We start from the raw sequence: 57,671 nt of genomic DNA, 5'->3' as shown, positions 1-57,671 counted from the left end.
TCGGCGAAGGCGGCAGCGGCGGCTTGGGCGGCTTGGTCCACTTCAGCCTCGGTGGCCTGGGCAAAGCTGTAGGGCAGGGCCTCGCCAGTGGTGGCGTCCAGGCTCTGCAGGCGTTGCGCGCCAGCGGCGCTGCGCTGGCCGGCGATGAAGTTGTGGCCGAGGATCTCAGGCATGGGGTGCTCCTTTGATGAAATAAAAGGCTGAAGGACGGCATGGCCCGCTCCCACAGGGGCCATGCCAAACCGCTACATCAGGTAATCGGCGCCGGGTTGAACAGGGTGATGTCGTTGTGCAACCGGTGTTGTTCGGCCCAGGTCTGCTTGCGGCCGCTGGCCACGTCCAGGTAGTAGTGGAACAGCTCCCAACCCAGTTCCTCGATGCTCGAGCGGCCTGTGGCGATGCGCCCGGCGTCGATGTCGATCAGGTCAGGCCAGCGCTCGGCCAGCTCGGTGCGGGTGCAGACCTTGACCACGGGTGCCATGGCCAGGCCGTACGGCGTGCCGCGGCCGGTGGTGAAGACATGCAGGTTCATGCCAGCTGCGAGCTGCAAGGTGCCGCAGACAAAGTCGCTGGCCGGGGTCGCGCAGAAGATCAGGCCTTTGCGGGCGACTCGCTCGCCAGGGCCGAGCACGCCCTGAATAGCGCCGCTGCCGGACTTCACGATCGAGCCCAAGGACTTTTCGACGATATTCGACAGGCCGCCTTTCTTGTTGCCCGGCGTGGTGTTGGCGCTGCGGTCGGCCGCACCTTGCTGCAGGTAGCGGTCGTACCAGTCCATCTCGCGCACCAGCGCCTCAGCCACGTCCTGGTTCTCGGCGCGGGAGGTCAGCATGTAGATGGCGTCACGCACTTCGGTCACTTCCGAGAACAGCACGGTCGCGCCGGCGCGTACCAGCAGGTCGGAGGCATAGCCCAGCGCGGGGTTGGCGGTGATGCCGGAGAAGGCATCGCTGCCGCCGCACTGCATGCCCAGGATCAGCTCGCTGGCGGGCACCGTTTCGCGACGGCGCTGGTCGAGCTTCTTCAGGCGGGTTTCAGCCAGCGCCATGATCTGTTCGATCATTTCGCCGAAGCCCAGGCTGGCGTCCTGCAGGCGATACAGCCACGGGTCACTGAGGTCTACCGAGGGGTCGTTGTCGTGCATGACCTGGCCGGCCTGCAGCTTTTCACAGCCCAGGCTGATGACCAGCGCTTCGCCGCCAAGGTTAGGGTTACGCGCCAGGTTGCGCACGGTGCGGATCGGGATGTAGGCATCGCGGGCGTTGATCGCCACGCCGCAGCCGTAGCTGTGGGTGATGGCGACCACGTCATCGACGTTGGGGTACAGCGGCAGCAACTCTTGACGAATGCGCTTGACCGCATGCTCCAGCACGCCGGTCACGCATTGCACGGTGGTGGTGATGCCGAGGATGTTGCGGGTGCCGACGGTGCCGTCGGCATTGCGGTAGCCCTCGAAGGTAAACCCCTCGAGTGGCGGCAAGGCGTCGGGGACGGCGTCGCAGCGCGGCAGGCTGTCCAGCGCTGGGGCTTCTGGCATGGCCAGCTGGCTTTCCTGAACCCAGCTGCCTTGGGGCAAGTCTTCAAGGGCGTAACCGATGATCTGCCCATAGCGGCGCACCGGCTCGCCTTTGGCGATCAGTACGGTGGCGACCTTGTGGCTCTGCGGCACGCCTTCGACCAGCGTCAGGCCGTCGGGAAAGCGGGCGCCTTCGCCCAGGCCGCCGTCGTTGACCACTACCACGACATTGTCGTCATCGTGCAGGCGGACGTAGCGGGGCGAGTCGGAATGTTCGATCAACTGCATGTTCGGGCCCTTCTTGTGATTGCTCAGGCTTTATACATCCGCCCGCGGCCGGCAGGTGCCGGGCGCGGGCGTGTTCACTCAGTGTCGGGCGCTTGCCAGGTCACCATTGGCGGTGACGTCGGCTTCAGCCTTTGGGGGTTCATGCAGCTCGATGCGCTTGATCGGGCCGACGATCACCAGGTAGCTGAACACCGCGACCAGGGCGTTGGCGCCTACATACACCAGGGCCCACTTGAACGAACCGGTGGCGCTGATGATGTAGCCGATGACGATGGGCGTGGTGATCGAGGCGATGTTGCCGAAGGTGTTGAACAGGCCGCCCGAAAGGCCGGCGATCTGTTTGGGCGAGGTGTCGGCGACCACAGCCCAGCCCAGTGCACCAATGCCTTTGCCGAAGAAGGCCAAGGTCATGAAACCGACCACCATCCATTCAGCGTCGACATAGTTGCAGAAGACCATGGTGGTCGACAGCAACAGGCCGCAGACGATCGGCAGCTTGCGCGAGAAGGTCAGCGAATTGCCGCGGCGCAGCAGCCAGTCCGACAGCACCCCGCCCAGCACGCCACCGATGAAGCCGCAAATGGCCGGCAGCGAGGCAATGATGCCCGCCTTGAGGATGGTCATCCCACGCTCTTGCACCAGGTACACCGGGAACCACGTCAGGAAGAAGTAGGTGATGGCGTTGATGCAATACTGGCCCAGGTACACGCCCAGCAGCATGCGGCTGGTCAGCAACTGCTTGATGTAGCCCCATTTCGGGCCGTCGTTGCCGCGTTTCTGGTCCATGTCCACCAGGCCGCCGTTCTGCTCGATGTGCTCGAGCTCGCTTTGGCTGATGCGCGGGTGTTGCTTGGGGTTGTAGATGGTCTTCATCCACACGAACGAGAACAGGATGCCGAGGCCGCCCATGACCACGAACACGTGTTCCCAACCGAAGCTGAAGACGATCCAGCCCATGATCGGGGCAAACAGTGCGGTGGCGAAGTATTGCGCCGAGTTGAAGATGGCCGAGGCCGTGCCGCGTTCTGCGGTGGGGAACCAGGCCGCGACGATGCGGGCGTTGCCCGGGAACGACGGGGCTTCGGCAAAACCGACCAGAAAACGCAGGGTGAACAGCGTCACGATTGCCCATGCCACCGGCAGGCCACCGACAAACCCTTGCAACAGGGTGAACAGCGACCAGGTGAAGATGCTGAAGGCGTAGACGTTCTTGGAGCCGAAACGGTCGAGCAGCCAGCCACCAGGGATCTGGCCAGCCACGTAAGCCCATCCAAAGGCAGAGAAGATATAACCGAGGGTGACGGCGTCAATGCCGAGGTCTTTCTGCAGGCTGGAGCCTGCGATTGCAATGGTAGCGCGGTCGGCATAGTTGATCGTGGTCACCAGAAACAGCATGAACAGGATCAGGTAGCGCACATGCGTCTTCTTAGTCGCTTGCATGCTGGTAGTACTCCCACTAGTTATTTTTGTGCGGGCTCACGAGGTGTAACCGGAGTGGGGGCTTCCCACTCCGGGTGCGGCTGAGACAGGCCGCGGGGGTTCGCTTATTGCGGACCCATCTTGTCCATCAGGGCTGCGAGCATTTCGTATTCTTCAGCAGTCAGGTCGGTCAGCGGCGTGCGCACCGGGCCTGCGTCGTAACCGGCGAGCTTGGCGCCCGCCTTGACGATGCTGACTGCGTAGCCGGCCTTGCGGTTACGGATGTCCAGGTACGGCAGGAAGAAGTCGTCGATCAGCTTGCCAACGGTGGCGTGGTCTTCGCGGGCGATGGCGTGGTAGAAGTCCATCGCGGTCTTTGGCACGAAGTTGAACACGGCCGACGAGTAGACCGGCACACCCAAGGCCTTGTAGGCAGCAGCATACACTTCGGCGGTCGGCAGGCCACCCAGGTAGCTGAAACGATCGCCCAGGCGGCGGCGGATCGACACCATCAGCTCGATATCACCCAGGCCATCTTTGTAGCCGATCAGGTTCGGGCAACGCTCGGCGAGTTTTTCCAGCAGGTCGGCGTTCAAGCGGCAGACGTTACGGTTGTAGACCACTACACCGATCTTCACCGATTTGCACACGGCTTCGACGTGGGCGGCGACGCCGTCCTGGCTGGCTTCAGTCAGGTAGTGCGGCAGCAGCAGCAGGCCCTTGGCACCCAGGCGCTCGGCTTCTTGCGCGTATTCGATGGCCTGGCGGGTCGAGCCACCAACGCCGGCGAGGATCGGTACCGAAGTGGCGCAGGTGTCGACGGCAGTCTTGATCACCTGGCTGTATTCGCTGGCCGCCAGGGAGAAGAACTCACCGGTACCGCCGGCTGCGAACAGGGCGCTGGCGCCATAAGGGGCCAGCCATTCCAGGCGTTTGATGTAACCCGCCTGGTTGAAGTCGCCCTGGGCATTGAAGTCGGTGACCGGGAAAGACAGCAGGCCGTGGGAGAGGATGGATTTCAGTTCTTGTGGATTCATTGTTATAGGCATCCTGTGGCGCTTGGGTGAGGGTGTGTAGAAGCGATGGAGGTAAGTTATCGTACAACTTGTACGATGACTAGTCCCTCGATGCATTTTTTTTCCCTGATGGGCTGAGGAAGGCGTGTTTCTGCAGGCGTCCCTTTCGCGGGTAAACCCGCTCCCACAGGGATAGCGCGAACATTCAGCACCTAGAAAACCCCGTGGGAGCGGGCTTGCCCGCGAATGGGGCGTAGTAGGCGACAACCGATACATGCATGAAGCCTGGCACCCAGGTTCATGGCAAACAGTCATCGTATCTCTTGAGGGGGAAGGAAAAAACGATCGCGGAGACAGGCACAAGCCCGCCGCCCGCATCCACGGGAAGTGTTCTGGGACCAGCAGAGGGTGACCGGGGAAGCGGGGGCGGCCTTGCGCCGCCCCGCGATCAAAGCTAACGAAGCTTTGTGTCAGGCAGCCTGATGGTGCTTGACCTGGGACTTGCGAACCTGGGCGCGGCAAGCGTCGCCGAAGGCTTGGAAGATCTTGATCGAATCAGGGTTTTTCGCGGCTTGCCACTCGGGGTGCCACTGCACCGCGAACAGGAAGGGCGAAATGCTCGGGGCATGAATAGCCTCGACCAGGCCGTCTTCGGCGAGGGCGATTGGCTCGATGCCTTTACCCAGGTTGCGCAGGCCTTGGCCATGCAGCGAGTTCACGCGGATCTCGTCGCAGCCCAGGGTGTCGCGCAGCCAGCTGCCTGGCTTGACCTTCACGGCATGCACTTGAGCGTACTGCACGTCGACCGGGTCTTCGGGGTTTTCGCGGTGGTCGTTGAAGCCTGGCTCGGCGTACACCTTCTGGTAGATGTCGCCACCCAGCGCCACGTTGATTTCCTGCATGCCACGGCAGATGCCGAAGATCGGCAGGCCACGCTTGAGGGCTGCCTTGACCAGCGGGATGTCGAACAGGTCGCGTGCCTTGTCCTGGCCTTTGCCGGGGGTTTCGTTCTCCTGGCCGTACAGGGCCGGGTCGATGTTGCTGCCGGCACCGGTCAGGTAGACGCCGTCGGCCATGTCCAGGTAGGTCTCGAGGTCTTCAGTGCCACAGCAGGTGGGCACCAGGACCGGGACGCAACCGGCGAAGTCGACCAGCGGAGTAATGTATTTGTGGGTCATGACCTGATAGTCATGGCCTTTGCGCTCTTGGCTGCCCATGGTCATCAGGACGACAGGTTTGCGCAGGGAAGGTTGCTTGTTGCCAATGTTGCTGTTGGACATATGTCACCTTGGGACAGGTTCGACCTGTCGTTGTTGTGCAGGCGCACGGCCGGGGCCTTGAGTGCGACCTGAAGCCCCGAGCACTGCCGGCTCGTCAGAGGCGACGATTCCGGTCGGGACTTGTTGCTAGCTTGCCAGAGCCGTTCGATATGTCAAACGACTGGTAGAGGCTTTAGAGGGGGGTATACGCCGATTTCAGGGGGGTTAAACCGTTGCAGGCCTGTGGCGGCAAGGGTTTGGCAGGGGGTGAGGTCAATTATATTTAACGACGCAGTTGGTTCATTGCAGCGGTGCAATGAAGGCGGCGTATGCATTGGCACGCCACCTGTAATCGATGGACTTGTGCTGCGAAGAGGCCAGTGGCAGCCACGAAGATTTACGGTGCTGTCACTGGCCTCTTCGCAGCGCAAGGCTGCTCCTACACGGATCAGTGCAGTATCTGCGCCAGGAACCCTTTGGCCCGCTCGGTCTTCGGTTGGTTGAAGAACACCTGCGGCGGGCTGTCCTCGATGATCTGCCCACCTTCAAGGAACAGCACCCGCTCGGCCACCTGCCGGGCAAAGCCCATTTCATGGGTGACGCAGAGCATCGTCATGCCGGTGTCGGCCAATTTCACCAGCACATCCAGCACCTCGGCGACCATCTCTGGGTCCAGCGCCGAGGTCGGCTCGTCAAACAGCATGATGCGGGGTTTCATGCACAAGGCGCGGGCGATGGCCACGCGTTGTTGCTGGCCGCCGGACAGCTGGCTGGGGTATTTGTGCGCCTGGCTCTCGATGCCGACCTTGGCCAGGTACATGCGTGCGCGTTCCTCGGCGTCCTTGCGCGACAGCCCGCGCACGCTGGTGGGGGCCAGCAGGCAGTTGTCGAGCACGCTCATGTGCGGGAACAGGTTGAAGTGCTGGAACACCATGCCGATCTCGCTGCGGATCTGCGCCGCCTGGCGCGTGGTGGCGGCCAGGTCGGTGCCATCCACCTGGACGCTGCCTTTTTCGGCCACTTCCAGGCGATTGATGCAGCGGATCAGCGTCGACTTGCCCGAACCGGACGGGCCGCACAGGACGATGCGTTCGCCTTCGCGGACCTGCAGGTCGATGTCGCGCAAGACATGAAACGCGCCATAGTGCTTGTTCAAACCCTCGATACGGATCAGTACCGGGCGCGGGTCGGGTGCTGGAGCAAGGCTGGCAAGGCTCAAAGGGGCGGTCATATTGTTGTTCTCCGCAGGGTTCAGTCGAAACGTGTCGCGCTGTAGGGCGCAGGGTCGGTAAACGGGCGCTCGCCGGTCAGCAGTTCTGCCAGCAGCCGGCCACTGACCGGGCCCAGGGTGAGGCCATGGTGTGCATGCCCGAAGTTGAACCACAGGCCTTTGTGCCGCGGCGCTGGGCCAATCACTGGGCGCATGTCTGGCAGGCACGGGCGCCGGCCCAGCCACGGCGAGTCATCGAGGCGTTCGCCGAGTGCTGGGAACAACCGCCGGGCCAAGGCTTCACAGCGGCGCAGCTGGATTTCGTTGCCTGGCGCGTCGCTGGCAGCAAACTCGATACCGGTGGTCAGGCGCACGCCCCGGGCCATGGGCGCCAACACATAGCCGCCTTGGGTATCGCAGATCGAATGCTCGAGTTGCGCACCGTCACGGGTGGCGTAGTGCATGTGGTAGCCGCGCTTGATCGCCAGCGGGATCTGGTAGCCAAGGCCTTCATAGAGGTCGGCCGACTGTGGGCCGAGGCAGGCCACCACTTCGTCGGCGGTGACAGGGCCGCGACGGCTGTCGACCTGCCATTGCCCTTCGACCTGGCGCAGGCTGCGCGCATCGCCATGCAGGAACTGCCCGCCACGTTGGACGAACAGCGCCGCATAGCCGCGGGTGAGGGCGCCGGGGTTGTTCACGGTCTTCGGGTCGAGCCAATGAATGCCACCCACCACGGTGCTGTCCAGTTGGTGTTCGCGTGCCTGAAGCTGCCCGCATTCGAGAATCTCGTACTGCAGGCCGTAACGGCTCAAGCCTTTGAGGTCCTCCTTGGCCTGCTTGAACAGGGCCGGGTCGCGGAACACCTCGATCCAGCCTTTGGCCTGAATCAGCCCTCCCAGGCCGGCGGCTTCGATCAGCGCGTCATGCTCTTCGACGCAGCGCTGTACCAGCGGCAACATGTCGGCGGCGGCACCCGCCAGGCGCCCCGGTGCCGACTGGCGCCAGTAGCGCCACAGCCACGGTGCGGCCTTGGGCAAGTGCAGCAAGCTGTAGCGTACGTCGGGCTGGCGGTTCAGGCCGTAACGCAGCAGCGCGCCCGCTTGCCGGGGGAAGGCATACGGAATCACGCTGGAGCGCTCGATCAGCCCGGCGTTGCCATGGCTGGTGCCGCTGCCGGGTTCGTCGCGGTCGATCAGAATCACCTGGCGCCCGCGCGCCTGCAGGTGCAGCGCGGTGCTGACGCCGACAATGCCGGCGCCGAGAACGAGAGTCTGGCAATGCATGGAACGTATCCTTCGGTCAGTTCAGGTGGCGGCCCAGGCGGGCTTCCAGGTGTTTCAGGAGGCGCCGCACCAGCTCGACGATCACCAGGTAGAGCACGGCGGCCCACAGGTAGATCTGGAAGTCGAAACTGCGCGAGAACGCCAGTTTGGTCACGCCCATCAGGTCGTAGATGGTCACCAGCGAAGCAATCGCGCTGGCCTTGATCATCAGGATCAGTTCATTGCCCAGTGGGCCGATGGCCACCAGCAGCGACTGCGGCAAGATCACCTTGAAGAAGGTGGTCGAGCGGCTCAGGTTCAGTGCCCGCGCCGCCTCATGCTGCCCAGGCGCGACGGCCATCAGGCTGCCGCGGAAGATCTCGGCCTGGTAGGCGGCGGTGTTCAGGGTGAATGCCAGCAACGTGCAGAACCACGCTTCGCGGAAGAACCACCAGAGGCCGACGTCCTGCCAGAAACCTTTCAACGAGCCGAGGCCGTAATAAAGGAGGAACAACTGCGCCAGCAGCGGCGAGCCGCGGAAGAAGTACACATAACCGGCCGACAGGCGCTGCAGCACCTGGCTGCGCGACAAGCGTGCCAGTGCCAGCAGCAGGCCGAGTACGGCGCCCAGGGTGAATGAAATCGCCACCAGCTTGGCTGTCACCAGCAGCCCATCGACGAAGCGCGGGCCGTAGCGTTCCAGCAGGTCCGGGTCGAGGACGACTGCCAGCCATTGTTCGATATTCATGCCCGGGCTCCTTGCAGGTGACGGCTGCTGCGCCGTTCGATGAAGGCAAAGACCCGTCCCGAGACCGCCGAGAACAGCAGGTAACCCAGGCAGGCAACGCCATAGAAGAACATCGGCTCTTTGGTCACGCTGACGGCCAGGTTGGTCTGGCGCATCAGGTCGACCAGCGAGATGGTCGACACCAGCGAGGTGTCCTTGAGCAGCGACAACCAGTTGTTGGACAGGCCGGGCAGGGCGATGCGCGTCAGTTGTGGCAGCACCACCTTGAAGAAGCCTGTGCGCTTGCTCAGGCCCAGTGCCGAGCACGCTTCAAGTTGCCCTTTGGGCAGGGTCTTGAAGGCCGCCAGCCAGATTTCGCTGGAGAATGCGGCAAACACCAGGCTGAAGGCGATCATGGCGGCCAGGAACGTGTTGATGAGGAATTCGCCTTGATAGCCGAGGGCGGCCAACACTTTTTGCGCGGCGATCTGGCAGCCGTAATAGATGATCAGCAGCGTCAGCAGTTCGGGCAGGCCGCGGAACACGGTAGAAAAGGTCGTGGCCCAGGCCCGTGGCAGGCGTTTGCGCGAACGTGCGGCAAACGCTACGGCCAGGCCCAGCGGCAGGCCGATGGGCAGGCAGGCGAGGGCCAGCGAAACGGTGACCAAGGCGCCGGCCAGCAACGCCTGGCCCCAGCCACCGCTGGCGAAGGACAGCAAGGACAATTGATCGAGCATGACAAACCCCTAAGGTGGGCAACGCGTTCTTTTGGTAGGAGCGGCCTTGTGTCGCGAAAGGGCTGCGGAGCAGCCCCAGGGTGTATGCCGCGGCACAGATTGCAGGGGGCCGCTTTGCAGCCCTTTCGCAGCACAAGGCTGCTCCTACAGGATTGCGTCGTTTCCTGAAGATCAGTTGTAGATATCGAAGGCGAAATACTTGCTGGCGATCTTCTGGTAGGTACCGTTGGCAACGATCTGTTGCAGTGCGGTATTCAGGCGTTGGCGCAGCGCCTCGTCATCCTTGCGCACGGCGATGGCCGCGTCGGCCTTGGTGTCGGCCACGTCGCCGAGGATCTTGCAGCAGTCCTGGCCGTTCTTGGTCATCCACTCGTGCAGGGGGAACTTGTCGGCGATCACGCCATCCAGGCGGCCTGCGGCCAGGTCGGCGTTGGCTTCATCCATGGTCGGGTAGAGTTTCACGTCGGCACCGGCCTTGCCGTAGACGTCTTCGGCATAGATGGCTTGGGTAGACGAGGATTGGGCGCCCACGGTGTAGCCGACGAAGTTGTTCTGGGCATCGGTGATCTTGCTGTCCTTGGCCACAGCCACAGTCAGCGGGGTACGGTAGTAATGATCGGTGAAGGCGATTTTCTTGCGGCGCTCTTCGGTATCGATCATCGACGCGACCACGGCGTCGTACTTGCGCGCCATCAGGGCCGGGATGATGCCTTCCCAATCCTGGGCGACCAGGGTGCATTCGACTTTCATCTGTTCGCACAGGGCGTGGGTGATGTCGATGTCGAAGCCGTGCAGCTGGTTATCGGCGTCGACATAGTTGAAGGGCGGGTAGGCACCTTCGGTGGCGAAACGCAGGGTTTCAGCACTGGCGGCGCCCGCCAGCAGCAGGGCACACGCACCTACCATAGCCATGGTCTTGTTCATCTCGCACCTCTTGCACTCTTGCTATTGTTGTTTTCCCGCCGGCCACGAGGTGTAGCCGACGAATTCGTTATGTAGAGCGGCAGTCGCTTCCAAGCGTTTTTCAACATCCGGCCCGAGCTTCTTGCAGACCTCGTTGACCATCAGGTGCACCCACGACAGCATGGTCGCGGTGGATTCCCAGAACAGGTTGAATTCGGTGGGGATGCGGAACACCTCGTCAGCGTTGGCATCGGCCCAGTCACAGAAGGTATCGGTCACCAGGGTGACCGCAATGCCAGCCTCGCGCGCCTTCTGGCACAGCTGCAGGGCGTGGCGGGAATAACGACGCGCCTCGAACACCACCAGTGCGCTGTCTTCGGCGCGGCCCAACAGCACCTCACCGAAGTGCCCGGCGCTGAGGTCGACCAGTTGCACGCCGTCGCGCAGGTACTGCAGCAGGTGGCTCATGCACATGGCGACGCCGCGCTCGGTCTGAAAGCCGGCGATGAACACCCGTGGTTTGCTTGCCAGGCGCTGTGCCACGCGGTGCCAGGGCTCGCTCTGGCGGTACTCGTGCACACGCACCAGGGCGGCGATTTCCAGCTCCAGGCTGCCGGCGTTGTCGCTGGCATCATGGTTCTGGCGGTAGTCTTGCAAGCGGTCACCGACCAGCCACGGGCCATCGCCCAGGTCGTTCTGCAGGTCTTGCTTGAGCGCCTTGAGGTGGGCATAACCTAACGAGCGGCAGAAACGGCCAACACTGGATTCGCTGACACCCAGCTTGGCAGCGATGCTGGCCGAGGTCTGAAAGGGCAGTTCGTGCAGGTTGGCAAGCATGTAGCTGGCGATCGTGCGGCCTGAGGCGGCAGCCCCTTGCAGGCTGTTTTCCAGGCGTTGCTTGATCGGTTGGCTCATGCTGTTTCTCCGGGGGTGAGGCTTGCGATAGAAAATGAATGTTTTCTGTCATCAAGTCAATATTTGACAGATAGCTGTCACATGCAGGAAAGTTTTTGTCGTTGCAACGCTGTAGCCACTCTAATTCCAACAAGGAGCTTCAGATGTCCGCACCTTCCACTGGCACTGCCGTGCGTGTGCCTTTTACCGAGCTGCAGAACCTGTTGCAGGCAATCCTCCAGCGTCATGGCTGCAGCGAAACCGTGGCCCAGGTGCTGGCCCACAACTGCGCTAGCGCCCAGCGCGATGGCGCTCACAGCCATGGTGTGTTCCGTATTCCGGGCTATGTCTCGACCTTGGCCAGTGGCTGGGTCGATGGCCAGGCCAGGCCGAAGGTCAGCGACGTGGCGGCTGGCTATGTGAGTGTCGATGCAGCGGGCGGATTTGCTCAGCCAGCGCTGGCGGCGGCCCGTGAGCTGTTGGTAGCCAAGGCACGCAATGCCGGCATCGCAGTGCTGGCGATCCACAACTCGCACCACTTCGCGGCGCTGTGGCCGGATGTAGAGCCGTTCGCCGAAGAGGGCCTGGTGGCCCTGAGTGTGGTCAACAGCATGACCTGCGTGGTGCCGCATGGTGCACGCAAACCGCTGTTTGGCACCAACCCCATCGCCTTTGCCGCGCCGTGTGCCGAACATGATCCGATCGTCTTTGACATGGCCACCAGCGCCATGGCCCATGGCGATGTGCAGATCGCTGCACGGGCCGGCCAGCAGTTGCCCGAGGGCATGGGCGTAGATGCCAACGGCCAGCCGACCACCGACCCCAAGGCCATTCTCGAAGGCGGGGCCTTGCTGCCGTTTGGCGGGCACAAGGGGTCGGCGTTGTCGATGATGGTCGAGCTGCTGGCGGCGGCGCTGACGGGCGGGAACTTCTCTTGGGAGTTCGACTGGTCCGGGCACCCTGGGGCCAAGACGCCCTGGACCGGGCAGTTGATCATCGTCATCGACCCGAGCAAGGCCGAAGGCGAGCGGTTTGCCCAGCGCAGCCGCGAGCTGGTGGAGCAGATGCAGGCCGTGGGCCTGACGCGGATGCCCGGGGAGCGGCGTTACCGCGAGCGCGAGGTGGCCGAGGAAGAGGGCGTGGCATTGACCGAGCAGGAACTGCAGGGCCTCAAGGCATTAGTTGCCTGAACCGGCCTCTTCGCGGGTAAACCCGCTCCCACAGGTTTGGCGTTGTGGGAGCGGGTTTACACGCGAAAGGGCCGTTACAGGCAGCACGAATCTAGGGCTGTGCAATCTTGCATAGACAACCTGCACAATCGGTGATGTTCCTCCACCGCGACTCCGGGTATCCTCAGGGCAGCCATTCCGAACTGTCCTGATCCAAGGAGCTGCACGCTGTGTTCAAACATGTCGATGCCTATGCCGGCGACCCGATCCTCTCGCTGATGGAAACCTTCAAGGCCGATCCCCGCGCCGACAAGGTCAACCTGAGTATCGGCCTGTACTACGATGAAGCCGGCGTGGTGCCACAACTGGCGGCGGTGGATGCCGTCGAAAAACGCATCGCAGGCGTTGCTCACGAAGCGTCGCTGTACCTGCCGATGGAAGGCCTGGCCAGCTACCGCCAAGCCATCCAGGCACTGCTGTTCGGTGCCGATCACCCGGCCGTGACCGGCGGCCGCGTGGCCACCGTGCAGACCGTGGGTGGTTCTGGCGCACTGAAAGTGGGTGCCGACTTCCTCAAGCGCTACTTCCCGCAGTCCGAAGTCTGGGTCAGCAACCCGACTTGGGACAACCACCGCGCCATCTTCGAAGGTGCCGGGTTCAAGGTGAATACCTACCCGTACTTCGACCAGGTCAGCCGTGGCGTCGACTTCGACGGCATGTTGGCAACCCTGCAGACCCTGCCGGCCAACAGCGTCGTGCTGCTGCACCCGTGCTGCCACAACCCGACCGGCGCCGACCTGGACCAGAACCAGTGGCAGCAGGTGGTGGAAGTGGTCAAGGCGCGTCAGTTGATCCCGTTCCTCGACATCGCCTACCAAGGCTTTGGTGAAGGCCTGGTGGAAGACGCCTACGCCATCCGCGAAATGGCCCGTGCCGGCGTACCGTGCCTGGTCAGCAACTCGTTCTCGAAGATCTTCTCGCTGTACGGCGAGCGGGTTGGGGGCCTGTCGGTGGTCTGCGACGATGACGCCACCGCGCAGAGCGTGCTCGGCCAGCTCAAGGCTACCGTGCGCCGCAACTACTCCAGCCCACCCAACTTCGGTGCCCAACTGGTCGCCGGCGTACTGGGCGATGCCGCGCTCAATGCCCAATGGGCGGCAGAAGTCGAAGTGATGCGTCAACGCATCCTGGACATGCGTCAGGCGTTGGTCGATGCGCTGGCCACGCTGCTGCCAGGCCAGGACTTCCAGTTCTTCCTGCGTCAACGCGGCATGTTCAGCTACACCGGTTTCAGCGTTGAGCAGGTGCGTCGCCTGCGTGACGAGTTCGGCGTTTACCTGATCGACAGCGGCCGGGTATGCATGTCCGGCCTGCGTCCGGCCAACCTGCAACGGGTTGCCGAGGCGTTCGCCGCCGTTCAGAAGTGATGTGATAGGGGCCGCTTCGCGCAACAGCTGTAGGAGCGGCCTTGCGCCGCGAATGGGGCGCGAAGCGGCCCCCGGTTTCACCCAGTTGTCATGACAAGTGCAACCGTCCCTCGGACGGGGCTTCGCAACCGCCCACTTTCAGTGCACAATCGCGCCCCTCTTTTTTGGTTGGGGAGCGCGAAGCGTCTGGTTCGCCATTCCCAGCCCTGTTGCAGTCTTGCGAGTGGAGCTACACCCGGAATGAATGAGCAGGCCCCAAGCGTCGAACGGCGCTATGAAGAATCGACCCCGGCAGCCTTGGGCAACTGGGCACGTCAAGACACCACCTGGATGCTGGGCCTGTTCGGCACCGCCATCGGCGCAGGTACTTTATTCCTGCCCATCAATGCTGGCCTCGGTGGCTTCTGGCCGCTGATCATCCTGGCCGTGCTGGCCTTCCCGATGACTTACTTCGCCCACCGTGGCCTGACCCGTTTCGTCCTCTCCGGGCGCAAGGGCGGGGACATCACCGAAGTGGTCGAGGAGCATTTCGGCATTACCGCCGGTGCATTGATCACCGTGCTGTACTTCTTCGCCATCTTCCCGATCCTGCTTATCTATAGCGTGGCGCTGACCAACACCGTCACCAGCTTCATGGAGCACCAGCTGCACATGACGCCGCCGCCGCGGGCGATCTTGTCGTTCGTGCTGATCCTGGGCCTGCTGGCCATTGTGCGCTGCGGTGAGCAGGCCACGGTCAAGGTCATGAGCCTGCTGGTCTACCCGTTCATCGTGGCCCTGGCGCTGCTGGGCCTGTACCTGGTACCGCACTGGACCGGTGGTATTCTCGACAGCGCCACCCAGCTGCCGTCGGGCTCGGCCTTCCTGCACACCGTGTGGCTGGCGATTCCGGTGATGGTGTTCTCGTTCAACCACTCGCCAATCATCTCGGCGTTCGCGGTCGACCAGAAGCGCCGTTACGGCGAGCATGCCGATGAGCGCAGCGGCCAGATCCTCGCCCGCGCCCACCTGCTGATGGTGGCCATGGTGCTGTTCTTCGTCTTCAGCTGCGTGCTGACTCTCAGCAGCGCCCAGCTGGCTGAAGCCAAGGCACAGAACCTGTCGATCCTGTCGTACCTGGCCAACCACTTCAGCAACCCGACCATTGAGTTTGCCGCACCGCTGATTGCCTTCATTGCTATCGCCAAGTCGTTCCTGGGCCACTACATCGGTGCCAGTGAAGGCCTGAAAGGCATCATTGCCAAAACCGGCGCGCGCCCGGGCGCCAAAGCCCTGGACCGCGTGGTCGCTGCGCTGATGCTGGTGGTGTGCTGGATCGTCGCCACCCTCAACCCAAGCATTCTGGGCATGATCGAATCGCTGGGCGGCCCGATCATCGCGGTGCTGCTGTTCCTGATGCCGATGTACGCCATTCGCCGCGTGCCTTCGATGCGCAAGTACAGTGGGGCGATGTCCAACGTGTTCGTGGTCGCGGTTGGCGTGGTTGCGCTGACGTCGGTGGTTTACGGCTTGCTGAGCTGATACACCGCCCGTGACAAGCAATGCCCAGGTCGCCTGTTGCGACCTGGGCATTTTTTTGTCCACAAGAATTGTCTGGCAATAAAACAATTTTTGCTTCACCCATAGGCACCCGGCCGCCTTCATGCTTAACTCGGTGTCCTTTTCAAACCCCGCATAAGGATTTCGTCCATGGCTCAAGTGACTCTCAAAGGCAACCCGGTTCAGGTCAAAGGCAACCTGCCGCAAGCCGGTGCTCAGGCGCCAGCCTTCTCGCTGGTGGGTGAAGGCCTGGCTGACAAGTCGCTGCAGGACTACGCCGGCAAGCGCAAGGTGCTGAACATCTTCCCGAGCGTCGACACCCCAACCTGTGCCACGTCGGTGCGCAAGTTCAATGCCCAGGCCAACGATGTAGCCAACACCGTGGTGCTGTGCATCTCCGCCGACCTGCCATTCGCCCAGGCGCGCTTCTGCGGTGCCGAAGGCCTGGAGAACGTGAAGAACCTGTCGACCCTGCGTGGCGCCGAGTTCCTCGAAAACTACGGTGTGGCCATCGCCGACGGCCCGCTGGCTGGCCTGGCTGCACGTGCAGTGGTCGTGCTGGACGAAAACGACAACGTGCTGCACAGCGAGCTGGTCGGTGAAATCGCTGACGAGCCGAACTACGAGGCTGCGCTGGCTGTTCTGAAATAAAGGCAGGTCGGGCCGGTGGGTTTACCTGTTCCGGCCCTTTCGCGGGTAAACCCGCTCCCACAGGATGGCCACTGGTCTTAGAAACAGTGGTCATCCTGTGGGAGCTGGTCGGTGAAATCGCTGACGAGCCGAACTACGAGGCTGCGCTGGCTGTTCTGAAATAAAGGCAGGTCGGGCCGGTGGGTTTACCTGTTCCGGCCCTTTCGCGGGTAAACCCGCTCCCACAGGATGGCCACTGGTCTTAGAAACAGTGGTAATCCTGTGGGAGCGGGTTTACCCGCGAAGAGGCCGGCAGAGGCAACGGAACTCCAGCCCCGCCCACCGCTCCAAGCAACACCCTGTAACGGCCCGGAACGATTTCCGGGCCGTTTTCGTTTAAAGTTCAGTGTTTTGGCAACGTCAGGCAAAGGTAAACCTCTGGTAAAGGGCCTTTGCTAAAACGATGCCAGTGCTTATCGTTCAACCCTCCCAAGTCGTCACTCCGAACAAGGTTCGTTCAACCCATGCAAGCGTCTAATTCCCGTTCCCCCCGTCGCTGGCTCGTCGGCCTGCTGATCCTGCTGCTGGTGGCCTTGCTGGCCTGGTGGCTGTGGCCCGCATCGCCTGCACATAAAGAAGCCAGCAGCGGGCGCATGGGCAAAGGCGGGCGCCCAGGTTTCGGGGCCTCCAGCGACCCTGTGCCGGTGCGTGTCGAGCCGGTTCGGGTGGGCGATTTCCCGCTGTACTACAAGGCGCTTGGCACGGTCACCGCGACCAATACCGTGAACGTGCGCAGCCGTGTGGCCGGTGAGCTGGTCAAGATCCACTTCAAGGAAGGCCAACAGGTCAAGGCTGGTGAACTGCTGGCCGAGATCGACCCTCGCAGCTACCGCATCGCCTTGCAGCAGGCCGAAGGCACGCTGGCGCAGAACCAGGCACAGCTGAAAAACGCCCAGGTCGACCTGGCGCGCTATAAAGGCCTGTATGCCGAGGACAGCATCGCCAAGCAGACCCTCGACACCGCAGAAGCCCAGGTCGCGCAATTCCAGGGCCTGGTCAAGACCAACCAGGCACAGGTCAGCGATGCGCGCCTGAACCTCGATTTCACCCAGATCCGCTCGCCGATCAATGGCCGGGTAGGCCTGCGCCAGCTCGACCTGGGCAACCTGGTGGCTGCCAACGACGCTACCGCGCTGGTGGTCATCACCCAAACCGAGCCAATCAACGTCGCGTTCACCCTGCCAGAAACCGAACTGAGCACCGTGCTGGAACGCTACCGCAGCGGCGCCAGCCTGCCGGTCGAGGCGTGGGACCGCAGCGACAGCAAGCTGCAGTCCACCGGGGTACTGGGCAGTATCGACAACCAGATCGACACCACCACCGGCACCCTCAAGTTCAAGGGCCGCTTCGAGAACAAGGACCTGGCGCTGTTCCCCAACCAGTTCGTCAATGTGCGCCTGCTGGCCGACACCCTCAAACAGGTGGTGCTGGCCCCGGCCGCGGCTATCCAGTTTGGCAACGATGGCACCTTTGCCTATGTGGTCAACGCCCAGAACACCGTCAATATCCGCAAGCTCAAGGTTGGCGCCAGCGATGGCGAGAACAGCGTGATTGTCGAAGGCCTGGCTGCCGGCGATCGCCTGGTGCTGGAAGGCACCGACCGCCTGCGTGAAGGCACCAAGGTAGAGGTGGTCGAAGACAGCTCGCAGGTGCCAACCACCCCAGGCCAGCACCTGCAGGGCCAGGACGCCAAGGGCTCGGCCCAAGCCGGTGAAGCAGGCAAGGCGGGCGCATGAACCTCTCGCGCCTGTTCATCCTGCGCCCGGTCGCCACCACGCTGAGCATGCTGGCCATCGTCCTGGCCGGCCTGATTGCCTACAAGCTGCTGCCGGTCTCGGCGCTGCCGCAGGTCGACTACCCGACCATCCGGGTCATGACCCTGTACCCAGGGGCCAGCCCGCAAGTCATGACCAGTGCGGTCACCGCGCCGCTGGAACGCCAGTTCGGGCAGATGCCGGGGCTGACCCAGATGGCCTCGACCAGCTCCGGCGGGGCGTCGGTGCTGACGTTGCGTTTCAGCCTCGACATGAACATGGATGTTGCCGAGCAACAAGTGCAGGCCGCGATCAACGCTGCCAGCAACTTGCTGCCCAGCGACTTGCCGGCGCCACCGGTCTACAACAAGGTCAACCCAGCCGACACGCCAGTGCTGACCCTGGCCATCTCCTCCAAGACCATGCCGCTGCCCAAGCTCAACGACCTGGTCGACACCCGTGTGGCCCAGAAGCTTGCCCAGATCAGTGGCGTGGGCATGGTCAGCATCGCTGGCGGCCAGCGCCAGGCGGTACGTATCAAGGTCAACGTCGATGCATTGGCCGCCAACGGCCTCAACCTCGAGGACGTGCGAACGCTGATCGGGGCGTCCAACGTCAACCAGCCCAAGGGTAACTTCGATGGCCCGACCCGGGTGTCGATGCTTGATGCCAACGATCAACTGCGTTCCCCCGCGGAATACGCCAACCTGATCCTGTCCTATAACAATGGCGCGCCGCTGCGCCTGAAGGACGTCGCCGAGATCGTCGACGGTGCCGAAAACGAGCGCCTCGCGGCCTGGGCCAACGAAAACCAGGCGGTGTTGCTGAATATCCAGCGCCAGCCGGGCGCCAACGTCATCGAGGTGGTCGACCGGATCAAGGAACTGCTCCCCTCGATCACCGATAACCTGCCTGCCGGCCTGGACGTGTCGGTACTGACCGACCGCACCCAGACCATCCGCGCCGCGGTCAAGGACGTGCAGCACGAGCTGCTGATCGCCATCGTCCTGGTGGTCATGGTCACCTTTGTGTTCCTGCGCCGTTTCAGCGCCACCATCATCCCCTCGATCGCCGTACCGCTGTCGTTGATCGGCACCTTTGGCGTGATGTACCTGGCCGGGTTCTCGGTCAATAACCTGACCCTGATGGCTCTGACTATTGCCACCGGCTTCGTGGTGGATGACGCCATCGTCATGCTGGAGAACATCTCCCGCCACATCGAAGAAGGCGAAACGCCGATGCAGGCCGCGCTCAAGGGCGCCCGGCAGATTGGCTTCACCCTAATATCGCTGACCTTCTCGCTGATCGCGGTCCTGATTCCGCTGCTGTTCATGGCCGACGTGGTCGGCCGCCTGTTCCGCGAGTTCGCCATCACCCTGGCGGTGGCGATTCTGATTTCCCTGGTCGTGTCGTTGACCCTCACGCCCATGATGTGCGCGCGGCTGCTCAAGCGTGAGCCCAAGGAAGAAGAGCAGGGCCGTTTCTACCGCGCCAGCGGCGCCTGGATCGACTGGCTCATCGAACACTACGGCCGTGGCCTGCAGTGGGTGCTCAAACACCAGCCGCTGACCCTGCTGGTGGCCGTGGCCAGCCTGGGGCTCACCGTGGTCCTGTACATCGCCGTGCCCAAGGGCTTCTTCCCGGTGCAGGATACCGGCGTCATCCAGGGTATTTCCGAGGCGCCACAGTCGACTTCGTTCGCCGCCATGAGCGAACGCCAGCAGTCGCTGAGCAAGGTGATCCTGCAGGACCCGGCGGTGCAGAGCCTGTCGTCCTACATCGGCGTGGATGGCGACAATGCCACGCTCAACAGCGGGCGCCTGCTGATCAACCTCAAGCCGCACGGCGAGCGGGATGTGACCGCTGGCGAGGTCATCAGCCGCCTGCAGCCGCAGCTCGACAAGCTGGTGGGTATCCGCCTGTTCATGCAACCGGTGCAGGACTTGAGTATCGAGGACCGGGTCAGCCGCACCCAGTACCAGTTCAGCCTGTCGTCACCTGACGCCGACCTGCTGGCGCAGTGGAGCGGCAAGCTGGTGCAGGCGCTGCAACAGCGCCCAGAGCTTGCCGATGTGGCCAGCGACCTGCAGGACAAGGGCCTGCAGGTGTACCTGGTGATCGACCGCGACATGGCCAGCCGCCTGGGCATCTCGGTTTCGCAGATCACCAACGCCTTGTACGACGCCTTTGGCCAACGGCAGATCTCGACCATCTACACCCAGGCCAGCCAGTACCGCGTGGTGCTGCAGTCGCAAGCCGCCGCCAGCATCGGCCCGCAGGCCTTGGAGTCGATCCACGTCAAGGCCACCGATGGCGGCCAGGTGCGGCTGTCGGCGTTGGCCCGTATCGAGCAGCGCCAGGCGCAGTTGGCGATCTCGCACATCGGCCAGTTCCCGGCGGTGATGATGTCGTTCAACCTGGCCCATGGCGCGTCGCTGGGCGAGGCGGTCAAGGTGATCGAGCAGGTGCAGCAGGACATCGGCATGCCGATCGGCGTGCAGACCCGCTTCCAGGGCGCTGCAGAAGCCTTCCAGGCCTCGCTGTCGAGCACCTTGCTGCTGATTCTCGCCGCCGTGGTGACCATGTACATCGTGCTGGGTGTGCTCTACGAGAGCTACATCCACCCGGTGACCATTCTTTCGACCTTGCCCTCGGCGGCGGTGGGGGCCTTGCTGGCGCTGCTCATCAGTGGCAACGACCTGGGGATGATCGCCATCATCGGCATCATCCTGCTGATCGGCATCGTCAAGAAAAACGCGATCATGATGATCGACTTTGCCCTTGAAGCCGAGCGCAACCAGGGCATGAGCCCGCAGGACGCCATCTACCAGGCCGCATTGCTGCGTTTCCGGCCGATTCTGATGACGACGTTGGCCGCGCTGTTCGGCGCCGTGCCGCTGATGCTGGCGACCGGGTCCGGTGCTGAGCTGCGCCAGCCGCTGGGCCTGGTGATGGTGGGCGGGCTGTTGGTCAGCCAGGTGCTGACACTGTTCACCACGCCGGTCATCTACCTGTACTTCGACCGCCTGGCCCGTCGCTGGCGCCCGGCCACTGATGCCAAGCAGGCTGAGGCATGAACCTGTCCGGACCGTTTATTCGTCGCCCGGTGGCGACGATGCTGCTGAGCCTGGCGATCATGTTGCTGGGCGGCGTCAGCTTCGGCCTGTTGCCGGTTGCGCCGCTGCCGCAGATGGACTTCCCGGTGATCGTGGTGCAGGCCAACCTGTCCGGCGCCAGCCCTGAGGTGATGGCCGCCACGGTGGCCACGCCTTTGGAACGCAAGCTGGGCAGTATCGCGGGCGTCACTACGCTGACCAGTAGCTCTAACCAGGGCTCGACGCGGGTGGTCATCGGCTTCGAAATGGGCCGTGACATCGACGGTGCGGCGCGTGAGGTGCAGGCGGCGATCAACGCCACCCGTAACCTGCTGCCCAGTGGCATGCGCAGCATGCCGACGTACAAGAAGATCAACCCCTCGCAGGCACCGATCATGGTGCTGTCGTTGACCTCTGACGTGCTGAAGAAAGGCCAGTTGTACGATTTGGCTGACACCATCCTGTCCCAGAGCCTGGCCCAGGTATCCGGGGTAGGGGAGGTGCAGATCGGCGGCAGTTCGCTGCCCGCCGTGCGCATCTCGGTGGAGCCGCAGTTGCTCAACCAGTACGGCCTGTCGCTGGACGAGGTGCGTACCGCCGTGTCCAACGCCAACCAACGGCGGCCCATGGGCTTCGTCGAGGATGCCGAACGCAGTTGGGAGGTGCGGGCGAATGACCAGTTGGAAACGGCGAAGGACTACGAGCCGGTAGTGATACGCCAGCAGAACGGCACCATCCTGCGCCTGTCCGACGTAGCCACCCTCACAGACAGCGTTGAAAACCGCTACAACAGCGGCTTCTTCAACGACCAGAGCGCGGTGTTGCTGGTGGTCAACCGGCAGACCGGCGCCAACATCATCCAGACGGTCGACCAGATCAAGTCGCAGTTGCCGGCGTTGCAGTCGTTGTTGCCAGCCAGCGTGCAGCTGAACGTGGCCATGGACCGCTCGCTGGTGATCAAGGCCACCCTCAAGGAGGCCGAGCACACGCTGCTGATCGCGGTAGGGCTGGTAATTTTGGTGGTTTACCTGTTCCTCGGCAGCCTGCGTGCCTCGTTGATCCCGAGCCTGGCAGTGCCGGTGTCGCTGGTAGGCACGTTCGCAGTCATGTATTTGTGCGGTTTCTCCCTCAACAACCTGTCGCTGATGGCGCTGATCCTGGCCACGGGCCTGGTGGTGGACGACGCCATTGTGGTGCTGGAGAACATCTCCCGGCACATTGAGGACGGCCAGCCGCCGATGCGTGCGGCGTTCCTCGGTGCCAAGGAAGTGGGCTTCACGCTGCTGTCGATGAACGTTTCGTTGGTGGCGGTGTTCGTCTCCATTCTGTTCATGGGGGGTATCGTACGTAGCCTGTTCCAGGAGTTTTCCATCACCCTGGCGGCTGCAATCATTGTCTCGCTGGTGGTCTCGCTGACCCTCACGCCGATGCTCTGCGCCCGTTGGCTGAAACCGCACCAGGCCGAACAGAGCCGCCTGCAGCGCTGGAGCGACAAGGTTCATCAGCGCATGGTCAACGGCTATGACCGCAGCCTCGGCTGGGTGCTACGGCACAAGCGCCTGACCTTGCTGAGCCTGCTGGCCACCATCGGTATCAACATCGCGTTGTATGTGGTGGTGCCCAAGACGCTGATGCCGCAGCAGGACACCGGCCAATTGATTGGCTTTATCCGTGGTGACGATGGCCTGTCGTTCAGCGTGATGCAGCCGAAGATGGAAACCTACCGCCGCGCCTTGCTGGCCGACCCTGCGGTGCAGAGTGTTGCTGGCTTCATCGGCGGCAACAGTGGCACCAACAATGCGATGGTGATTGTGCGCCTGAAGCCGATCAGCGAACGCAAGATGGATGCCCAGAAGGTGATCGAGCGCCTGCGCAAAGAGATGCCCAAGGTGCCCGGCGGGCGGCTGTTCCTGATGGCCGACCAGGACCTGCAGTTAGGTGGCGGTGGGCGTGACCAGACGTCGTCGCAGTACCTCTATACCTTGCAGAGTGGCGACCTGGCGGCCCTTCGCGAGTGGTTCCCGAAAGTGGTCGCGGCGGTGCGCGCATTGCCCGAACTGACCGCCATCGACGCCCGTGATGGCGCGGGTACTCCGCAGGTTACCCTGGTGGTCGACCGTGATCAGGCCAAGCGCCTGGGCATCGACATGGACATGGTGACCACCGTGCTCAACAACGCCTACAGCCAGCGGCAGATCTCGACCATCTACGACAGCCTCAACCAGTACCAGGTGGTGCTGGAAATCAACCCGAAATACGCCTGGGACCCGAGCACGCTGGAACAGGTGCAGGTGATCACCAGCGACGGTGCCCGCGTGCCGTTGTCGACCATCGCCCACTACGAAAACAGCTTGGCCAATGACCGAGTCAGCCACGAAGGGCAGTTCGCTTCCGAAGACATCGCCTTCGACGTCGCCGAAGGCTACAGCCCCGACCAAGCCATGGCTGCAGTGGAGCGGGCGGTGGCCAAGCTTGGCCTGCCCGAGGAAGTCATCGCCAAACTCGGTGGCACCGCCGACGCCTTTGCCAAGACCCAGGAAGGCCAGCCCTTCATGATTCTTGGCGCGCTGGTGCTGGTGTACCTGGTGCTGGGCATTCTGTATGAAAGCTACATTCACCCGCTGACCATTCTGTCGACCCTGCCTTCGGCCGGCGTCGGTGCCTTGCTGGCGCTCTACGTCACCGGAGGCGAGTTCAGCCTGATCTCGCTGCTGGGCCTGTTCCTGCTGATTGGTGTGGTGAAAAAGAATGCGATCCTGATGATCGACCTGGCCCTGCAGCTGGAGCGCCAACAAGGCCTGTCGCCGGAGGAATCGATCCGCCGCGCCTGCCTGCTGCGCCTGCGGCCGATCCTGATGACCACCCTGGCGGCCATCCTCGGCGCCTTGCCGTTGCTGGTGAGCCGTGCCGAGGGGGCGGAAATGCGCCAGCCTTTGGGCTTGACCATCATCGGCGGCCTGGTCTTCAGCCAGATCCTCACCCTTTATACGACGCCGGTGGTCTACCTGTACCTCGACCGCCTGCGTCACCGTTTCAACCATTGGCGCGGCGTGCGCACCGACGCCGCTCTGGAAACCCCGCTATGAATTTTGCCCAGACACCGCTTCACCGTGCCCTGCAGTCATTGACCCTGGGGCGTGGCTCGCGTCTGCTCGGCGCCAGTCTGTGCGTGGCGCTGCTCAGTGCCTGTACCCTGAGCCCGGACTACCACCGCCCCGAGCTGAGCACCCCGGCGCAGTACAAGCAGGCCGAGGGCTGGACCCAGGCCAAGCCCTCGGACGCGATCGCCCGTGGCGCCTGGTGGGAAGTCTACGGCGATGCCGGGCTCAATGCGCTGGTCGAAGAGCTTAACCGCAGCAACCAGACGGTTGCGCAGTCGGAGGCCCAGTACCGTCAGGCCCAGGCCCTGGTGCGCAGCAGCCGCGCCGCGCTGTTCCCCAGCCTGGACCTGAGCGCCAGCAAGAACCGCTCTGCCCAGGGTACTGGCAGCTCGAGTTCCAGCCTGTCGAACAACAGCAGCGGCATCCGTAACACCTACAACACCCAGCTCGGCGTGAGCTGGGAGATCGACCTGTGGGGCAAGCTGCGTGAGACGTTGAACGCTAACGAAGCCAGTGCCGAAGCCAGCTTCGCCGACCTTGCCTCGATCCGCCTGAGCCAGCAGTCGGAGCTGGTGCAGAACTACCTGCAGCTGCGTGTGATCGACGAGCAGAAGCGCCTGTTGGAAGCGACCGTGGCTACCTACGAACGCTCGCTGCGCATGACTGAAAACCAATATCGTGCCGGAGTGTCTGGCCCGGATGCGGTGGCGCAGGCGCGCACGCAGCTGAAAAGCACCCAGGCGGACCTGATCGACCTGATCTGGCAGCGTGCGCAGTTCGAAAATGCCATTGCCGTGTTGCTGGGCAAGGCCCCGGCGAATTTTGCCCTGGCAGACAGCAAGACCATCCCGGCGCTGCCGCAAATTCCAGTGACGTTGCCCTCGCAGTTGCTCGAACGCCGCCCGGACATTGCCTCGGCCGAGCGCAATGTGATGGCAGCCAATGCCAATATCGGCGTATCGCGGGCCGCTTACTTCCCCGACCTGAGCCTGAGCATGAGTGGCGGGTATTCCAGCAGCAGCTTCAGCAACTGGATCGAACTGCCGAACCGTTACTGGTCGGTAGGGCCTTCGCTGGCCATGACCTTGTTCGATGCGGGCAAGCGCAGCGCCGAGGTGGACCGCACCGTGGCGGTGTACGACCAGACCGTGGCGCAGTACCGCCAGACCGTGCTGGATGGCTTCAAGGAAGTGGAGAACTTCCTGGTGCAGCTGAAGGTGTACGGCGATGAAGCGGTGGTGCGCCAGGAGGCCCTGGACGCGGCGCGTGAGTCGCTGCGCCTGACTGAAAACCAGTACCGTGCAGGGCTGATCGGCTACCTGGATGTGGTGAACGTGCAGACCACCGCGCTGAGCAACGAGCGCAGTGTGCTGAACCTGCTGCAGGGGCGGTTGGTGGCCAGTGTGCAACTGATTGCCGCGCTGGGCGGCGGCTGGGATGCCGAGCAGGCGTTTGCCGAACAGGAGTGATGGCCGACCATTCATGCTGGGCTATAGGCGCCACTTCGTGGACTCATGCCTCGATCACTGTAGGAGCAGCCTTGTGCTGCGAAGAGGCCCTTACGGCTACTACATCTTTGCCAGGCATACGGGCCTCTTCGCAGCACAAGGCTGCTCCTACAAAGATGTGCGCATGACTGGATTTTGGCAGCCGCTGAGTCTTACGTGCGGGCCTTGAGGATCACGAACTTCGCATTGAACATAGGGGTTTAGCCCTTCCTTGTAGGAGCAGCCTTGTGCTGCGAAGAGGCCCCAACGGCTAATACATCGCTACCAGGCATACGGGCCTCTTCGCAGCACAAGGTACGTATGCCCAGCCGTGGCATCCCAGCACTTGGATCCATTCCCATTCGCAAAAACCCCGTGCGTTTCGCCAAAGCTTGAGTACAATCGTCAGCTTTTTCCGGGCCCCCTGGCCCGTCGCTGGAACTCCCAATGCTGACCGGTAGCTACTCCTCTTCGCTGGTGTTGATTTCGCTGTGCGTGGCGATCCTGGCGTCCTACACCGCCCTTGACCTGACCGGCCGTATCGCGACGGCCAAGGGCAGGGCTGTGCACCTGTGGATGGGGGGCGGTGCGTTGGCCATGGGGGTCGGCGTGTGGTCGATGCACTTCATCGGCATGCTCGCGTTCAGCCTGCCCATCGACCTGGGCTACGACCTTGGCCTGACTGCGTTCTCGCTGTTGATTGCGGTGCTGTCGTCAGGCTTTGCTTTGTGGCTGGTAAGCCAGCCGAGCCTGCCCTGGCTGCAGCTGGGCTTTGGCGCGTTGATCATGGGCGCGGGCATCAGTTGCATGCACTACACCGGCATGGCCGCGCTGCGCATGCTGCCGGGCATCGACTATGACCCTACGCTGTTCGGCGCCTCGCTGATGATCGCCGTGGGCGCCTCGGCAGCGGCGTTGTGGATCGCGTTCCGCTTGCGCAAGCACACCCCTTACGTCCGGCAGATTCGTGGCCTGGCAGCAGTGATCATGGGGATTGCCATCGTCGGTATGCACTACACCGGCATGGCCGCAGCCAATTTCCCCGAGGGCAGTTTCTGTGGTGCGCTGGCCAGTGGGCTGCAAGGCGACGGGCTGGTCTACCTGGTGTTGATCACCACCCTGGCAGTGCTGGCGGTAGCTTTGTTGACCTCGGTACTGGACGCACGCCTCGAAGCGCGCACGGCGGAACTGGCCCGTTCGCTGACCCTGGCCAACCAGGAACTGACCCAGCTGGCCCTGCACGACACGCTCACCGACCTGCCCAACCGCACCTTGTTGGCCGACCGCATCGAGCAAGCCATCGCCAAGGTGGCGGAGCAGGGCGGTTGTTTTGCGCTGATGTTCATCGACCTGGATGGCTTCAAACCGGTCAACGATGCCTTTGGTCACCACGTCGGCGACTTGCTGCTCAAGGCCGTGGCGGCGCGCCTGCGCGGCCATTTGCACAGCCAGGACACGCTGGCGCGCATTGGCGGCGACGAGTTCGTGTTGCTGGTGGAGTTGCAGGAGCCCAACGATGCCATGGACGTGGCGGTCAAGCAGGTCAACCTGGTGTCGCGGCCGTTCCGCGTCGCCGAGCATGATTTGCAGCTCACGGCCAGCCTGGGCATCGTCCTGTACCCCGGCAATGGCCAGGATCAGCACGAGTTGCTGCGCAATGCCGATGCCGCGATGTACCACGCCAAAAGCGCCGGTAAAAACGGCTACAGCTTCTTCGACGTGTCGATGAACAGCAACGCCCGCCAGCAATTGCAGTTACTGCAGGACTTGCGCCAGGCCCTGGAACAGCGTCAGTTCCGCCTGCACTACCAGCCCAAGTTCGATGCCCAGGCCTGCCAGCCGATCGGTGCCGAAGCGCTGCTGCGCTGGGAACACCCACAGCAGGGCCTGCTGCTGCCTGACCGTTTCATTGGCCTGGCGGAAAAAACCGGCCTGATCATCCCGATTGGCGAGTGGGTGCTCGACGAAGCCTGCCGGCAGATGCGCCAGTGGCTGGACCAGGGCCACCAGGGGTGGCGTATGGCAGTCAACCTGTCGGCCATCCAGTTTTGCCATGCGGGGCTGGTCGACAGCGTGGCCCGGGCCCTGCGCGAAAACGGCCTGCCGGCCAACTGCCTGACCCTGGAGATCACCGAGACCACCGCCATGCATGATGCCGATGCCAGCCTGACAGTGTTGCAGCGCCTGTCCGACATGGGCGTGGACCTGTCCATCGATGACTTCGGCACGGGCTATTCCAGCCTCATGTACCTGAAGCGACTGCCGGCCAACGAACTGAAGATCGACCGGGGGTTTGTGCGTGACCTGGAGCAGGACAGCGATGACGCCGCGATCGTCTCGGCGATTGTCGCACTCGGCCAGGCGCTGGGCTTGCGCATCGTTGCCGAAGGGGTAGAGACGGACAAGCAGCAAGACTTCCTCACCCGCCTGGGGTGCGATTCGCTGCAGGGTTATCTGCTCGGGCAACCGGTGCCGGCCGAGCAATTCATGGGCAAATTGCAGGCCATGCGGGAGACGCCCGAGGTGGCAGTCTAGCCTGCGTCGCGCAGGGCGAAGACGGGTACGAAGGCGTCCATCTCAGCTTCGACCGCTTCAATGATGCGCTCGACATCCGCAGCGGCCATGATCGCAGCGCAGGGGATGCCTGCGATGGCCAGCAAGGTTTCTCCGGTGGCGCGGTCGAACAGGCGCGCGATCATGCTGCGCGGTGCATCCATGCTGGCTTCGAAGCCGAGCGGGTGGAAATGCCAGCGCATCACCTGGCAGGCGTTCGGGAACGTCATTTTGTTCATGCCAGCCTCCTTGTCCGTACCTGGACGCGGTGAGCGGGAGGCCGCGTGCACGGCCGCCGGGAATGTAACCATAGCACCTGCCACGCCATTGCCCAGGGTGGGAATACGCCGGAATCGTGGAGGTTTGACCCAGGTCACATTGCTGTTATGGCCGCCATCCACCGGCAGCTCGCCTGGCAAACGTTTTCCTTGCGGGGTGCCGCAGGTCACGGCCGCATTTACCGCACAGGGTTTTCGGACGAGCGGTGCGTGCTACCCCAGCAGGCCGGCCGCAATGTTGATGGTGAACCCCAGAATGGCGGTGTTGAACACGAACCCTACCACTGAATGTGCCAGCACCACCCGGCGTAACCCCCTGCCAGCGACGCCGACATCGGACGTTTGCACCGCCACACTGATAGTGAACGAGAAGTAGTGAAAGTCCCAGTAATCCGGGTTGCGCTCGCCATCGGCGAAGCGCAGCGGGGGCTCATGGTTCTGGCCGGTATAGAACAGCCGGGCGTAGTGCAGGCTGAAGATGCAGCCGATCAATAGCCAGGAGCCGGCCACGGTCAACCCGGTGTACAGGTAGTGCAGGGCCAGGGCGCTGCCTTGCAGGCCGCGGCTGGAGACCAGTTGCAAGGTGATCGCGGCCAGGCTGGCGATGGCAGCGATGCAGACGGTGAGCAGGACCAGGCCGGCGTTCTCATCCTCGACCTGGGCAACTTTGCGGACCTTTTCCGGGTTGGCGCTCCAGGTAAGCCACAGGACCAGCAGCAGGTAGAGCCAGACGCCGAGGTTCCAGCCGACCAGAATGTGCTGGACCGTGTCACCGGCAGGGATCAGCCAGGCGCCGATGATGCCGACCAGGGTGGCGAACGTGAGGCGAGGGTGGGTACGTGTCAGGCGGTGAAAAGCCATGGGGCCTCGTTGCCGGGGAGTGGTGGCTAATACTCTAGACCATCGCCAGGTGCTGGCGGCTTTCATCGCGTCGCCCGTCGCGCGGCGTTGCAACTCTCAGTACACTGCACGTTCCAACACCAACATTCGTTGAACTCGAGGTTTCTGCATGACGCTCAGTCCTTTGGCAGGCAAGCCGGCTCCGGCCAGCGTGCTGGTCGATATCCCCCGACTGCTCACCGCTTACTACACCGGCCGCCCCGATGCTGGCGTGGTGGCCCAACGGGTGGCCTTCGGCACCTCGGGGCACCGAGGCACCTCGCTGGAGCTGAGTTTCAACGAGTACCACGTACTGGCCATTACCCAGGCCATCTGCCTGTACCGCCAGGAGAAGGGCATTGATGGCCCGCTGTTCATTGGCGCCGACACCCATGCGCTGTCGGCACCGGCCACGGCCAGCGCCCTGGAAGTGCTGGCGGCCAATGGCGTGCAGGTGATGCTGTCCAAAGACGACGAGTACACGCCGACCCCAGCGGTATCCCACGCCATCCTGTGCTACAACCGTGGCCGCGAGCAGGGCCTGGCCGATGGCATCGTCATCACGCCGTCGCACAACCCGCCGCAAAGCGGTGGCTTCAAGTACAACCCGCCCAATGGCGGCCCAGCCGACAGCGACGTGACCAAGTGGGTCGAGGCCAAGGCCAACGAGCTGCTGGCTGCGAACCTGGCTGGCGTCAAACGCATGGACCATGCCCAGGCACTGCAGGCTGCCACCACGCACCGCCACGACTACGTGAGCCACTACGTGGCAGACCTGGGCAATGTCATTGACTTCGACGTGATCCGCAGCGCCAACCTGCGCCTGGGCGTCGACCCGCTGGGCGGCGCCGGGGTTAACTACTGGTCGGCGATTGCCAAGCATTACAACCTGAACCTGGAAGTGGTCAACAGCGAGGTCGACCCGACCTTCCGCTTCATGACCGTCGACTGGGACGGCCAGATCCGCATGGACCCATCCTCGCCCTACGCCATGCAGGGCCTTATCGGCCTGCGCGAGCGCTTTGACGTGGCCTTTGCCTGCGACCCGGACCACGACCGCCACGGCATCGTCACCCCGGATGGCCTGCTGCAGCCGAACAACTACCTGGCCGTGGCCATCGACTACCTGTTCCGCCACCGCCCGCAATGGCGCAGCGACGCAGCCGTGGGCAAGACCGTGGTGTCCAGTGGCCTGATCGACCGCGTTACCGAGCGCCTGGGCCGTAAATTGTTCGAAGTGCCGGTGGGCTTCAAGTTCTTCGCCCAGGGCCTGTTCGACGGGTCGTTGGGCTTTGGTGGCGAGGAGAGCGCGGGGGCTTCGTTCCTGCGGCGCGATGGGTCGGTCTGGGCCACTGACAAGGACGGTTTGATCCCGGCCTTGCTGGCCGCCGAGATGACCGCACGCACCGGTCGCAACCCGAGCCAGGCTTATGCCGACCTGACCGCAGCACTGGGCAAGCCGTACGCCACGCGCGTCGAGGCCAAGGCGGATGCTCGGCAGAAGGCGTTGTTGAGCAAGCTGGCACCTGAGCAGGTCAAATCGACAGAGCTTGCTGGTGAGCCAATCGTGCAGATCCTCAGCCATGCGCCGGGTAACGGCCAGGCGATTGGCGGGTTGAAAGTGATGACCGCCAACGGCTGGTTTGCCGCACGGCCGTCGGGCACCGAGGACATCTACAAGATCTACGCCGAAAGCTTTATCGACGAGGCGCACCTGCAGCGCCTGGTGCAGGAAGCGCAGGTGTTGGTGGACGCGGCGATCGCCTGATTGTACTCAAGGGGCTGCCTTGCAGCCCATCGCCGGCAAGCCGGCTCCCACAGGTTCTTCGCAAGGTCTGAGCCTGCGCAGTTACCTGTGGGAGCCGGCTTGCCGGCGATGGGCCGCAGGGCAGCCCCGGTTCATCAAGGGGTTGGCAACGCGAACCCCTCGATCCCCCGCCCCAGCTTCAGGGCCTGCGCATGCAGCACCTGCATCAGGTGCAGCGCCGAGTGCGAAGGTGGCTCGAAGCGCGAATAGACGAAACTGATGTCGAAGTGGATTTCGTCGGCCAGGGGGACCACCGTCAAGCCGCTGTCCTGCGCCACGAACTCGTCGATCAAGCTAATGCCCATGCCTTGCTTGACCAAGGCCACAGCTTCGTTGGCATTGGTGAACGACAACAGCGACTCCAACTGCAGCCCGCGCTGGTGGATGTGTTCGGCCAGCAATTTGCCGAACGGCATGTCGGGCCTGAACAGCAGCAGGGCATGGCCTTGCAGTTGCTCCAGCGCCAGTGACGGATGCCGCGCCAAGGCATGCTCCGGCGGCATCACCACCACCATGCGCCCGCGCATGAACGCGCGTGAATGCAGGTGATCGTGGATCACCGGCAAGGCGGCAATCGACAGGTCGACCTTCTTCGACAGGATCTGGTTCGGCATTTCACCCATCAACGAGGTCTGCCACTCGATGTTCAGCGAGGGTGACTCACGCTTGAGTTGGGCCAGCGCAATCGGGATGACCACGGTCGACAGCGAGGCGCTGCACGAGATGCGCAGGTTACGGTGGCCGCCACTGCCCAGTGACAACGCACATTCATTGACCTCCAGCGCGGCCTGATACACCCGCTCGACTTCGCGGTACAGAATCTGCGCTTCGTGGGTCGGCACCAGGCGGTTGTTGATGCGCTCGAACAAGCGGTACGCCAGCCGCCCCTCGATGTACTGGATCAATTTGCTCACGGCCGGCTGCGACACGTAGAGCATCTTCGCCGCCGCGCTGATCGAGCCCGTCAACATCACCGCACGAAACACTTCCATGTGCCGCAGTTTGAACACCAGGTTGCGGGCTTCCGGGCCGTCATGGTCGAGGGGCATAAGCATTACCTTTGGTTATGGTCTTCGCCATCTGGGTATGAGCGCAGACGCCGGGCACGCAGTATCTTGAAGCCTGCCGAGTCGCCTTCGCGGCGCACAATAACAAGATCTGCAGGCAAGCGCAGCGGCGCTTGACGGGAGTGTTGCGTGAACATCTTCGATGAACCCAAGATCGATTGCCATAACCATTTGTTTGACCCCGCGCGCTTTCCCTACCACCCCGACGCGCCTTACGCCCCGTCCGGGCAGGAGGTCGCCACCCTTGAGCAATTCAACCGGGTGATGGACGCCTATGGCGTGCAGCATGCCTTGCTGGTAGGGCCGAACAGTGGCTACCACACCGACAATAGCTGCCTGCTGAGCGCGCTCGCCACTGGGCAGGGGCGTTTCAAGGGGGTGGCGGTGGTTAGCCCTGACATCACCCTGGATGCGCTGGCTACGTTGCAGGCGCAAGGGGTGGTCGGGGTGGCCTTCAACCCGGCGTTGTACGGTGTGGCGAGCCTGGATGCAGCCGACGGGTTGTTCGGCAAGCTCGCCGAGCTTGACCTGTTTGCGCAGATTCAGGTGTGCGAAGACCAGTTGCTGGCGCTGCGCGGGCTGCTTGAGCGCACGTCGGCGCGCGTGTTGATCGACCATTGCGGCCGCCCGGAGGTGAGCGCCGGTATTCACCAACCGGGTTTCCAGGCCTTGCTGCGGTTGGCCGCGAGCGGCCGGGCCAGCGTCAAGCTGTCCGGCATGCAGAAGTTCGCCTCGGCCGATGCGCTGCAGGCGCAGAGCAGTGCCTACGTTCATGCCCTGCTCGAAGCGTTTGGCCCACAGGCCTGCGTGTGGGGCTCCGATTGGCCGTTCATTCGCCAGCGCTCGCGGGTGGACTACGGGCCGCTGCTGAAACTGGCCGAGCAACTGATGCCAGATGCGCAACTGCGCCGCACCGTCATGTGGGACACGCCGCGACGTCTGTTCGGGTTTGCCTAGCGCACCGCCCTTTGCCATTCCAATAACAAAAGAGCAACCGTCATGAACACTGAACAGAACCTCGGTGTGGGGGCGTTCGACACGCCTGCACGCCTGCAACAACGTACCCGCACCCGCTTCATGATCCTGGCGCTGATCTCCGGCGGCACGATGATCAACTACCTCGACCGCAGCGTGATGGGCATAGCGGCGCCTAGCATCAGTGCCGACCTGGGCCTTAACGCCGCGATGATGGGCGTGATCTTCTCGGCGTTTTCCTGGACCTACGCGGCGGCCCAGATCCCCGGCGGGATCCTCATCGACCGGCTGGGCACCAAGTTCACGTACTGGCTGGCCTTGACGCTGTGGTCGCTGTTCACCGGCCTGCAAGGGTTGGCCCAGGGCTTTCTGTCGCTGTTGGGCATGCGTTTTCTGGTGGGGGTGACCGAAGCGCCGTGCTTCCCCACCAACAGCCGCGTGGTGGCGACCTGGTTCCCACAGAGTGAGCGGGCCAGGGCGACTGGCATCTACACCTTTGCCGAGTACACGGGGCTGGCGTTTCTTACGCCGCTGCTGTTCTGGGTACTGCACGCCTACGGCTGGCGTTTTCTGCTGATGGCGGTCGGGCTGATGGGCATCCTTTACGGGCTGGTCTGGTGGCGCAAGTACCATGAACCGCACCAGTCCACCACGGCGAACAAGGCCGAACTCGACTACATCGCAGCGGGTGGTGGCGTGGTCGACGGTGGCCAGAAAGCCACGGTATTCCGTTGGTCGCAGATCCCGGCTCTGCTTAAGCACCGCAACATGCTGGGCATCTGCCTGGGGCAGTTTGCCTGCAACTCGACCAACGTGTTCTTCCTGACCTGGTTCCCGACCTACCTGGTCACCGAGCGGCACATGCCGTGGCTGAAGGTTGGCTGGGTCGCGGTGCTGCCGTTCATCGCCGCCTCGCTGGGCACCCTGGTCGGTGGCTGGTTGTCCGATGCCTTGCTGCGCCGCGGCTACTCCCTGAACGTGGCGCGCAAGCTGCCAGTGATTGCCGGCCTGCTCACCGCGTCGGTGATCGTGCTGGCTAACTATGTCGAGTCCGACGCGCTGGTAATCGCCATTCTCTGCATCGCCTACTTCGCCCAAGGCATGTCGGCGCTGGCCTGGATGATCGTTTCCGACATCGCGCCAAAGGGCCTGCTGGGCTTGAGCGGTGGCCTGTTCAACCTGTTCGCCAACGCGGCGGGCATCGTCACCCCGTTGACCATCGGCATCATCGTTTCGATGACCGGGTCGTTCGTCTGGGCCTTGGCCTTCGTGTCGTCGATCACCGTCCTCGGTGCCCTGTGTTACCTGTTCATGGTGAGCGACCTGCGTCGTCTGCCAGACATCCCTAACCTCGAAAATGGAGCAAAGCAATGAGCCAATACCTGCAAGGGCAGACTGCAATCGTCACCGGCGGCATGCGTGGCATCGGCCTGGGGATTGCACAGCGGCTGCACGCCGCAGGTGCCCACGTGGTGATCTGGGACTTGGCGGTCGATGGCTGGGACACAGCCGAAAACGGCTTTGAGCCGGTGCTGCGCCAGTCTGTCGATGTTTCATCGCTGGCGTCGGTGGAAGTGGCATTTGCCGACGTGCTTGCACACGTCGGGCAGGTCGAGATCCTGGTCAACAACGCCGGTATCAATGGCCCAGTGGTACCCGCCTGGGAATACCCGCCAGCGGCCTGGGACAAGGTCATCGCCATTGACCTGAATGGGGTGTTCTATTGCTGCCGCACCGCCATCCCGCACATGCGCGAGCGCGGCTACGGACGTATCGTCAACGTCGCCTCGATGGCGGGCAAGGATGGCGTGCAGTACATCTCGGCGTACTCGGCGGCCAAAGCAGGCGTGATCGCTTTCACCAAGGCCGCAGCCAAGGAGCTGGCGCAGGATGGCGTGCTGCTCAACTGCGTGGCGCCGGCGATGGTCGAAACGCCGCTGATGGCCGAAATGACCCCGGAGCACATCGCAGCGAGCAAGGCCAAGATCCCCATGGGGCGCTTCCTGAAGGTCGAGGAAATCGCCAACATGGTGAGCTGGATCGCCGGGCCAGAGTGCAGTTTCACCACCGGCTTCGTGTTCGACCTCAGTGGCGGGAGGGCGACCTATTGAGGGGCCTGGGCGTCGCTCACCTGACGGCACTGGACCTGGCGCCAGCCGTGCTGGTGCGCGAGGCGAGCCGTGCCGGCTTCAGCGCGGTGGGGCTGCGCCTGCATCCGGTGATGCCGGGTGCGCTGGCCTACCCGGTAACGGCGGGCAGCCTGGCGCTGCGAGAGCTCAAGGCGGTGATGGCGGGTGAGGGCGTACGGGTCGCTGATATCGAGTTCGTGTCATTGACGCCCGAGGTGGTGGTCGCCGATTACGAGCCTTTACTGGCGGCAGGTGCGGAGCTGGGGGCGGTAAGCCTGACGGTGTCGGGCGATGATGCCGATGTCGCGCGGCTGACCGAGCATTTCGCGGCCTTGTGCGAGCTGGCAGGGGGGTATGGCGTGCGCGTGGACCTTGAATTCATGCGCTGGCGGCCGGTGGCGAACGTGCACCAGGCTTATACCGTGGTGGCAGGGGCGGGGCAGGACAACAGCAGCGTGCTGGTCGATGCCCTGCACCTGTTTCGCGCTGGCGCAGCGGTAGCGGACCTTGCCGGAATCGACCCGCGTTACTTGCGCGCCGTGCAGTTGTGCGATGCCCCGCTGCAGGCACCACCCGACAGCGGCATCATCCAGGAAGCGCGGGAGGGCAGGCAGTTGCCTGGCCACGGGCAACTGCCGTTGGCGCAGTTGCTCGCAGCCTTGCCCCGCGACGTCAGCCTCAGCGTCGAGGTGCCGTCTGCCCATTTGCACGGGGCAGAGCGGCTAAGGGCAGCTGCGCGAGTCACGCAGGCCTGGCTGAGCGGGGTGCCGGCAGGTCAGGCCTGATCCGGCACCACGGCGATTACATCGATTTCCATCAACCACTCGGCCTGGGCCAGGCCCGCCACCACCAGCCCGGTGGAGATTGGGAACACGCCTTTGAGCCATTTGCCGACTTCCTTGTACACCGGCTCGCGGAAGCGCGGGTCGGTGATGTAGGTGGTGGTCTTGACGATGTGCGACAGGTCCGAGCCGGCCTCCTCAAGCAGTTGCTTGACGTTTTTCATCGCCTGTTCGGCTTGTGCCCGAGGGTCGCCCAGGCCTACCAGGCGCCCTTCGAAGTCAGTACCCACCTGGCCGCGTACGTAGATGGTGTTGCCGGCGCGCACCGCCTGGCACAGGTCGTTGTCCAGGGTCTGATTAGGGTAGGTGACCTTGGTGTTGAACATGCGGATACGGGTATGGGTTGGCATCAGTGGGCTCCAAGGGTGCTGACGTTGCTGATCGTGGGTTGATGTTGCTCATCCGCGGCACGTTGCTCGCTGTCGCGGTAGGCCAGGTAGGTCCGTTGCGTGGCGATGTGCCCGGCGACGTGCTTGGCGTCGTGCCACACGCCCCAGATGAACGACGAGCCGCGGCGTGACAGCCAGGGCAGGCCGAGGAAGTACACACCGGGTTCGCGGGCAACACCGCGTTGGTGTTGTGGCTTGCCGTTGGCGTCGAAGGTGTCGACCTGCAACCAGCTGAAGTCCACGCCGTAGCCAGTGGCCCAGATGATGGTGCTGACGCCGGCCTGGGCCAGGTCGAGTGTGTGCAGCGGGTTGCTCAGGCACTCAGGGTCGGGCAGTTGCTTGCGCGCCTCCGGCTCTTCAGGCAGGTCCAGGCCGTTGCGTTCGATGTAGGCATCGGCGGCATCGAGCAGGGCCAGGTAGTTTTCGTCGCCACGGCGGATGTTGTCTGCCAGGTTGTCCTGGAAGGTGGCAATGCCATCGGCGAACGATTGGGTCAGGCCGACCAGGGTCATGCCTTGATGGGCGAGGGCGCGGAAGTCCACGGTGTGGCCGCCGCGTGCGCCGCTGACAGCAATGGTCACGTGCTCGCGGCCAGGCTTGGCGATTTCTGCGTCCCACTCGCCCAGCACACCCAGCCACCAGCAGAAGTCGCGGTTGCGGTAGGCCCGCGGCGGGCGGTCATGGGCACCGACCGACAGGTACACCTGGCGCCCCGCGCGCATCAGTTCTTCGGCAATCTGCACGCCCGAAGAACCGGCGCCCACCACCAGCACGGCACCGGCGGGCAGCTGCTCGGGGTTGTAGTAGGCGGCGGAGTGGATTTGGTGCAGGCGCTCGTCCTTTGGCGCGATGGCCGGGATCACCGGGCGCTGGAACGGGCCAGTGGCAGCAACCACGCGGTTGGCGCGGATCACGCCCTCGTTGGTTTCGATGGTGAAGCCTGGGCGATCGCTGTTGCGCACCACCTTCTTCACTTCGATGCCGGTGCGCACCGGCAGGTTGTACTTGCGCACGTACTGTTCGAAGTAGTCGGCAACCTGGTCCTTGCCGGCGAAGGCATCGGCGTCGAGGTTGAATTCCAGACCAGGGAAGCGGTCGTGCCAGACCGGGCCGTTGGCGACCAGCGAGTCCCAGCGGCCCGTACGCCAGGCTTCGGCGATACGCTTGCGCTCCAGCACCAGGTGCGGCACGCCGAGCTTGTTCAGGTGTTCGCTCATGGCCACGCCGGCTTGGCCGGCGCCGACGACGAGGGTGTCGATTTCGAGGTTGTTCAAAGTCATGTCCGAGCCCTTTATCAGGCGGTTTTTGTCAGGTCGGTTTGGAGGACCGCCGTTGCCTGAGGCCAGACTAGGGACGCTGCGCAAATGGCGAAAATAGTATTTAGCTAGGGCTTGCCGATAAAACGGCGAAGGCCTTGATTCATAGGGCTTGCCGCGGTGCTTGAGGGGGATTTTTGATGCCGTTCGGGGTGGTGCGGGCGGCCTTAGTTTTTTCCTCTTCAAGCCCTCGGAAAAAGGTGGTTTCGCGCGCGGGAGGGTTCCACCCAGAATGCCCTGCATCGGACAGAACAACAGGAACCATCACATGACTTTCTCCATCATCGGTCGTTGCCAGGAAACCGGCCAAGTCGGTATCGCCATCAGCTCGTCGAGCATCGCGGTCGGGGCGCGTTGCCCCTGGGTGCGCGCAGGTGTGGGGGCGGTCGCAACGCAGAACATCACCTTGCCGGCATTGGGGCCGCAGTTGCTCGATGTGCTGGAGCAGGGCCAGTTGCCGCCGGCAGCTGCACTAGACAGGGTGCTGAACGCCAACGGCTGGAGCGAATACCGCCAGGTCACCGTGATCGACAGCCAGGGCCAGGTCGCGTTGTTTACTGGCAAGCAGGCGCTTGGGGTGCACAATGCCGTGGCCGGCGAGCAGTGCGCTGCAGCGGGTAACTTGCTGGCGTCCAAGCAGGTGATCGAGGCCATGGTGCACGCGTTTGAACAGGCCGGCGGGCACCTGGCCGATCGCCTGTTGGCGGCCATGCAGGCGGCGATGGCGGCCGGGGGTGAGGCAGGGCCGGTGCATTCCGCAGCGCTGAAGATTGCCGGCGAGCTGACCTGGCCGCTGGTGGACCTGCGCGTCGATTGGGCCGATGAAGACCCGATCGGCCAGCTCGATGGCCTGTGGCAAGCCTATCGCCCGCAGATGCAAGACTACGTGACCCGCGCCCTCGACCCGACCGCCGCGCCAAGCTACGGAGTGCCGGGCAATGAATGAGCGCACCAGCCGCGCGTTGCTTGCCCGGCTGATCGGTTTTGCCACGGTCAGCCGCGATTCCAACCTCGCGCTGATCGGTTTCATCCGTGACTACCTGGCGGACTTCGGCGTGGAATGCGAGTTGTTCCACAACGCCGAGGGCACCAAGGCCAACCTGTTTGCCACCTTCGGCCCGCAGGACGTTGGCGGTGTAGTGCTTTCGGGGCACACCGATGTGGTGCCGGTTGACGGCCAGGCCTGGACGGTCGAGCCCTTTGCCTTGAGCGAGCGGGAGGGGCGCCTGTATGGGCGGGGTACTGCGGACATGAAGGGCTTCATTGCCTCTGTCCTGGCAGCGGTCCCCGCGTTTCTCGCGCATCCTTTGCGTATTCCGGTGCACCTCGCGTTCTCCTATGACGAAGAAGTGGGTTGCCTGGGCGTACGCTCGATGCTTGCGGCGCTTGCGCTGCGGCCACACAAGCCGCGGTTGTGCCTGATCGGCGAGCCGACCGAGCTCAAGCCAGTGCTGGGGCACAAGGGTAAGCTGGCAATGCGTTGCCAGGTGCACGGTGCGGCCTGCCACTCGGCTTATGCGCCTTATGGGGTGAACGCCATCGAGTACGCCGCGCGATTGATCGGCAAGCTGGGCGAGATCGGTGATGGTTTGGCGCAGCCTGAGCACCATGACACGCGTTTCGACCCGCCGTTTTCCACGGTACAGACCGGCGTGATCAAAGGTGGCAGGGCGTTGAACATCGTGCCCGAGGAATGCGAATTCGACTTCGAGGTGCGGGCATTGCCAGGGTTCGATGCTCAGGGGGTGGCTGACCAGTTGCAGGGCTACGCCGAGGCAGAGTTGCTGCCGCGCATGCGCGCCGTCAACCAGGGCGCCGATATTCGCCTTGAGGCGCTGAGTGCTTACCCGGGGCTGGCCACGCCGGCTGACAGCGAAGCGGCACGTTTGGTCGCCTTGCTCAGTGGTTCAGCGGCGTTCGGCACGGTCGCGTTTGGTACTGAAGGCGGCTTGTTCGACCAAGCCGGGATCCCGACGGTGGTCTGCGGGCCGGGGAGCATGGAGCAGGGGCACAAACCGGACGAGTTTGTCAGTGTCGAGCAGTTGCAGGGGTGCGATGAGATGCTGCTGCGGCTGGTGGATTACCTGCGCGAAGGTTGAGTCATTTTTACCGGTTAGGCATTCCTGGTAGGAGCAGCCTTGTGCTGCGAAGAGGCCCGTGACAGCAGAGAAAATTCACTGTGCTGTCACGGGCCTTTTCGCAGCACAAGGCTGCTCCTACAGGATGCGGGCAATGCCGTAATGAATCAGAACGTCGCCTTGACCTGTAGGCCCACTACCAGCGCATTGTCGATATCCTTGCCCGAGAACGCACCCGGCTCGATGATGTACTGCACATCCGGGCGCAGGTTCAGCCATGGCGTGGCCTGGTAGCCGTAGCTCAGTTCAATCAACTGCTCGGCGCTGTCGATGTTCGGGAACTGCTGCCCTGCGTTGAACGCAGCGTCTTCCAGCACATCGCGGCTACGCGGGTTCGGCACGGCGCGGCCATAGCCCAACGACAGGGTATCGCGCGGGCGGCCTTCGAACGGCTTGTACAGCACAACGCCGGTGCCATACCACTTGGTGAACGGCGAAGCGGCCTCGCTTGATGCCGAGTATTGGCCAAAGGCGTGCAGGCTGCGGCCTGGCGAGCTTGGATCACTCCACACGGCCTGGTCGACCAGCAGGTAATGGCCGCCGCGGCCGGACACTTCCTTGTCGCTGCCGATGCGTTTCACATCAGAGCTGTCGTAGTAGTAGCCCAGCTTGTACTCACCTGGCAGTTCGCCTTGCAGTTTGTACACCAGCTCAACCGGTACCACGGTACCTGTGGTGTGCTTGGGCCCCAGGTGCCAGGCACGGCTGGAATTGCCGTTGCTCTCGGGGTCGACGTTGAAGGCCGCGACACGCAGCTGCCAGGACGGCGACAGGTCGTATTTCACCCGCACGCCCAGGTGGGCGTTGGGGTAGTTGGTCCAGCCGCTGCCGCCCGACATGTTCAGTGGGTGGCCACAGAAGCCGGCGTTCATGAAGTTGCACAGGATGCCACTGTCCAAGCCGCCGAGGTCGTTGCCCATGGCCATGTAGCCGAGCTTGACGTTCAAGGCCGGGGTGAACAGGGTGCGCTCGTAGCTCAGTTCAGTCAGGCGGGTGTACAGGCCACCGTAGTTTTCCTGGATCGGCAAGCGGTTGCCCACCAGGTCTTCCGAGGCGCTGTTGCCGCGACGGTCGTTGATGGTCAACTGCACCTTGCCGCCGTTTTCCAGGCCGTACAGTTTCGACAGGTCGAACTGCACGCCCAGCTTGAGGTTCTGCGAGTAGCGGGCCGAACGGTGCAGGCCACCGTGGGCGTTGTAGGCGGTTTCACCGCTGTAGTCGCCGGTGAACTTGACGCCGTCTTCTTCCAGCTGATGGCGCAGGCCGCCCCAGTCACCGGTCAGGGTGTTGCGGGTCATCAGGTCGCCGTCGGCGAGGGCGGTGGTGCTGGCCAGGGCGAGCAGGAGGGGAGAAGTGATGCGAATTGCGGATGGCATTGCGGGGTCTCGGGTAGTGTTCTAGGGCCTCTTCGCGGGTGAACCCGCTCCTACAGGGCCTGCACCCTTTGCAAGTGCAGTGATCATCCTGTAGGAGCGGGTTCACCCGCGAAGCAGGCGACGCAGTCTTACGGCAGGGCGTAAGAAATCACATAGTCGCCACGGTCAGTCGACTGACGCGCGCCACCGGCGGTGATAACCACATACTGCTTGCCGGTTTTCGGCGAAACGTAGGTCATCGGGCCGCCCTGGCTGCCAACCGGCAGACGGGCCTTCCAGATTTCATTACCGTTGCTGCTGTCGTAGGCGCGCAGGTAGAAGTCCTGGGTGCCGGCGATGAACACCAGGCCGCCTTGGGTGGACAGTGTGCCGCCCAGGGTTGGCAGGCCAATCTTGATCGGCAGGTGCATGCGGATACCCAGCGGGCCGGTGTCCTCGACGGTGCCGACCGGGACCTGCCAGGCGATTTGGCGGGTCTTCATGTCAACCGCGGTCAGGGTGCCGAACGGCGGAGCCTGGCAAGGGATACCGGCGACCGACAGGAAGCGGTTCTTGTTCACCGCATACGGCGTGCCTTTGAGCGGTACGGCGCCCATGCCAGTGTTCAACGCTTCGCCACCGGAGGCCGCGTTGCCTTTGTTCTGCGAAGGGATCATCTGGATCCACAGGCCCAGACGCATGTCGTTGACGAAGATGAAGCCATGCACCGGGTCGGTGGAAATGCTGCCCCAGTTCATGCCGCCCAGCGAGCCTGGGAAACTCAGCGACAGGTCGGTGCCCGGCGCGGTGTACAGGCCGTCGTAGCGCATTTTCTTGAAGTCGATGCGGCACAGCAGCTGGTCATACGGGGTGGCGCCCCACATGTCCGACTCGGTCAGGGTCTGCGCGCCGATCTGCGGCATGCCCACCGATTTTGGTTGGGTCGGGGAGTACGGCTCGTTCGGGATGTTGCTCGGTTTGACCGGAACTTCGTCGACCTGGGTCAGCGGCTTGCCGGTTGCACGGTCAAGCACGTAAATCTGCCCGGCCTTGGTGCCGATCACCACCGCAGGCACGGTCTTGCCGTCATCTTTGGTGAAGTCGATCAGGCTTGGCTGCATTGGCAGGTCGAAGTCCCAGAGGTCGTTGTGAACGGTCTGGTACACCCACTTCTGGTTGCCGGTGGTGGCATCCAGTGCCAGGACCGAAGCACCGTAGGTGTGGTCCAGCTTGTTGCGCTCTACGCCATAGATGTCGGTGGACGACGAACCCATCGGCAGGAACACGGTGTTCATTGCCGGGTCGTAGGACATCGGGGCCCAGCTGTTCGGGGTGCTGCGCACGTAGGTGCTGCCGTCGGCCGGGGCGCTGCGGTCTTCCGGGTTGCCTGGGTCGAAGGCCCAGCGCATGGCCCCGGTGATGACGTCGAAGCCACGGATGACGCCGCCTGGCATGTCGGTCTGAACGTTATCGGCAACGCGACCGCCAACCACCACGGTGGTACCGGCCATCAGTGGTGCGGACGACAGTTGGTAGAAGGAATCCGGCACATCGCCCAGGCCAGCCATGAGGTTGACCTGGCCGTTGTTGCCGAAGCCTTGGCAGAACTCACCGGTGTCGGCGTCGACGGCGATCAGGCGGCCGTCGATGGTGTTGGTCAGCAGGCGGCGCTGGCAGTTGGCACCGGCCGGGACAGTGGCCATGGCGATGGGCGAACTGTTCGGCTGGGTTGGTTGGGCCAACGGCGCGGTGGCGTCGAAGTAGGCCATGCCGCGGCAACGCTGCCAGACCTTGGACTGGGCGTTGATCTCGTTTTTCCACAGCTCTTTGCCGGTGTCGGCATCGAGGGCGATCAGGTTGTTGTGCGGGGTGCAGATGAACACCTTGTTGCCAACCTGCAGTGGGGTGAGTTGGTCCTCGGCACCGTTGCCGTCGCTGATGGCGACGTCACCGGTGTGGTAGGTCCAGGCCACCTTGAGCTTGTTGACGTTGTCGCGGTTGATCTGGTCCAGCGCGGCGAAGCGGCTGCCACCTTCGGTGTTGCCGTAGTGGGCCCAGTCTTTCTGCTCTTTGCCGGCTTCGACCGGGGTCATGCCAGGGCCTTTGCCGGTCGGGGCGACGCTTGGGTGAGCAACGAACATGTTGCCTGCGGCAATCACCAGTGCCACCGCCATCACACCTGCGAGGCCGTACGCGCCACGGCCAGCGGTGCCGCCGTTGGCACGTACCAGCAGGGGGTAGACCAGCGCCACGACCATGCCGATTGCGCCGAACATGAACACGCGCGAGAACAGCGGCCAGAACACCAGGCCGGTGTCGATCACGGCCCAGATTGCGGTACCGATCAGGAACAGGGCATACAGCCAGGCACCGGCGACCTTGCGGCGGGCGATGAGGATACCGGCGATGGCCATGGCCAGGCCGCCGATCAGGAAGTACCAGGAGCCGCCTAGGCCGGCCAGCTTGATACCGCCGGCGGCCAGGAGCAGGCCGAGCAGGGCGACGATAACGCCCAGGCCGACCAGAATGAGGGTTGTGGCGCCAGAGGCGCGCGGTGTTTCTTTCATGCCAGGGATCTCAGCAGGTGGAATGGGCGCAGTTTAAGCCCTTAGCAAGCTAATTAACAAGTTAGTACAAAGTTTTGTGAGGCTGATTGTCGCAGGGTTGAACTTGCCAAGGTGTTGGCAAAAGTCTAGATCAGGCAGCGAAAAATGCAGTAAACAAAGCGTTCATGGCAGATATGGAATCAGTACTCATACTTTGGTCGAGTCGTCGAAAAGCAACGTCTGCAGGGGCCACGCTGCGCCAGCAGGCCCCGATTGGACCGTTCAACACCTATTCCGGCCAAGGGCTGGCGCTGCTGTAGAACACGGCCAGCCATACTGTCGCGATGCCCGGCGCGGTCCATTCCACGCGGTGGCGATAATGCGCCGGTATATCGAGGCAGTCGCCGGGCTGCAGCAGCCGCGTATGGTTTTCATGCTCGAAGCGTAGGCCCGCGGCACCGCTCAGCAGCACGATCCACTCACCTTCGGCCTGGTCGTACCAGTACCCTGGCGGGCTGGATTGGCCGCTGGAAACAATGCGCTCGATGCGCACACCGGGGCGGCTGAGCAGTTCGTCGACGCGCTCGGCAGCGGTCGGGTCGCAGGGCGGCAAGGTGTTCAGCATGTTGAAGGGGGCCATCTGAAATCTCGTCAAAGGGAGGTGCTTCCACTATGGACGTGATTGCGGGGGCGCGCGCTTCTTGACCATCCCAGCGGTTTGTAGGACTGTTCCGAGCTTTAAAAGACGGAAGACACATGGACAAGCTGCTGGCCATGAAGATGTTCGCGGCGACGGTCGATGCCCAGGGGTTTTCCGCGGCCGCGCGCAAGCTTGGCGTGGCGACATCGTCGGTGACCCGCCTGGTCGATGCACTGGAGGCCGAGTTGGGGGCCACCTTGTTAAACCGCTCGACGCGCCAGGTCAGCCTGACCGAGGCGGGCGCCCGTTACTACGCGCGGGCCCGGGGCATTTTCGAAGCGCTGGATGAAGCCGATGCCAGTGTCGCTGACAGGGGCGAGGAACCGGTCGGTGTACTGCGGCTGTGCCTGCCGGTGGAGTTCGGCCGGCGGGTGATTGCGCCGCACCTGGGGCCCTTTCTGGCCAAACACCCGGCACTTGAGCTGGACATCGACCTGAGCGACCGCCTGGACGACTTGCTCGATGGCCGTTACGACCTGTCGATCCGGCTGGGCGACCCTGCGCCCAATGACGAACTGGTGTGCCGCCCACTGGGCCGGTTCGAGCGTTGGCTGGTGGCCAGCCCGGGCTACCTGGCCGGGCGCGCAGCACTGGAGCACCCGCAGCAATTGCTGGAGCACGCCTGCCTGCGTTTTCGCTATGGGCAGAAGGCGCGCCCCTGGTGCATGACGCGGGGCCAGGAGGTGTTGGAACTGGACGTGAGCGGGCCGTTGCGCAGCGCCAATGCCGACCTGTTGCGCGAAACCGCGTTGGCTGGCAGCGGCATTGCCCTGCTGGCCGACTGGCTGGTGCGTGAGGACGTGGCCGATGGCGCGCTGCAGCGCGTGTTCGGCGACTGGCAGGCCAGCCCCGGTACTGCCAATGACCGGATCAACGCGCTTTACTTGCCCAACCATCGCGGGTCGCGCCGCGTGAACGCCTTCATCACCTTTTGCGAAGGCCTGTTGACGCACTGAGCTGCCAGCGTTGCGCAGGGTGCAAAGCCCTGTTGCGCACTGGCCGGATTCTCGCCTGTGGCACGTCTGGGTAAGGTGTGTGGCATATTCCGTCCCTTCTCGAGGAACACCGCATGAACCCCTCCCTAGCCGCAGAGCAGCCGTCGGCCACTGGCCTGAGCCGGGCCTTGGTGACCCTGCTGGCGTTCTGCTGCGGCGCCATCGTTGCCAATATCTACTATGCCCAGCCCATCGTTGGGCTGATCGCCCCCGACCTGGGCCTGTCCACTGAACGGGCCAGCCTGATCGTTTCCCTGACCCAGCTGGGCTATGCCCTGGGCCTGCTGTTACTGGTACCGCTGGCCGACCTGCTGGAAAACCGCCGCCTGATGATCGCTACCGCAGTGCTGGCCTGCGTCAGCCTGTTGTTGGCTGGCACCAGCAGCAGTGGCCAAGGGCAGCTGTTTCTGGGCTATGCGCTGTTGATCGGGTTCAGTTCGGTCGCGGTGCAGATGCTGATCCCCCTGGCCGCGCACCTGGCCCCTGAACAACAGCGTGGCCGGGTGGTCGGCAACATCATGGGGGGGCTGCTGTTGGGCATTCTGCTGGCGCGGCCGGTGTCGAGCCTGGTAGCCGATCACTTCGGCTGGCGCACCGTGTTCATCGGCGCGGCGGGCGTGATGCTGGCAATCATCCTGTTGTTGGCGTTGACCCTGCCACGCCGGGTGCCGGAGCACAAAGCCAGCTATGCCGGGCTGATGCTGTCGCTGGTCGCGTTGCTGCGCCGTTACCCGGTGCTGCGTCAACGGTCGCTGTACCAGGCGTTGATGTTCGCTGCGTTCAGCTTGTACTGGACGGCTGTACCCCTGGCGTTGGCGGGGGCGCATGGCCTGTCGCAGAGCCAGATCGCGCTGTTCGCCTTGGTAGGGGCGGTAGGGGCCGTGGCCGCGCCCATCGCCGGCCGCCTGGCCGATGCCGGGCATGCCCGTGCAGGCTCCCTGGTGGCCTTGGTACTGGCGCCTGTGGCGCTACTGGTCGGGCTGACGGCACCGGGCTTCAGCGTGATCGGCCTTGGGCTGACCGGTGTGTTGCTGGACTTCGCGGTGCAGATGAACATGGTGATTGGCCAGCGCGAAGTCTATGCACTGGACCCGGCAAGCCGCGGGCGCCTGAACGCGGTGTACATGACCAGTATCTTCCTGGGCGGGGCGCTGGGTTCGTCGGTGGCCAGTGCTGTGTTTGCCCAGTATGGGTGGCAGGGGGTTGCGCTGGTGGGTGCCGGGCTGCCGGGTTTGGCGCTGTTGGTGTTCCTCCTGCAAGGGCGCCGCGGCTGAGCTGAATCAGCGCCCCAGTGGCAACGCGACGCCGATCACTGCGAACAAGCTGCCACAGCAACGGTTGAACCCTTTGCCACCCTTGGCCAGCCAGGGCCGGATGCGAAACGCCAAACGCGCGAGCCAGTATTCGACCAGGAACTCCACGCTGGCAAAGGTCGCCGCCATCACCACGAACTGCATCAACAGCCCCCGCTGCGGGTCGAGGAACTGCGGCAGAAACGCACCGTAGAACAGCAACACCTTGGGGTTGGCCATGGCCGACAGCAGGCCCTGACGAAACAGGCCCGCATTGCCCAGGCTGCGGGCCCGCTGCGTCACTTCAAGGTGCAGCGCCGGGCTGCGCCACAGCTGGATACCCAGCCAGACCAGGTAAGCGCCGCCCACCCATTTGAGTATGCCAAGCACTGCTGCAGAGGTTTGCAGCAGGGCACTGAGGCCGAACATCGCCAGGGCGATCAAGGCACTGAAGCCAACTACCCCGCCAACGATAGTGAACAGCGTACGGCGTGCGCCATACAGCGCGCCGTGGGTCAACGCGAGCAAGCTGTTGGGGCCTGGAGTCAGCGACAGGCCGATGCTGGCCAGCAGGTAGATAAGCCAGGTGTCGAGTGCCATGGGGGAGTGCCTGATAGGATTGAAGAACGCCAGTCTAGGGCACAACGCGTTTTTTCAAAGGTATGATCTAGACATTCGATGGTCTGATCTGGACGCGCTCCCATGCCCCCTGATATCCGCCTGCTGATCCTGCCCCTGCCGGCGTTTGCCCTGCTGCCGTTCGGTGCATTTCTCGACAAGCTGCGTTTCAGCGCCGATGACGAAGACTACAGCCAGCAGCGCTATTGCAGCTGGACCCTGGCAGGCTTGACCCTCGACCCGGTGCCCGCGAGCAGTGGTGCGGTGGTGCAGGTGGAAGCCATTGCCGAACAGCTCGACATGGCCCACTACGACTACCTGGTGCTGTTCGGCGGCCGCAACGCCATGGCCACCGCTGAACTGGCACCGCGCTACAAGGCGTTGCTGAAGCGGGCTGCCAAGGCGGGTGTGAAGCTGGTGGCCGTCGACAACGCCGCCTTCCTCTTGGCCGCTTGCGGCCTGTTGGACGGGCATGACGTAGTGGTCCATTGGCGGCATGAAGCCGAGTTTCGAGCGACGTTCCCTCATCTGAAGGTGCTGCGCGACCAGCTCTATCACATTCAAGGTGGGCGCATTACCTGCGCGGGTGGGACGGCGGCCATCGACCTGGCGGTGGAACTGCTGGCGCGGGCCTGTGGCCGGGCTCGGGCGCTGAAAGGCCTGGCCGACATGTTGGTGGACGAGACGCGCGACAGCCGCCATGCCTTGCGTTCGTTGGAGCCGGGGGTGGGGCACGGGCGAGCGGTGCAGCGTGCCCTGGCGTTGATGCGGCATCACCTGGGTTCACCGTTGTCGATCGAGCAACTGGCGGCAGAGCTGTGCATCAGCCGGCGTCAGCTTGATCGTCAATTCCAGGCCAGCCACGGGATGAGCGCCAAGGCCTGGTGGTTGGAAATGCGCTTGCAGCAAGCGCGCTGGCGGTTGCTCAATTCCAGCCACGGCCTGGCGCAGATTGCCGATGAAGTGGGGTTGGGGGATGCCAGCCACCTGGGTAAATGCGTGCGGCGGCGCTTTGGCTGTACGGCACTGCAACTGCGCGAAGGTGCCGCTGTTGCCTGAGCGGCCGCATCGCCCCCCAGGCTGGTCTGGCTTTACTGCGGTGTGCCAAACATCCCCGTCCAGTAGATCCCTGCATCACTCTTCGGGTCGACAGCATAGGCCGCCCCTAGCTCGCGAAAATCCGGGTTCATCAGGGTCGCGCAATGCCCAGGGCTGGCCAGCCAGCCGTCGACCACCTTATGCGCGGTGTCGCGGCCTGCAGCGATGTTCTCGCCGATCTGCTGATACAAGTAACCGGCCAGCTCGGCCCGATCGCCAGGGGTGCGGCCGTCGCGGTCGATATGGTCGAAAAAGTTCTGGTTGGCCATGGCCCGCGTATGGTTGGCGGCAACGCCGGCCAATACGGTGCTCCAGCTCAGCGCGGGCGCGGCGGCAAACGGCTGGCCGCCGCATTGGCGCGGCACCTTGCGCGCAGCGTTGATTTCTTGCAGCACCTTCTGCCCTTCAGCCTGCCAATCCCCCAGGCGGCTGCTGAGCAGCGGTCGGGCAAGGACGATGCGCCAGTCGCGGCCTTCCTGGCTAACACCGATGTCGACGAACTGCGGGTCGAGCACCACCTGGCAGAAGCTTTCCTCGATGGCATGCATGGCCGCGCGCGCATCGCGCGGGCCCGAGAGGCTGATGGCCTGCACGTTCACCATCGGGTAGGCGGCGCGGGACATGGCCTGCTGCAAGTCGCGGGTGCCCTCGGGCGACAGCGCCAGGCGGGTGTCGCTGTTGAGTGGCGGCAGCTCCAGCGACGCCTCGCCACCACAGGGCTGGGCCTTGCTGCGGTAGACGTTGATCGATTCGATCAGTTGCGCCTCCTCGCCGGTGACGGCCAAGGCCCCGGTCGAGACGACCAGGCCCAGCGACAAGGCGGCAACAGATGACAGGACGCGCATGTGAATCTCCCTATGACTGGCAGCGTCGGGGTAAGCGCTGCTCATCCTACACAAGCACAGGGTTTTTGGCCCAGTCCCGTGCAAAGCAATACAAACGACGGCAATCGTTGCAGGCGGCATAAGAGGAAGTAGACCGCTGGGCGCGCAAAAAGTGCGATCACTTGTTAATTATTCGTAACTTCAGCTGGAAACAATTCGCAATCGCGATTAATTTATGCCCTCCACCCCACGTTGCCAGGAAGGCGTCCATCCGATACCCAGGAGCCTTTCATGGCACGACCCCGTCATTATCAATCGACCTTTCTCGCTGTCTGCTGTTCCGTTGCCGTTACGGCACAGGCGGCTGATGGCGTGATCCAGCTGGATGCCACTGCTATCGACGCCGAGTCTGCCAAGGTCAAGGGCGAACTTCCGCAAGCCTTTGCCGGTGGGCAGGTCGCGCGGGGCGGGCAGATGGGCGTGCTGGGCAATCAGGACATGATGGACGTGCCGTTCACCATGACCAGCTACACCGCGCAATTGATCGAGGACCAGCAGGCCGAGGATATTGGCGATGTGCTGCTCAACGACCCGTCCGTGCGCCAGTCGTTTGGCTTCGGCAACCAGTCGCAGGTTTTCGTCATCCGCGGGTTGCCACTCAGCGGTGATGATGTGGCGTTCAATGGCCTGTATGGCGTGTTGCCCAGGCAGATGATCTCAACCGATGCGGTAGAGCGGGTCGAGGTATTCAAGGGGCCCAACGCCTTCCTTAACGGCGCCAGCCCGACCGGAACCGGCCTGGGTGGTAACGTCAACCTGCAGCCCAAGCGTGCCGGTGATGTACCCACGCGTCGCTACACCCAAGACATCAGCAGCGACGGCCGCGTTGGCGAACACCTGGACATCGGCCAGCGTTTCGGTGAGGACAACCGCTTTGGCGTGCGCCTGAACCTGTCGCAACGTGAAGGCGAAACCGCAGTCGACGACCAGGATCAACGCAGCAAGCTGTTCATTGCCGGCCTTGACTACCGGGGCGACAACTTCCGCCTGTCTACCGACTTCGGCTACCAGAAGCAGCGCGTCAACCACCTGCGTAACTCGGTGCGCCTGGGGGCCGGCCTCACCGATATCCCACGCGCGCCAGATGCCGACCACAACTACGGCCAGGACTGGGCCTGGACTGAAACCGAAGACACGTTCGGTATGGCCCGGGGCGACTACGACTTCAACGACAATTGGAGCGGCTACCTGGCCGGTGGCGTCAAGCACACCCATGAGAACGGCTTCTACGGCACGCCGATCCTGACCAACGCCGCCACGGGCGACGCCACTATCGCCGGTTCGAAAATCCCCCACAATGAAGACAACACCACCTTCATGGGTGGCATCAACGGCCGCGTGCAGACCGGCCCGGTCAGCCATCAGCTGAACATTGGTGCGGCCAGCATCTGGACCCAGCAAGAAAATGCGTTCGTCTTCTACAACGCGCAGGCCACCAACCTCTATCACACTGACCCGTTGCCCAAGCCCACCACCCCAACCTTTACCGGTGGCAAGTTAGATGACCCTGGGGTGACCGGCAAGACGCGCAACCGCAGCATTGCGGTGTCCGATACGCTGGGCCTGTTCGACGATAGCCTGCTGGTCACGGTGGGGGTGAGGCGCCAGCAATTGCGGGTCGAAGGGTATGCCTATGACGGCGAGGGCGCGGACCTTGGGCGCAATGCGTTCTACGACGAGTCGGTGACCACGCCTGTCTACGGCATCGTCTACAAGCTCAACCCGTCGATCTCGCTGTACGCCAACCGCATCGAGGGCCTGGCGCAGGGCGCGACGGCGTCGGGGCAGGTCATCAACGCCGGGGAAGTGTTCCCACCCGCCAAGACCAAGCAGGTCGAAGCAGGGGTCAAGCTCGACTACCAGACCTTCGGTGCCAACCTGGCGCTGTTCCGTATCGAGCGGCCCACCGACGGCTTTGTTCAGGGCAATGTATTCGTCCAGGACGGCGAGCAGGTAAACAAGGGCGTTGAGCTGAGCGTGTTTGGCGAGCCGCTGCAGGGGCTGCGCCTGATGGCCGGCGGCACCCGCATGGACACAGAACTGAAAAACACCCAGAACGGTACCAATGATGGCAACCATGCGGTCGGTGTACCGACCTTCCAGCTCAACGCCAGCGTCGACTGGGACGTGCCTGGCCTGCAAGGCGTAGCGCTTAATGCCCGCATGCTGCGCACCGGTGGCCAGTACGCCAACCCGGCCAACACGCTCACCCTGCCAACCTGGAACCGCTTCGATGTAGGCGCACGTTACCGGTTCAAGGTGCAGCAGAAAGAGGTCACCTTGCGGGTGAACGTGGAGAACCTCACCGACAAGAACTATTGGGCCTCGGCCAACGGCGGCTACCTGACCCAAGGCGACCCGCGCCTGGTCAAGTTCTCCGGCTCGATAGACTTCTGACGCTCACTGTAGGAGCAGCCTTGTGCTGCGAAGAGGCCGGTGAAAGCAGCGAAGATTCAGTGTGCTTTCACCGGCCTCTTCGCAGCACAAGGCTGCTCCTACACCCACACACCCACACACCCACACACCCAAACACCCACACACGTCAGCGGGCCAGCGCCTGGTTAGGCTTGTAGAACAGAAAATGCGTGGTCTCGGCGGTCTTGCGGTAGGCCTTGGCCCAATCCGGGTGCACATTGCGGTCGTGGAAGTACAGCGCACCGTCGGTAGGGTCCTTGAGCTGCTGGTTGAGCGCCTTGCGCGCGATCTCTTTGGCGATGTCGTAACGCTGCGCTTCCTCGACCTGGTCCGAGCGCCCGTCACACCACCAGGAAAACTGGCAGGCCTTGGTTTCCACGCCCTGTTTGACGACACCACAAATGGTGTCCGGGAAGCCATCATGGCCAAGGCGGTTGAGCACGACACTGGCCACCGCCGTCATGTCCTTTTCGTTGGCCCCCTTGGCTTCCCAATAGATGGTGCGGGCCAGGCAGGTAATGCTGTCGTCCAGCGGCGATTGGCCTGCCGGGTCGACTGCTTTCACTTCGCCTGGGGTGATGGTTTCGGCCTTTTTCGGCGGCGGGGCGTCCTCGACCACTTTTTCTTCAAGGACTTCGGCCTTGTCCTCGGCGACCGCGGCCTTGGCCGTGTCTGCAGCGTGCAATGGGCCTGCAAGCAGGGCCGAGGTCAAGCCGATTACCATCCACGAGAGGCGCATGGCCGAGCTTCCGATCGCTGAGTTGATTCAGAGTCTAGCCAAGCGTAAGCATTAGCACCAAAGGAAGGGTTGCGGCGGCTACCACGGTCTGCAGAGCGATGATGGTGGCCATCAGCGGTGCGTTGCCGCCCATCTGCCGGGCCATCACATAGGACGAGGACGCCGTAGGCAAGGCCTGGAACAGCACGGCCACGACTGCCGCCTGCCCACCCAGGCCTAGCACACGGCACAGGCCCCAGGTAGTCAGTGGCATGACCAGGAACTTGAACGCCGAGGCGGCCATCAACGGGCGCACCTGGCGGCCGACGCTGGCACCGCCCAAGGCTGCGCCCACGCACAGCAGGCCCAAGGGCAGGGCGGCCTGGCCAAGCGCCTTGACCGTCGGTTCAAGCCCTGCCGGCAAGCCCAGCCCTGTGACCCGCAGCAGCAGGCCACCCGCGCAGCCAATGATCAGCGGGTTGGCGAAGATCGCCCGCAGTACCGTGGCCAGTGAGCTGTGGCGTGCGCTGAAACGGGCGAACACCAGTACGCACAGCAGGTTGACCAAGGGCACGATGGCGGCGTTGGCAACGGCCGCCAAGGCAATGCCAGCACTGCCATAGATGCCCGCCGCCAGGGTTGCGCCGATGTAGTTGTTGAAGCGAATGCCACCCTGGAACACCGAGGTGAAATCGGCACCGTCATGGTTCACCGCGCCTTGGTACAGCACCAGCAGCAAGGCGCCGAGCAGGGTCGACAGCATCAGCACTCCGACCATGCCCAGTATCGGTACCCCGTCGAGGTTGGCGGTGGCCAGGCCATGCAGGAACAGCGACGGCAGCAGCACGTAATAGCTCAGGCGTTCGGCACCGGGCCAGAAGGTATCGGCCAGAAAGCCGCGCACACGCAGAAAGGTGCCCAGGGCGATCAGCAGGATGATGGGTAGCAGTGTGGTCAGCAGTAGGTGGAGCATGGTCGGCGTTCCGTCGTCGGGTACCGCTACAGACTACGGGGGCGCTTTGGTTTGTAAAAACGTTGTTTTCTTCAGTGACCGTTGAGAATAACTGCACGGTTGATGCGATTTAGGCGTCCAGGGCCGTCTTTAGCACCGCACTCAAGTGGCGCCGCTGGCTTTTCTCATGCTCCAGCAGCACCACCCGGCGCGTCAGTTGCGGCTCGCCAAACGGCAGGCAGGTCGCCGGCGGCAAGCGCTGCAGGTCCGCGTCGGCCATGGGGATGATGGCCACGCCCAGGCCCATCACCGCCATGCTGGCCAAGGCTTCCTGGCTGTCCAGCTCCATTTGTTCGCTGACTTGCAGGTGCTGGCGGCGCAGCTCCTGTTCGATCTGTCGCCCGGCCCAGGCGCGTTTGTCGAAGCGCAGGAACGGTTGGCTGGCCAGCAGCTCGGGCACGCTCTGGCCAGCCAGGTCGGGGCTGGCAATGGCCCAGAAGCGGTCAGCGAACAGCGGGGTGAAGACCAGGCTCTGCGGGTAGGGGCTGACCGGCTCGGTGGTGATCGCTGCATCGAGTTCGCCGTCTTCGACGCGCCGGGCCAATTCCGCCGACATGCCCGACGCGACACTGATGTGCAACTGCGGGTGGTGGGTCTTGATCCACAGCAGGGCTTTGGGCAAGCGCCGGGCCAGCACCGTGTGGATCGCCCCCAGGCGCAAGCGGCCACGTAGGCTCGGGCCACTGGCCAAGGCATCGGCCAGCTCGTCATAGGCGCCGAGGATGCTCTCGGCGCGCGCGACCGCCAACTGCCCGGCTTCGGTCAGCACGACTTGCCGTCGGCTGCGATCGAACAGGGTGACCTGCAGTTCGTCTTCGAGGGTCTTGATGTGCAGGCTCACGGCCGAAGGGGTGAGGCTGAGCAGGTCGGCGGCACGGGCGAAGGTGCCGTGGCGGGCGATGGTCACCAGGGTGCGCAGGGCTTTGAGGGACACGCGAAGGGGCTCCAGGGCTGAGCGGGCAGGCGTGCATTGTCAGTGCGGGGCCGGTCGCCGGCAAGCCGGCATCTGCGTACTTCAACGCCCCGTGCGCCCATACGCCTGGCTGATGCGGTCAATCACCATGGCCAGCGCCACGATCGACAACCCCGCCTCGACGCCCTGGCCGACGTTAAGGGTCTGGATCCCCGCCAGCACATCCTCACCCAGCCCGCGGGCGCCAATCATCGAAGCCACCACCACCATCGACAACGCCATCATCACCGACTGGTTGAGCCCGGCCATGATACTGGGCAGGGCCAGTGGCAGGGCGATGCGACGTAGCCGCTGCCAGCGGCTGGCACCCAGGCCGTGCGCAGCCTGCAACAAGGACGGGTCGATCTGCCGCAAGCCCAGTTCGGTCAGCCGCACCAGTGGCGGCAAGGCGTAGATCAGGGTGGCGAACACCGCCGGCACCTTGCCCAGGCCAAACAGCATCAGCACCGGGATCAGGTAGACGAAGGCCGGAAGTGTCTGCATCACATCCAGCACCGGCATCAATAGCCGTCGAGCCAGCGGGCGGGACGCCAGCAGAATACCCAGCGGCACGCCGACCATCACGCACAAGCCCGTGCTGATCAGGACCAAGGCCAAGGTTTGCAACAGCTTGTCCCACAGCCCGAGCACGCCGATCAAGGCCAGCAGGGCCACCATCATCAGGCTGCGCAACAGGCTGCGGCTGGCATGCCAGGCGAGCAGCCCGACCACCAGCAACAGCGCCCACCAGGGCAACAGGCGCAGCAGGTTTTCCAGGCCCACCAGCAGTTGCAGCAGTTGATCCGAGAGGCTGCGCAAGTGGTCGCCGTAGTTCAACACCAGCCAGTCGACTAACTGGTTGACGCGGCCCGCGAAGGAAAATTGCAGGGCTTCGGGAAAACCGCCGCTCATAGGCTGCCCTCGACCTTGGCTGCGACCTGCGCAGGCAACCAGGCTTTCCACACGTCACGGTTATCGCGCAAAAAGGCGAGGGCAGCCTGGTTGGGCGGGATGCGCTTTTCGCTCATCTCGGCCAGGGCGCTGTTGAGCCGATCGATCGGCAGGTCGACTTTTTCGAACACCGCCACCAGGTCCGGGTAGCCTTCTTTGAACGCCTTGGAAACGCCAATCGACAATTTGGCTGGCAGTGACTGGCTACCTTGCGGGTTGGGGTTGCTGGCATCTGTCAGGGTGGCCCAGGCCTTTTCATTGAAGGGCGGCTCTTGCAAGCGGATCAGCTTGTAGCGCCCCATGAGCGGGGTCGGGTTCCAGTAATAGAACAGCACTGGCTGGCCGCGACGGATGGACGAGCTGATTTCGGCATCCAGCGCTGCGCCAGAGCCACTGCGGAAGTTGTTGTACAGCGCATCCAGCCCATAGGCCTTGAGTTTCTGGCTGTTGACCGTCTCGGACGTCCAGCCACTGGGGCTGTTGAGGAAGCGCCCTTTGTCCGGCATTTCAGGGTCGCTGAACACCTTGGGGTAACGCTTGAGGTCGTCGACACTGTGCAGGTCCGGTGCCAAGGGCTTGAGGTTGCGCGACGGGTCGCCCTGGATCACGTAGGCTGGCACCCACCAGCCTTCTTCAGCGTGCTTGACCGTGTCACCGAGGGCAAACACCTGCCCAGCCTGCTCGGCCTTGATCCACGCGGGGCTGCGCCCGGCCCATTCCTCGGCGATCACCTGCAGGTCGTTGCGGGCCAAGGCCACTTCCATGCTCACGGTGCTGCCGGGCAGTGTGTCGGTGGGGTAGCCGTAACCACGCTCGACGATCAGGCGCAGGATCTCGGTGGTCAGTGCACCGCTTTCCCAACCAATTGCGCCAAAGTGAATCGGCGCGTTGCGTTCCGCTGAGGCGGCGCTGTCGGTGCTGGCCAAGCCAAAAGCCAGCAGCAGGCCGGCCAGCAGCGTTGGAATTCTTTTCATCGGGGCCTCCTCGGTAGCCGCTGCGTCAGTGCCGGCAAGTGTAGACGACCCCTTTGCTTGCTTTGCCTGGCGGGAGGCAGGGAAGGCGCTCTCTCTGTGCCCCTTGGCGCGCGGTTGCAAGAGTGTGCGTTGCCATTTCGGCAGCACACTTGGCCCACGGCGCGAGGCATTCCTGATGACCCTTGATTTGAGTTTCGTCTATTACCGCAACTTCTGTTTCGATGGAAAATTTCACGTTCGGTGCATGGGTGCAGACCTGCACAAGGTCAGCCGTATTCGCTACGAGCTGGAGCGGGCCGGGCCTGAGGGTGCGGTGTCGTTCAGAGGGGTTTCGGTACAGTCCGAGGTACACACTGGCCGCTTGGGGGACCATGGATGCCCGGCCACGTTGATCGCCGAAGAAGCGTCAGGTGTCTATAGCATCCGGCCAAGAGTCGTCCTGTTGGATGAACATGCCCGGGCCATGAACCGGCCTACCGGCGCTGCCGGGATCATTGACTTGCCGCCCTTGGTGCTCGAGATCAAGGCCGAGGAGTTGAACCGACGCGTGCTCGAAAAAATACCGCTGCCATCTGCGGGCGGGCGAGGCAAGCGTGAGGTGGGCCAGAGCAGCCGCGAATACGAACCTCGTGAGCAGCTCGCGCAAGGCCTTGCGGCAGTGGCGCCAGGTGCCGCGTACCCCACGCTGGTTATCGCGTTCGAAGCGGGTGGCTACCAACGGCTGCTTGATGATCTGCAGCCCGATTCAGGCTCGGTACTGGTTCGTTATTGGCCAAATCTGAATACCGTGCTTACCCCCCGGCCTGTTCTGGATGAGCAGGAGCAGCATGACGATCGGCTTCAGGCATTACGCACGTTCTGCTATCTGGAGCAGCCGCCGAGCATGCTCAACGACACTTACCTCGCACTGCTCAAGACCCTGGCCGCGCTGGAGTACGTGCAGTCCATGCAGTTCCTGCAAGCCAGCGCCCAGCCAAACCTGATCTTGCTTGGCGCGGCGGCGGTGGTAGCCACGCTGTTGACCGGCGCCGCCGTGGTGGCGGGCAATCGAGCCCACGAAAATGCCCAGCCCACGCCCGACTTCGAACCTCGCCAGCATTACCTAGACGCACCAGGGCCAAGATGGAAAGGATTGAACGTGCGCAAGGCCTGGGCCGGGGGGGTAACTGGGCGAGGCGCGCGGATCCATTTCAGTGACGGTGGGTTGTTTCGCGAGCACGAAGACCTGCGGGGCAACCCTGACCTGAAGATCGTGTCGCTAGCGCCCAACAACGATCCCAAGCATGGGACTG

47 protein-coding genes (2 of these 47 running past the window's edge) are annotated in these 57,671 nt (G+C 63.5%); 21 read left to right on the top strand and 26 right to left on the bottom strand.

Features of this window, described 5'->3' with window-relative positions; all coding sequences use genetic code 11:
- The 11 genes from AB7M33_RS25325 to AB7M33_RS25275 form a co-directional block, all read right to left on the bottom strand.
- Positions 1-173: the beginning of an aldehyde dehydrogenase (NADP(+)) gene (locus AB7M33_RS25325; protein WP_027593609.1), read on the bottom strand. Its footprint begins 1,408 nt before the window's first position; 173 of the gene's 1,581 nt are visible here — the first part of the coding sequence; its start codon is at positions 171-173; its stop codon lies off the left edge, out of view.
- 77 nt (positions 174-250) lie between these two features.
- Positions 251-1,804 carry a galactarate dehydratase gene (gene garD / locus AB7M33_RS25320; protein ID WP_186680280.1) on the bottom strand — a complete coding sequence of 518 codons (1,554 nt, stop codon included), beginning with the start codon at positions 1,802-1,804 and terminating at the stop codon, positions 251-253.
- A 78-nt stretch (positions 1,805-1,882) separates the two neighbouring features.
- Positions 1,883-3,244 (bottom strand): MFS transporter, encoded by a 1,362-nt coding sequence (locus AB7M33_RS25315; RefSeq protein WP_027593607.1) that lies wholly within the window; start codon positions 3,242-3,244, stop codon positions 1,883-1,885.
- 104 nt (positions 3,245-3,348) lie between these two features.
- Complete coding sequence (gene kdgD, locus AB7M33_RS25310) at positions 3,349-4,260, bottom strand: 5-dehydro-4-deoxyglucarate dehydratase (RefSeq protein ID WP_099429090.1); 912 nt, start codon at positions 4,258-4,260, stop codon at positions 3,349-3,351.
- Between the two features lie 449 nt (positions 4,261-4,709).
- Positions 4,710-5,519 carry a gamma-glutamyl-gamma-aminobutyrate hydrolase family protein gene (locus AB7M33_RS25305; RefSeq protein WP_099429091.1) on the bottom strand — a complete coding sequence of 270 codons (810 nt, stop codon included), beginning with the start codon at positions 5,517-5,519 and terminating at the stop codon, positions 4,710-4,712.
- Positions 5,520-5,946: 427 nt separating this feature from the next.
- Positions 5,947-6,729, bottom strand: a complete 783-nt coding sequence (locus tag AB7M33_RS25300) for an amino acid ABC transporter ATP-binding protein (RefSeq protein WP_027593604.1) — start codon at positions 6,727-6,729, stop codon at positions 5,947-5,949.
- A 20-nt stretch (positions 6,730-6,749) separates the two neighbouring features.
- Positions 6,750-7,994, bottom strand: coding sequence for an NAD(P)/FAD-dependent oxidoreductase (locus AB7M33_RS25295; RefSeq protein ID WP_454243921.1), 1,245 nt, complete (start codon positions 7,992-7,994; stop codon positions 6,750-6,752).
- A gap of 16 nt (positions 7,995-8,010) precedes the next feature.
- Positions 8,011-8,721 (bottom strand): ABC transporter permease, encoded by a 711-nt coding sequence (locus AB7M33_RS25290; protein ID WP_265970221.1) that lies wholly within the window; start codon positions 8,719-8,721, stop codon positions 8,011-8,013.
- Positions 8,718-9,437: an ABC transporter permease gene (locus AB7M33_RS25285; RefSeq protein ID WP_027593601.1), complete on the bottom strand. Its 720-nt coding sequence runs from the start codon at positions 9,435-9,437 to the stop codon at positions 8,718-8,720. Before AB7M33_RS25285 ends, AB7M33_RS25290 begins: the two co-directional genes overlap by 4 nt.
- 171 nt (positions 9,438-9,608) lie before the next feature.
- Positions 9,609-10,361: a transporter substrate-binding domain-containing protein gene (locus AB7M33_RS25280; RefSeq protein WP_099429094.1), complete on the bottom strand. Its 753-nt coding sequence runs from the start codon at positions 10,359-10,361 to the stop codon at positions 9,609-9,611.
- A 21-nt stretch (positions 10,362-10,382) separates the two neighbouring features.
- Positions 10,383-11,255: a MurR/RpiR family transcriptional regulator gene (locus AB7M33_RS25275; protein WP_027593599.1), complete on the bottom strand. Its 873-nt coding sequence runs from the start codon at positions 11,253-11,255 to the stop codon at positions 10,383-10,385.
- 143 nt (positions 11,256-11,398) lie between these two features.
- On the opposite strand from AB7M33_RS25275, the gene AB7M33_RS25270 reads away from it, so the two are divergent.
- The 9 genes from AB7M33_RS25270 to AB7M33_RS25230 all read left to right on the top strand — a co-directional run bounded on the left by AB7M33_RS25270 (position 11,399) and on the right by AB7M33_RS25230 (position 28,031).
- Positions 11,399-12,424, top strand: a complete 1,026-nt coding sequence (locus AB7M33_RS25270; RefSeq protein WP_099429095.1) for an Ldh family oxidoreductase — start codon at positions 11,399-11,401, stop codon at positions 12,422-12,424.
- A gap of 209 nt (positions 12,425-12,633) precedes the next feature.
- Positions 12,634-13,830, top strand: coding sequence for an amino acid aminotransferase (locus AB7M33_RS25265; protein ID WP_085274409.1), 1,197 nt, complete (start codon positions 12,634-12,636; stop codon positions 13,828-13,830).
- Between the two features lie 240 nt (positions 13,831-14,070).
- A complete protein-coding gene (locus tag AB7M33_RS25260) occupies positions 14,071-15,351 on the top strand; it encodes a serine/threonine transporter (protein ID WP_454243920.1) in 1,281 nt (426 codons plus the stop codon).
- Between the two features lie 168 nt (positions 15,352-15,519).
- Positions 15,520-16,020, top strand: coding sequence for a thiol peroxidase (gene tpx / locus AB7M33_RS25255; protein ID WP_252823768.1), 501 nt, complete (start codon positions 15,520-15,522; stop codon positions 16,018-16,020).
- A gap of 503 nt (positions 16,021-16,523) precedes the next feature.
- Entirely contained in the window at positions 16,524-17,795 is a 1,272-nt protein-coding gene (locus AB7M33_RS25250; protein WP_027593594.1) for an MdtA/MuxA family multidrug efflux RND transporter periplasmic adaptor subunit, read from the top strand.
- Positions 17,792-20,890 carry an MdtB/MuxB family multidrug efflux RND transporter permease subunit gene (locus tag AB7M33_RS25245; protein ID WP_027593593.1) on the top strand — a complete coding sequence of 1,033 codons (3,099 nt, stop codon included), beginning with the start codon at positions 17,792-17,794 and terminating at the stop codon, positions 20,888-20,890. The genes AB7M33_RS25250 and AB7M33_RS25245 overlap by 4 nt, the downstream gene beginning before the upstream one ends.
- Complete coding sequence (locus tag AB7M33_RS25240; RefSeq protein WP_454243919.1) at positions 20,887-23,994, top strand: efflux RND transporter permease subunit; 3,108 nt, start codon at positions 20,887-20,889, stop codon at positions 23,992-23,994. The genes AB7M33_RS25245 and AB7M33_RS25240 overlap by 4 nt, the downstream gene beginning before the upstream one ends.
- Complete coding sequence (locus tag AB7M33_RS25235; protein ID WP_027593591.1) at positions 23,991-25,478, top strand: efflux transporter outer membrane subunit; 1,488 nt, start codon at positions 23,991-23,993, stop codon at positions 25,476-25,478. The genes AB7M33_RS25240 and AB7M33_RS25235 overlap by 4 nt, the downstream gene beginning before the upstream one ends.
- A 465-nt stretch (positions 25,479-25,943) precedes the next feature.
- Positions 25,944-28,031: a putative bifunctional diguanylate cyclase/phosphodiesterase gene (locus AB7M33_RS25230; RefSeq protein ID WP_454243918.1), complete on the top strand. Its 2,088-nt coding sequence runs from the start codon at positions 25,944-25,946 to the stop codon at positions 28,029-28,031.
- On the opposite strand, the gene AB7M33_RS25225 is transcribed toward AB7M33_RS25230, so the two are convergent.
- Together AB7M33_RS25225 and AB7M33_RS25220 are read right to left on the bottom strand one after the other, a co-directional pair.
- Positions 28,028-28,288: a DUF1652 domain-containing protein gene (locus AB7M33_RS25225; protein WP_027593589.1), complete on the bottom strand. Its 261-nt coding sequence runs from the start codon at positions 28,286-28,288 to the stop codon at positions 28,028-28,030. The genes AB7M33_RS25230 and AB7M33_RS25225 overlap by 4 nt on opposite strands.
- A 252-nt stretch (positions 28,289-28,540) precedes the next feature.
- Entirely contained in the window at positions 28,541-29,188 is a 648-nt protein-coding gene (locus tag AB7M33_RS25220; RefSeq protein WP_252823774.1) for a DUF1345 domain-containing protein, read from the bottom strand.
- A gap of 148 nt (positions 29,189-29,336) precedes the next feature.
- On the opposite strand from AB7M33_RS25220, the gene pgm reads away from it, so the two are divergent.
- Positions 29,337-30,974: a phosphoglucomutase (alpha-D-glucose-1,6-bisphosphate-dependent) gene (gene pgm / locus AB7M33_RS25215; protein ID WP_085274279.1), complete on the top strand. Its 1,638-nt coding sequence runs from the start codon at positions 29,337-29,339 to the stop codon at positions 30,972-30,974.
- Positions 30,975-31,108: 134 nt separating this feature from the next.
- Here pgm and AB7M33_RS25210 read toward each other — a convergent pair whose 3' ends face one another.
- The gene (locus AB7M33_RS25210; protein ID WP_265970148.1) at positions 31,109-32,062 is read right to left on the bottom strand and encodes a LysR family transcriptional regulator; all 954 of its coding nucleotides are present in this window, start codon (positions 32,060-32,062) and stop codon (positions 31,109-31,111) included.
- Positions 32,063-32,209: 147 nt separating this feature from the next.
- Between AB7M33_RS25210 and AB7M33_RS25205 the strand changes: the two genes are divergently transcribed.
- The 4 genes from AB7M33_RS25205 to AB7M33_RS25190 are packed head-to-tail and all read left to right on the top strand — an operon-like array spanning position 32,210 to position 35,969.
- The gene (locus AB7M33_RS25205) at positions 32,210-33,037 is read left to right on the top strand and encodes an amidohydrolase family protein (RefSeq protein WP_027593585.1); all 828 of its coding nucleotides are present in this window, start codon (positions 32,210-32,212) and stop codon (positions 33,035-33,037) included.
- A 42-nt stretch (positions 33,038-33,079) separates the two neighbouring features.
- Positions 33,080-34,429, top strand: a complete 1,350-nt coding sequence (locus tag AB7M33_RS25200) for an MFS transporter (protein ID WP_085274278.1) — start codon at positions 33,080-33,082, stop codon at positions 34,427-34,429.
- On the top strand, positions 34,426-35,166 hold the full coding sequence (locus tag AB7M33_RS25195) for an SDR family NAD(P)-dependent oxidoreductase (RefSeq protein ID WP_454243917.1): 741 nt from the start codon (positions 34,426-34,428) through the stop codon (positions 35,164-35,166). Before AB7M33_RS25200 ends, AB7M33_RS25195 begins: the two co-directional genes overlap by 4 nt.
- Positions 35,163-35,969 (top strand): sugar phosphate isomerase/epimerase family protein, encoded by an 807-nt coding sequence (locus tag AB7M33_RS25190; protein WP_454243916.1) that lies wholly within the window; start codon positions 35,163-35,165, stop codon positions 35,967-35,969. Before AB7M33_RS25195 ends, AB7M33_RS25190 begins: the two co-directional genes overlap by 4 nt.
- Here the strand turns inward: AB7M33_RS25190 and AB7M33_RS25185 are convergent.
- Together AB7M33_RS25185 and AB7M33_RS25180 are read right to left on the bottom strand one after the other, a co-directional pair.
- Positions 35,960-36,376, bottom strand: a complete 417-nt coding sequence (locus AB7M33_RS25185; RefSeq protein ID WP_027593581.1) for a RidA family protein — start codon at positions 36,374-36,376, stop codon at positions 35,960-35,962. The genes AB7M33_RS25190 and AB7M33_RS25185 overlap by 10 nt on opposite strands.
- Positions 36,376-37,695: a flavin-containing monooxygenase gene (locus AB7M33_RS25180; RefSeq protein WP_454243915.1), complete on the bottom strand. Its 1,320-nt coding sequence runs from the start codon at positions 37,693-37,695 to the stop codon at positions 36,376-36,378. Before AB7M33_RS25180 ends, AB7M33_RS25185 begins: the two co-directional genes overlap by 1 nt.
- Positions 37,696-37,999: 304 nt before the next feature.
- On the opposite strand from AB7M33_RS25180, the gene AB7M33_RS25175 reads away from it, so the two are divergent.
- Both AB7M33_RS25175 and argE read left to right on the top strand, forming a co-directional pair.
- Positions 38,000-38,677: a DUF1028 domain-containing protein gene (locus tag AB7M33_RS25175; protein WP_099429103.1), complete on the top strand. Its 678-nt coding sequence runs from the start codon at positions 38,000-38,002 to the stop codon at positions 38,675-38,677.
- Complete coding sequence (gene argE, locus AB7M33_RS25170; protein WP_454243914.1) at positions 38,670-39,830, top strand: acetylornithine deacetylase; 1,161 nt, start codon at positions 38,670-38,672, stop codon at positions 39,828-39,830. Before AB7M33_RS25175 ends, argE begins: the two co-directional genes overlap by 8 nt.
- 146 nt (positions 39,831-39,976) lie before the next feature.
- On the opposite strand, the gene AB7M33_RS25165 is transcribed toward argE, so the two are convergent.
- The 3 genes from AB7M33_RS25165 to AB7M33_RS25155 form a co-directional block, all read right to left on the bottom strand.
- Complete coding sequence (locus AB7M33_RS25165) at positions 39,977-41,245, bottom strand: carbohydrate porin (RefSeq protein ID WP_099429105.1); 1,269 nt, start codon at positions 41,243-41,245, stop codon at positions 39,977-39,979.
- Between the two features lie 128 nt (positions 41,246-41,373).
- Positions 41,374-43,791 (bottom strand): glucose/quinate/shikimate family membrane-bound PQQ-dependent dehydrogenase, encoded by a 2,418-nt coding sequence (locus tag AB7M33_RS25160; RefSeq protein WP_099429106.1) that lies wholly within the window; start codon positions 43,789-43,791, stop codon positions 41,374-41,376.
- A 268-nt stretch (positions 43,792-44,059) separates the two neighbouring features.
- Complete coding sequence (locus tag AB7M33_RS25155) at positions 44,060-44,410, bottom strand: cupin domain-containing protein (protein WP_099429107.1); 351 nt, start codon at positions 44,408-44,410, stop codon at positions 44,060-44,062.
- Positions 44,411-44,526: 116 nt separating this feature from the next.
- Here AB7M33_RS25155 and AB7M33_RS25150 point away from each other — a divergent pair, with 116 nt between their 5' ends.
- Positions 44,527-45,426 (top strand): LysR family transcriptional regulator, encoded by a 900-nt coding sequence (locus AB7M33_RS25150; protein WP_454243913.1) that lies wholly within the window; start codon positions 44,527-44,529, stop codon positions 45,424-45,426.
- Between the two features lie 113 nt (positions 45,427-45,539).
- Positions 45,540-46,739, top strand: coding sequence for an MFS transporter (locus AB7M33_RS25145; RefSeq protein ID WP_275744961.1), 1,200 nt, complete (start codon positions 45,540-45,542; stop codon positions 46,737-46,739).
- Between the two features lie 6 nt (positions 46,740-46,745).
- Here AB7M33_RS25145 and AB7M33_RS25140 read toward each other — a convergent pair whose 3' ends face one another.
- Positions 46,746-47,357, bottom strand: a complete 612-nt coding sequence (locus AB7M33_RS25140) for a LysE family translocator (RefSeq protein WP_085274275.1) — start codon at positions 47,355-47,357, stop codon at positions 46,746-46,748.
- A gap of 102 nt (positions 47,358-47,459) precedes the next feature.
- Here AB7M33_RS25140 and AB7M33_RS25135 point away from each other — a divergent pair, with 102 nt between their 5' ends.
- Positions 47,460-48,434, top strand: a complete 975-nt coding sequence (locus AB7M33_RS25135; protein WP_454243912.1) for a GlxA family transcriptional regulator — start codon at positions 47,460-47,462, stop codon at positions 48,432-48,434.
- 32 nt (positions 48,435-48,466) lie between these two features.
- On the opposite strand, the gene AB7M33_RS25130 is transcribed toward AB7M33_RS25135, so the two are convergent.
- Positions 48,467-49,318, bottom strand: coding sequence for a CAP domain-containing protein (locus AB7M33_RS25130; protein ID WP_454243911.1), 852 nt, complete (start codon positions 49,316-49,318; stop codon positions 48,467-48,469).
- 270 nt (positions 49,319-49,588) lie between these two features.
- Between AB7M33_RS25130 and AB7M33_RS25125 the strand changes: the two genes are divergently transcribed.
- Positions 49,589-51,754, top strand: a complete 2,166-nt coding sequence (locus AB7M33_RS25125) for a TonB-dependent receptor (RefSeq protein WP_238213284.1) — start codon at positions 49,589-49,591, stop codon at positions 51,752-51,754.
- Between the two features lie 145 nt (positions 51,755-51,899).
- On the opposite strand, the gene AB7M33_RS25120 is transcribed toward AB7M33_RS25125, so the two are convergent.
- From AB7M33_RS25120 to AB7M33_RS25100, 5 genes are all read right to left on the bottom strand, one after another.
- Positions 51,900-52,511: a cell wall hydrolase gene (locus AB7M33_RS25120; RefSeq protein ID WP_099429114.1), complete on the bottom strand. Its 612-nt coding sequence runs from the start codon at positions 52,509-52,511 to the stop codon at positions 51,900-51,902.
- 34 nt (positions 52,512-52,545) lie between these two features.
- Positions 52,546-53,463: an AEC family transporter gene (locus AB7M33_RS25115; protein ID WP_454243910.1), complete on the bottom strand. Its 918-nt coding sequence runs from the start codon at positions 53,461-53,463 to the stop codon at positions 52,546-52,548.
- A gap of 109 nt (positions 53,464-53,572) precedes the next feature.
- The gene (locus AB7M33_RS25110) at positions 53,573-54,436 is read right to left on the bottom strand and encodes a LysR family transcriptional regulator (protein WP_085274271.1); all 864 of its coding nucleotides are present in this window, start codon (positions 54,434-54,436) and stop codon (positions 53,573-53,575) included.
- 81 nt (positions 54,437-54,517) lie between these two features.
- A complete protein-coding gene (locus AB7M33_RS25105; RefSeq protein WP_454243909.1) occupies positions 54,518-55,366 on the bottom strand; it encodes an ABC transporter permease in 849 nt (282 codons plus the stop codon).
- A complete protein-coding gene (locus AB7M33_RS25100) occupies positions 55,363-56,379 on the bottom strand; it encodes an ABC transporter substrate-binding protein (protein ID WP_099429117.1) in 1,017 nt (338 codons plus the stop codon). Before AB7M33_RS25100 ends, AB7M33_RS25105 begins: the two co-directional genes overlap by 4 nt.
- Positions 56,380-56,554: 175 nt before the next feature.
- On the opposite strand from AB7M33_RS25100, the gene AB7M33_RS25095 reads away from it, so the two are divergent.
- Positions 56,555-57,671, top strand: the 5' portion of a protein-coding gene (locus tag AB7M33_RS25095; protein ID WP_454243908.1) for a S8 family serine peptidase. It continues 800 nt past the right edge of the window; 1,117 of the gene's 1,917 nt are visible here — the first part of the coding sequence; it begins with the start codon at positions 56,555-56,557; the stop codon falls past the right edge of the window.

The organism is Pseudomonas sp. Y3 TE3536, assembly GCF_053629175.1.
Note: the sequence above shows the minus strand (reverse complement) of the source record. Positions and strands in the feature narration are given on the sequence as shown.

Excerpts from the sequence above, each read along its gene's own strand:
- garD (WP_186680280.1), bottom strand. The coding sequence starts at position 1,804 with ATGCAGTTGATCGAACATTCCGACTCGCCCCGCTACGTCCGCCTGCAC.
- AB7M33_RS25315 (WP_027593607.1), bottom strand. The coding sequence starts at position 3,244 with ATGCAAGCGACTAAGAAGACGCATGTGCGCTACCTGATCCTGTTCATG.
- kdgD (WP_099429090.1), bottom strand. The coding sequence starts at position 4,260 with ATGAATCCACAAGAACTGAAATCCATCCTCTCCCACGGCCTGCTGTCT.
- AB7M33_RS25305 (WP_099429091.1), bottom strand. The coding sequence starts at position 5,519 with ATGTCCAACAGCAACATTGGCAACAAGCAACCTTCCCTGCGCAAACCT.
- AB7M33_RS25300 (WP_027593604.1), bottom strand. The coding sequence starts at position 6,729 with ATGACCGCCCCTTTGAGCCTTGCCAGCCTTGCTCCAGCACCCGACCCG.
- AB7M33_RS25295 (WP_454243921.1), bottom strand. The coding sequence starts at position 7,994 with ATGCATTGCCAGACTCTCGTTCTCGGCGCCGGCATTGTCGGCGTCAGC.
- AB7M33_RS25290 (WP_265970221.1), bottom strand. The coding sequence starts at position 8,721 with ATGAATATCGAACAATGGCTGGCAGTCGTCCTCGACCCGGACCTGCTG.
- AB7M33_RS25285 (WP_027593601.1), bottom strand. The coding sequence starts at position 9,437 with ATGCTCGATCAATTGTCCTTGCTGTCCTTCGCCAGCGGTGGCTGGGGC.
- AB7M33_RS25280 (WP_099429094.1), bottom strand. The coding sequence starts at position 10,361 with ATGAACAAGACCATGGCTATGGTAGGTGCGTGTGCCCTGCTGCTGGCG.
- AB7M33_RS25275 (WP_027593599.1), bottom strand. The coding sequence starts at position 11,255 with ATGAGCCAACCGATCAAGCAACGCCTGGAAAACAGCCTGCAAGGGGCT.
- AB7M33_RS25270 (WP_099429095.1), top strand. The coding sequence starts at position 11,399 with ATGTCCGCACCTTCCACTGGCACTGCCGTGCGTGTGCCTTTTACCGAG.
- AB7M33_RS25260 (WP_454243920.1), top strand. The coding sequence starts at position 14,071 with ATGAATGAGCAGGCCCCAAGCGTCGAACGGCGCTATGAAGAATCGACC.
- tpx (WP_252823768.1), top strand. The coding sequence starts at position 15,520 with ATGGCTCAAGTGACTCTCAAAGGCAACCCGGTTCAGGTCAAAGGCAAC.
- AB7M33_RS25250 (WP_027593594.1), top strand. The coding sequence starts at position 16,524 with ATGCAAGCGTCTAATTCCCGTTCCCCCCGTCGCTGGCTCGTCGGCCTG.
- AB7M33_RS25245 (WP_027593593.1), top strand. The coding sequence starts at position 17,792 with ATGAACCTCTCGCGCCTGTTCATCCTGCGCCCGGTCGCCACCACGCTG.
- AB7M33_RS25240 (WP_454243919.1), top strand. The coding sequence starts at position 20,887 with ATGAACCTGTCCGGACCGTTTATTCGTCGCCCGGTGGCGACGATGCTG.
- AB7M33_RS25235 (WP_027593591.1), top strand. The coding sequence starts at position 23,991 with ATGAATTTTGCCCAGACACCGCTTCACCGTGCCCTGCAGTCATTGACC.
- AB7M33_RS25230 (WP_454243918.1), top strand. The coding sequence starts at position 25,944 with ATGCTGACCGGTAGCTACTCCTCTTCGCTGGTGTTGATTTCGCTGTGC.
- AB7M33_RS25225 (WP_027593589.1), bottom strand. The coding sequence starts at position 28,288 with ATGAACAAAATGACGTTCCCGAACGCCTGCCAGGTGATGCGCTGGCAT.
- AB7M33_RS25220 (WP_252823774.1), bottom strand. The coding sequence starts at position 29,188 with ATGGCTTTTCACCGCCTGACACGTACCCACCCTCGCCTCACGTTCGCC.
- pgm (WP_085274279.1), top strand. The coding sequence starts at position 29,337 with ATGACGCTCAGTCCTTTGGCAGGCAAGCCGGCTCCGGCCAGCGTGCTG.
- AB7M33_RS25210 (WP_265970148.1), bottom strand. The coding sequence starts at position 32,062 with ATGCCCCTCGACCATGACGGCCCGGAAGCCCGCAACCTGGTGTTCAAA.
- AB7M33_RS25200 (WP_085274278.1), top strand. The coding sequence starts at position 33,080 with ATGAACACTGAACAGAACCTCGGTGTGGGGGCGTTCGACACGCCTGCA.
- AB7M33_RS25195 (WP_454243917.1), top strand. The coding sequence starts at position 34,426 with ATGAGCCAATACCTGCAAGGGCAGACTGCAATCGTCACCGGCGGCATG.
- AB7M33_RS25185 (WP_027593581.1), bottom strand. The coding sequence starts at position 36,376 with ATGCCAACCCATACCCGTATCCGCATGTTCAACACCAAGGTCACCTAC.
- AB7M33_RS25180 (WP_454243915.1), bottom strand. The coding sequence starts at position 37,695 with ATGACTTTGAACAACCTCGAAATCGACACCCTCGTCGTCGGCGCCGGC.
- AB7M33_RS25175 (WP_099429103.1), top strand. The coding sequence starts at position 38,000 with ATGACTTTCTCCATCATCGGTCGTTGCCAGGAAACCGGCCAAGTCGGT.
- argE (WP_454243914.1), top strand. The coding sequence starts at position 38,670 with ATGAATGAGCGCACCAGCCGCGCGTTGCTTGCCCGGCTGATCGGTTTT.
- AB7M33_RS25165 (WP_099429105.1), bottom strand. The coding sequence starts at position 41,245 with ATGCCATCCGCAATTCGCATCACTTCTCCCCTCCTGCTCGCCCTGGCC.
- AB7M33_RS25160 (WP_099429106.1), bottom strand. The coding sequence starts at position 43,791 with ATGAAAGAAACACCGCGCGCCTCTGGCGCCACAACCCTCATTCTGGTC.
- AB7M33_RS25155 (WP_099429107.1), bottom strand. The coding sequence starts at position 44,410 with ATGGCCCCCTTCAACATGCTGAACACCTTGCCGCCCTGCGACCCGACC.
- AB7M33_RS25150 (WP_454243913.1), top strand. The coding sequence starts at position 44,527 with ATGGACAAGCTGCTGGCCATGAAGATGTTCGCGGCGACGGTCGATGCC.
- AB7M33_RS25145 (WP_275744961.1), top strand. The coding sequence starts at position 45,540 with ATGAACCCCTCCCTAGCCGCAGAGCAGCCGTCGGCCACTGGCCTGAGC.
- AB7M33_RS25140 (WP_085274275.1), bottom strand. The coding sequence starts at position 47,357 with ATGGCACTCGACACCTGGCTTATCTACCTGCTGGCCAGCATCGGCCTG.
- AB7M33_RS25135 (WP_454243912.1), top strand. The coding sequence starts at position 47,460 with ATGCCCCCTGATATCCGCCTGCTGATCCTGCCCCTGCCGGCGTTTGCC.
- AB7M33_RS25130 (WP_454243911.1), bottom strand. The coding sequence starts at position 49,318 with ATGCGCGTCCTGTCATCTGTTGCCGCCTTGTCGCTGGGCCTGGTCGTC.
- AB7M33_RS25125 (WP_238213284.1), top strand. The coding sequence starts at position 49,589 with ATGGCACGACCCCGTCATTATCAATCGACCTTTCTCGCTGTCTGCTGT.
- AB7M33_RS25120 (WP_099429114.1), bottom strand. The coding sequence starts at position 52,511 with ATGCGCCTCTCGTGGATGGTAATCGGCTTGACCTCGGCCCTGCTTGCA.
- AB7M33_RS25115 (WP_454243910.1), bottom strand. The coding sequence starts at position 53,463 with ATGCTCCACCTACTGCTGACCACACTGCTACCCATCATCCTGCTGATC.
- AB7M33_RS25105 (WP_454243909.1), bottom strand. The coding sequence starts at position 55,366 with ATGAGCGGCGGTTTTCCCGAAGCCCTGCAATTTTCCTTCGCGGGCCGC.
- AB7M33_RS25100 (WP_099429117.1), bottom strand. The coding sequence starts at position 56,379 with ATGAAAAGAATTCCAACGCTGCTGGCCGGCCTGCTGCTGGCTTTTGGC.